Below are 57,671 nucleotides of genomic sequence, written 5' to 3'. Positions count from 1 at the left end.
CATCACTCTAACAAAAGTTCGCAGATTACGCGCTTTGGTGAAACGATAGAAACAGAGGCAGGAGCTGTTGTTGTATCACCTGTGGATGCTTTTGTTGCTTTTGCAGGGCCATTTCGTTCTTATGGACAGTTAATCATTCTCAATGTTGGAAATGGTTATCATATCATTCTTACTGGAATGTCGAGAATTAATGTAAAACAGGGGCAATTTGTTCTTTCAGGTGAGCCTCTGGGTATAATGGAGATGCAATTTATTTCAAACAGTGTTGCATTGGATATAGGAAAAACTTCTCCAATGCTTTACATTGAGTTTAGAAAGCAGGGAAAACCTGTAAATCCAACTCCTTGGTGGCAGACTGAAAAAATAAGAAGGAGCCAAAATGATTCGTAAAGTTATTCTTTTGGTCGCTGGGGTATTGCTCGGCGCCTGTTCAATGATTATGGTGCAGTCTGTTGCTGCGAATAATGAAGATAATGCATATAAAAAGCTAGCTATATTTGGCGATGTTTTTGAGCGTGTGCGTATGCAATACGTTACAGTTCCAGATGATAAAAAGCTTATTGAAAATGCTATCAATGGCATGCTCACATCACTGGACCCTCATTCATCTTATTTGAATGCTGAAGAAGCCAAGGATATGCGGGATTCTACGAAAGGAGAGTTCGGAGGTCTTGGTATTGAGGTCACTATGGAAAAAAACTTAATTAAAGTTGTTTCACCAATGGATGATACTCCCGCTTCAAAAGCAGGTATTCTAGCAGGAGACCTTATTTCAAAAATTGATGATGTACAAACGAATGGTCAAACATTGAATGAAGCTGTTAATAAGATGCGAGGTGCTCCTGGAACGCCAATTACCTTAACAATTATTCGTTCTGGCGTTGATAAGCCATTTGAAGTGAAGATTATTCGTGATATTATCAAAGTAAAAGCGGTGAAATATCGGGTTGAGGGTGATATTGGATATTTAAGAGTTATCCAGTTTTCTGAGCAGACATTGAATAATCTTCTGGCGGCAATTAAAGATATCCAATCTAAAATTCCTGAAGATAAGCTAAAAGGTTACGTCCTTGATTTGCGGCTTAATCCGGGTGGGCTTTTAGATCAAGCTGTTAATGTTTCGAGTGCTTTTCTCAATAAAGGTGAAATTGTGTCGACTCGTGGGCGCAAAAAGAGTGATGTGACAAGATTTGATGCGAAGCCAGGTGATGTCATCAATGGAAAACCGCTCATTGTCCTTATTAATGGTGGTTCGGCAAGTGCTTCTGAAATTGTTGCGGGTGCATTACAAGATCATCGTCGTGCAACAATTTTAGGGACGCAGTCTTTTGGTAAAGGATCTGTTCAAACAATTATTCCTTTGGGTGAAAATGGGGCTTTACGCTTAACAACAGCACTTTATTACACGCCATCTGGCACTTCTATTCAAGGAACAGGGATCACGCCTGATATTATTGTAGAGCAACCACTCCCTGAAAAATATAAGGGTTATGATGTAAAAGTTGGTGAGTCTGCATTAAAAGGACATATCAAAGGAAAACGAGAGAGTAATAAAGGATCTGGTTCAGCTGCTTTTGTTCCCAAAGACCCTAAAGATGATATCCAGTTGAATGAGGCTTATAAATTGTTACGAGGTGAAATGGCAAATGCAGCATTTCCACCAGATCCCAATAAGGATGTGTTAAAGTGAGAATTGATATCTATAGCTTGCGATTTTGAGGAATATTAAATGGATGCAGGTATTAATTTGAAGGTTCTTCCATATCGCAAATGTGTTGGGATTGTTATCTTTAATCATGACGGTAAAGTGTGGGTTGGGCGTCGTTTAATGATGCCCATTCATGCAGATATTGAAATATCTCATCGTTGGCAGCTTCCTCAAGGAGGGATTGATGAAGATGAAAAACCATTAGATGCAGCATATCGTGAACTTTATGAAGAAACGGGTATTCGATCTGTGAAGTTGATTAAAGAAGCACAAAATTGGTTCCATTATGATTTTCCACAAGAACTTATTGGGTGCACATTAACAAATAAATATCGTGGGCAAATACAAAAATGGTTTGCTTTCCAGTTTACAGGAAAGCTTTCTGAAATTGCGATTAATCCGCCACCAGATGGCAATAAAGCGGAATTCGATCAATGGAAATGGATTGATCTAGAAACCCTTCCGTTGATTGCTGTTTCTTTTAAAAAGCACGTTTATACGAAAGTTGTCAACGAATTTCGAGGTAGCCTTAGACCATTATAAAAGCTATATGATTACGAGAAAGCTTTTTTTATTAAGATGCTTTATATTATAATAAATAATAAACATGTTTCTCTTTTATGTAAAGAACAGGAATATAAAATGAAAAAGTTATTTAATTTACTTATAGTTTTTACTCTCTTGAGTATTTCATCTGTTGCATTTGCAACAAGTTCAAAACCTCCTGCATCAAAAGATGCGGCAGCGACATTGCCAAATGGAGCTTCTTCTTTGACTGAAACCTACGGTTTGTGGACTATTAACTGTGGTATACAAGAAGGGAAAAGAATTTGTTTTATGCACCGTCAAGAAGTGAATGAGCAGGGGCGTGTTGTTGTGGCTATGGGCCTTACTCTCGATGCTGAGGGTGTTGTATCTGGTAATTTAACAGTTCCTTTTGGCATTTTGGTTTCTAAGCCTGTTCGTTTACAAGTTGATGAGGGAAAAGCTGTTATCGAAACCGGTATCCGGACTTGTGTACCAGCAGGTTGTGTGGTTCCTGTCGTTTTTGACAAAAATCACGTAGCAGCTTTACGTTCTGGAAAACAGTTAAAGTTGGCGATGACAATTGCTGCTGCAGGTGAACCAGCTTTGAATGATTTATTTGTTCAGCTAGATGGTTTTAGCAGTGCTCTTAATCGTTTGACTGCTTTGCAGAAATAATTCTAAAACTAAAAACGGCCTTTTAAAGGCCGTTTTTAGTTTGTTTGTTTTTTATATATTAATAATTAAGACGATGAGATTTAAGATTAATCCTATAAGGGATATTCAGATTTTTTGCCGTTTCTTCTATTGTATGTTCTATTTTTAATTTTGATATTTGTTTTCTAACTGCATCGTCATTAAATAGAGAGATGAAGAATTTAGATATCTGGTTTTTATTCAAGAAAAAAGAGTATTGAAATATAAAACCATTTTTTGATACACAGACCTGCTTAATGAAGGTTTTCTATACGCTCTTCTGTTTCCTTGATTGAAAGGGATGACGCATGATTTATGCATTGCTTCGAACGATTGATTTGATTTTTGAGATTTATATTGATATTTTAATCGCTAGTGTCATTTTTTCTTGGCTTTATGTCTTTAATATCATAAATTCACGCAATCGCTTTGTTGTTTTGGTAGGAAGCTTTCTAGATCATCTTACAAATCCCGTTCTAAGCCGTATCCGGAAAATTTTACCAAATTTGGGAACGATTGATATTTCACCTATTGTAGTGTTCATTATTATATATTTTATTCGTACTTTTATGTGGCGCGTTTACGCAAACATGTATGTATAGAAATATTACTTGAGGCGAATACATGTTTTATCAAGTTGATAAAAATAACTTGATTTTGTTTGTATATCTCATTCCCAAATCGTCCGTTGACAAAATAATAGGGATTGAATGTAGGGATGGTGAGAAACAATATCTGGTTATACGCCTTCGTGCTGTTCCTGAAGATGGAAAAGCGAATAAAGCTCTCATTAAATTTCTTGCCAAGCAATGGAGAATACCATCTTCTTCTATTTCTCTGAAAAACGGTGCAATATCTCGCTACAAACAACTTTACTTTTCAACACATTTAGAAGAGCTAAAGCAGATATGGCAATCCTTTAGAGATTGCATCTCGTAGAAAAAATAAAGAATAAAGCCTATTTTTAAATAGGCTTTATTTTATTAAAATCGTTATATTTTTTTATTGCGCTCAACAGCTTGCTTAATTAATTCATGCGCAAAGTTTTTATCACGCCATCCTTCAATTTTAGCCCATTTTCCAGGTTCCAGATCTTTGTAATGCTTGAAGAAATGTTCAATTTGTTTGAGTGTAATCTCGGGTAGATCTGTATAGTCATGAATATTGATATAGCGTTTTGTTAATTTTGTAGTGGGAATGGCAATAATTTTTTCATCTTTACCACCATCATCTTCCATCATTAAAGCTCCGATGGGGCGAACATTGATAACACAACCAGGCATAAGTGGACGGGTATTACAGATAAGGACATCAATAGGATCACCATCATCTGAAAGCGTATGAGGGACAAAACCGTAATTTCCAGGATAAACCATTGATGTATGAAGAAAACGGTCAACAAATAATGCACCAGACTTTTTATCCATCTCATATTTTATTGGTTGCCCACCAAGGGAGACTTCCACAATAACGTTAATATCTTCTGGTGGATTTTTGCCTACGGGTATTTCCTTAATATTCATAGAGACATCCTTTCTGGAATATAGTGAGGCTCAATACAATTAAATATTTTACCAAAGAGATTATGAAATTAACTTGAAATTGATGCACGTGTTTTTTCAAAACGTTTACGTTCATTAGGATCAAGATAGAGTTTGCGGAGACGAATATTTTTAGGGGTTACCTCCACAAGTTCATCATCTTGTATCCACGATAAGGCACGTTCTAATGTCATTTTAATGGGAGGCGTTAACTTTACGGCCTCATCTTTTCCAGAAGCGCGCATATTGGTGAGTTTTTTCCCTTTTAAGACATTGACTTCTAAGTCATTATCTCGTGAGTGGATGCCAATAATCATACCTTGATAGACTTTCACACCCGCATCGATGATCATAGGACCACGATCTTCAAGATTAAAAAGAGCATAAGCGACAGATTCACCGTTGTCATTTGAAATCATAACACCATTAACACGACCAGCAATGTCTCCTTTATAAGGTTCATAAGCATGGAAAAGGCGATTCATAATTGCTGTACCACGTGTGTCCGTTAAAAGTTCAGATTGATAACCAATGAGTCCTCGGGTTGGTGCATAAAAGACAAGGCGGACACGATTACCTCCAGAAGGACGTAATTCCACCATTTCGCCTTTACGTTCAGACATTTTTTGTACAACAGTACCGGAATATTCTTCATCAACATCGATAACAACTTCTTCGATTGGCTCAAGAGTTATTCCATTTTCATCTTTTTGCATAACAACACGTGGGCGTGAAACACTAAGTTCAAATCCTTCACGGCGCATATTTTCAATGAGAACTGCAAGCTGTAATTCTCCTCGTCCTGAAACGTAGAAAGAATCTTTATCGGCTGATTCTTCAATTTTAAGAGCGACATTGCCTTCTGCTTCTTTTAACAATCGGTCACGAATGACACGGCTTGTTACTTTATCGCCTTCAGTTCCAGCAAGGGGACTATCGTTGACGAGAAAACTCATAGTAACAGTAGGAGGATCAATTGGTTGGGCAGTAAGGGGTTCATTGACAGTAGGATCACAGAAAGTATCAGCTACGGTACCTTTTTGTAGACCTGCAATCGCAACAATATCACCAGCACTTCCTTCTTCAATAGGTTGCCGTTCTAAGCCACGAAACGCTAAAATTTTTGAAATACGCCCAGTTTCTAAAAGTTTTCCATCTTGTCCAAGAACTTTGACATTTTGATTGGGTTTTAGACAGCCAGAATGAATCCGCCCTGTAATAATTCGTCCCAAAAACGGATCCGCTTCAAGAATAGTTCCAATCATGCGAAACGGTCCTTCTGCTACACTAGGAGAAGGGACATGCTGCGTCACAAGATCAAATAAAGGACCTAATCCATGATCTTTTGGTCCTTCAGGGGCTTCAGCCATCCATCCATCGCGTCCAGATCCATAAAGAATAGGAAAATCAAGCTGTTCATCGGTTGCATCAAGAGCAGCGAAAAGGTCAAAAACCTCATTAATGACTTCATCAACGCGTGCATCCGGTCGGTCAATTTTATTAATAGCAACAATAGGGCGCAATCCTACTTTCAATGCTTTGCCAACAACAAATTTTGTTTGTGGCATTGGTCCTTCAGCAGCATCAACAAGTACAATGGCTCCATCAACCATATTTAGAATGCGTTCAACTTCTCCACCAAAGTCGGCGTGTCCTGGTGTATCAACAATATTAATTCGTGTATCTTTCCAAACAACAGATGTCACTTTCGCTAGGATTGTAATTCCGCGTTCTTTCTCAATATCGTTTGAATCCATCATACGTTCGCTTGTACGCTGATTATCACGGAAGTTTCCTGATTGCTTGAGAAGTCCGTCTACAAGCGTTGTTTTCCCATGGTCAACGTGGGCAATGATGGCAATGTTACGCAATTGCATAAATTTTCTTCTTTTCGTTTAATGAAATTTCATTTGAGGCAAAGTCTTTACATTCTTTGCCTGACTATTAAAAAACCTTTTACATGTTTTTTTATAGTTTTGGAAGATGGAGGCAATATTTTTATGACAAAACTATTTATCCAAGTCTTTAAGGCTCTATTAAGCTTCAATTGCTGGAGCTTCGTAAAAGGATTTTTATAGTGCGTATGTTCTATTCTCGAGCTAAGAATTATCCAAAAAATCACCGTCAACTTGATTTCTATCAATATGACACAAGGAGTTTATATGAGCTCTTGTAAGAGTAAGTAAGTATAAAGCTAGCCATATTATTGTTGTTGTTTTGCAAAGAGATTAATAAAAATCCGGAATATCTCTCAATCCATAGCCAATTTATTGACAATTGTACAACATTCTTATTCTAAATAAAGCTTTTTCTTATTCTATAACTTGTCAATCAAAATCCAGATCTAATGCAACCGTGTATTTGAGGTAAATATTGAGATGATTAAGAATTTTATAAGAAGTTCTAGCTTTTATATGCCAGATTGGGCAAGAGTTATATCTGTTTGATTTATTTATGAACCCGGAATACAGTTTTATTTAGAAAGAATATGAAGGCATCCAAAGAAAATTTCCATCTTTGCCGTTAATCCAATTTATGCTTTCAAAGGCATCTAAAGTAATATCTTTTAAACCATGGAGATAGTGCTTTGCCCCTCACACTTTTGTTAATCGTATTCTCTAATAGGAGCATGCTTTTCATGCCAAACAGAACACTTTAAACAGAATATACTTGTTGTTGCATATTCATGTACTTAAGAGAGATTGCTTAACGTATACTACATCCATTCCATGATAGGCTCATAAATGATATAATATACGCGAATAGTATACTATTAACGCCTTTGTGAAAAAATATAAAACTGTTGAGCATTATCATTATCATTCTTTCTCAGCTGTCAATATTGCGCCAGTTTTTGCTACGAGAAAGAAGATATAAGAAGTATTTTATTTTTTCTTGAATAGTTTTTAGCCATACACCGATCTCGTTTGTGACTGGCAAGAAGATGACTTTAATCGATTTAATATGAGAAGCTTTATGATGAGGTAAATTTACGTTATTCGGAGCTGTTATTCAAAAAAAATAATAAATTATCTATGGAGCGGTGCGCTAGAAAATAAATAATAAAGCTTATTCTCTTATGGAAAGAATCTTAGGTTACATGACAAGATCTTTCCATAAGTAAGAGTTTTTACTTTACATGTTTAAAGAAGAGTTCCTGACAAAATGAGGGAAGCTACAGAAAAATAGATTATAATGCCCATGACATCTACTAAAGTTGCCACAAAAGGAGCAGAAGCACTTGCTGGATCAAATTTTAAACCTTTAAGAATAAAAGGCAACATAGATCCAGAAAGAGAACCAAAGGTAACGATTCCAACTAAAGCTGTACCCACTGTTGTCGAAATAGCAATCCAATGTTGTCCATAGTCGTAGATACCCAGTTTTTGCCAAAGAGCAATGCGCGTAACACCAATAATTCCTAGTAAGAGACCAAGGGATAGTCCTGTTGGAATTTCACGAATGATCACTTTCCACCAGTCTTTCAACGTGAGTTCACGTAAAGCCAATGCACGGATAATAAGGGATGTAGCTTGTGAGCCGGAATTTCCTCCTGAGCTCATAATGAGAGGTATGAACAGTGTAAGAATAATCGCTTTTTCGAGTTCTGTTTCGAAATGTTGCATAGCGCTTGCTGTCAGCATTTCACCGATAAAGAGTAAAGCGAGCCATCCGCCACGTTTTTTCATCATTTCAGGAAACTTAATTTGCATATAGGGCTTATTAAGCGCTTCCATACCCCCAAATTTATAGGCATCTTCATTCATCTCATCGACCATAGTATCAAGCACGTCATCAACGGTTACAATGCCAATGACATGGTTACTTTCATCAACTACAGGCACAGAGAGAAGATCATGGCGCTGGAAAAGGCGTGCGATATCTTCATGATGTGTGAAGGGCGATATTGTAATGGGCGAGTCATGGGTAGGGACATTAAGAATTAGTTCATCAGGTGAGGCAAGAATAAGGTTACGCAGGGAAACAGCTTTGAGAAGAGTACCTGTTTTAGGGTCAATTACATAGCTGGTATAAACTGTTTCACGTGTTCGCTCGACCTCACGGATGTGATCCAAAGTTTTTTGTATGGTCCAGTTTGAAGGAACGGCTATAAATTCTGTTGTCATCAGTGCCCCTGCTGTATGGTCAGGATAACTGGTGAGTTTTTTAAGTTCAGCGCGCGTTAAGGGGTTAAGCAAGGCATAAAGTCGTGTGCGGGTTTCTTTATCCATTTCTTGAAAGACGTCTGCAGCAGCATCGGCAGACATGCCATCAAGAATTTCAACAGCACGATTTATAGGGAGAAGTTCTAGGATGGCAGCAGGTTGCTCAAGCTCTGGTTTATCAAAAAGTTCGATAACATAATCAAGAGGCAGAAGACTAAGAATAGTTACACGTTCCATGATATCGAGGTCATTTATGATATCAATAGAGTCTGCAAAATGCTGGTTCTTTAACTTTTCAGCAAGAGCTTCAGGAGAAAAATTTTTGAAGTCGAAGGCCGTTTTGATTTCAGTCATGATAAAGTACCTCCTGAAGAGTTGGAGAGTTATAAATCTAGATAATAGATGAGATAAAAACAAAAGTTTATGGAAGATTTTAAAAAAAACTCCCCAGCTATATTCCCAATTGTTAATATTTGAAGTAAAGTCAAGGGTGAATTATAAGTTATAAACAAGTTTCTGAATCACTAAAACGAGAATACAGCTTAATTTGAGGATAATATAAAAGCGTAAATGTAAAAATCAGTTCTGATTTTTACCATCATTTCTTTAATGCAGTTTTGTGATTTTCAAAAGAATCTACAGCAATATTTTGTAAAGAGTGGAGATTATGCCTTTCTCCAAGTGTTTTTGTTAATATGCAATTCTATTGTGATGTGTGAGCGAATAATCTTTATTGCTTCAATATAATATGGTTTAAAATGAAAGAACTTTGCGATTTTCAGGTTTTTTATTCAATAGCGTTTTGAAAGGTAGTTTTGAAACTCACGAGATAGTTTTAGTATGTTATCAATTTGTGTCGTAAAGATAATTGTTACAGTTTAAATTTATAATGGAGACATAAAGTATTATGGCAAAAGAAGCAGTGCTGGAGTGGAAGGGATTTTCATGTCTTCCTGATTTTTCTTCTATAAGTGATGAAGATTTTAAACCCGCTTTTGAACAGGCTCTTCAAGAAGCCGAAGAAGAACTAGAGGCGATTGCGATGGTGCAAGAACCACCAACGCTTGAGAATTTTTTACAGCCTTTTGAGCTTTGCGGCAAAGCGCTTGATCGTGTCTGTTCAATATTTTTCTTACGCACCAGTGCTCATACGAATGTATTAATTCAACAGCTAGAGCAAGAGTTCGTTGTAAAACTTTCTCGTTATTCTTCAAAAATGATGATGGATGCGCGGATATTTGCGAAAATAGATATGCTTTATAAACAGTCGCAGCTGGGCACATTTGAGAGTGAAACAACACGTGTTCTTGAATTATGGTGGAAAAAGTTTGTTTGTCATGGGGCAAAACTCGATGAAAAAGCTAAGAAACGGCTTTTGGAAATTAATGAAAGACTTGCTTTTTTAAATGCTACTTTTGGACAAAATGTCTTAAATGATGAAGCTGAATGGATTCTATTTTTAAAACAAACAGACTTATCTGGTTTACCGCAAGATCTCATTGCTTCAATGAAGGAAATTGCGTGTGAAAGAGGCAATGAAGAAGCGTATGCATTAACACTAGCACGTTCGATTGTTGAACCTTTTTTAAAATTCTCTGATCGTCGTGATTTGCGTGAGGTTGCATTCCAAGCTTGGGCTAAACGTGGTGAAAATAATAACAAGAATGATAATAAAACAATTATTGTAGAGATTGTTGCGCTTCGAGATGAGCAGGCTAAATTATTGGGATATAAATCTTTCGCAGATTTGAAGCTCGATAATACTATGGCTAAAAGTGTTGATTCCGTTATGGATTTGCTTATGCCTGTATGGGAGCGCGCAAGAGCGAAAGCTTCTACTGAGCAAATTGACTTACAAAATTTTGCCAACAATCAGGGCTGCAATGAATCTTTAGCTGCTTGGGATTGGCGTTATTATGCTGAAAAACTTCGTACTGAAAAACTTTCTTTCGATAGCGCGGAGATTAAATATTATTTTCAGCTTGATCGTATGATTAAAGCGGCTTTTAGGGTAGCAGAAAAACTCTTTGGCATTACATTTGAAGAAAAAAACGCTGTTACACTTTGGCATCCTGATGCACGTTTGTGGGAAGTAAAAAAGTCTGATGGAAGTCTACTTGGGCATTTTATTGGTGATTATTTTGCGCGTTCTTCAAAACGCTCCGGTGCGTGGATGAGTAGTTTGCAATCACAACATAAATTGGATGGCGGACAAAAGCCTATTATCTACAATGTTTGTAATTTTGCTAAACCGCCCAAAGGAGAAGTTGCTCTTTTATCATTTGATGATGCACGTACGCTTTTCCACGAATTTGGACATGCATTGCATGGTTTGCTTTCTGATGTCACATGGCCATCTGTGTCGGGAACATCTGTTGCACGTGATTTTGTTGAGCTACCTTCTCAACTTTACGAACATTGGTTAACCGTGCCAGAGATATTAAAATCTTATGCTATACATACAAAAACAGGCCATCCTATGCCACAAGAGTTGATAGATAAAGTTTTAGTAGCACAGACATTTAATGCAGGATTTTCTGCCGTTGAATTTATCTCATCAGCTTTAGTGGATATGGCTTTTCATCAAGGCGAAACAGTCACTGATCCAACAGTGTTTGAACGCCAAGAATTAGAAAAGCTGCAAATGCCTGACACAATTATTATGCGTCATCGTCCCCCACATTTTATGCATGTGTTTGCAGGGGATGGTTATGCATCTGGTTACTATTCTTATATGTGGTCGGAAGTTCTTGATGCAGATGCTTTTCAGGCTTTTGAAGAAACGGGAGATGTTTTTAATTCAGAGCTCGCTGATCTTTTAAAGCGTTGTATTTACTCCGCTGGAGGAAGTCGTGATCCAGAGGAGCTTTATAAAGCTTTTCGGGGACGGATGCCTTTACCAGAGGCAATGATTAACAAACGTGGACTATAAGATATAACGGTATGGTTAACACCATGCCGTTTTCATATTATTCGAAAGGTGCAGTTGCGAGTTATGCAAATTTCCTCTTCATTATAGCTCTGTAAACAGAGTTTTTTATCTTATTCGCTTTTTGTTTATAGAGGAAAACAGATTTTGTATTTTAAATAGACATTATGGGAAAGAAAAATCATCAGCTCGATCTTTTTGATGCCCATTTGGTGGAAACCATGATTTTTTTATAAAACTTGACTTTCTTTTGCCTAAAAGGTGAGTGTTTTGTTGTGCCATATCATCGAGGCTCATTGGAAGCTGACGCATAATTTTACTCCGCTCTTGATTCTCTGATTCTTGTATAAGTTTTTGAATAGCTTGATCGGTTGAGTAAGGATTTCCATGAGAAAAGGCATAAAAATTTAAAATATTTTTCAATGGCTTTTCTAAATAAGAGGCAAGTTTTTTCTTTCCTTCAGGGGTGAAATGCATGCCATTATTGGTGCGTAATTTGGTTATTTTCCCATTAATATCATAGTCTGAAAAAGAAAAAATTCCTTCTTCATCACTAAAGCCGCTCCAGATATCGAGAAAATACCCTCCTGCTGTTTCTGTTTCTTGTTGATAGAGCGCATTAAAAATTTTTATTTTTTGTGTCAAAAGATCATTTCCAAAAGAAGGCTGACCTATCCATATCCATGGTTTTCCAGAGGCATGAAGACTTTCAGCAATTTCGATAATTCTTTGTTTGTAGATGCGCATCCATTCTGACTGATCTGTGTTAATCATGTTATGAGAGTCTGTGATGGGTTGATTATCATTTGCACCGATCATCATGATAATAACATCGGGATTATTTTGATCAATGAGTTTAGAAATATTGCCTTGCCAAGAATAATAATCCGTTCGAACTAAGCCGGAAGCTGGTATTGTGTTGTTCATGATAACGATATCGCTATTATTTATAAAAGACTTCTTAAGTGCATCGGCAACAGCAGAAGCTGCAAAATCCCCTATGACAAGAACGCGCTTTGCATTCTCATTTTTTAGCTTTTGTATGTTTTTTTGTGTTATGATCTTTTTTTGCGGCTTGTCTATTTTTTGTTCTATAATTTGCGGTGGCTGCTGTGTCTGTTTGTTTTGTTGTGACAACCATTTGAAGAAGTTCGTTGCTTTACTTGGGGATGGCTGTAAGATCCCCACAATAGAAAGTGAAAACAACAATAATGTCAAGTATATCAGGCGAAAAGAAGACAAAAATTTAGTCTCCCTTATTGTTTGCGAAGGAGAAAAAGCACTTGAGATGATGGATATCCATTTGCTTTTAGACCGTGACGCAGTTGAAAAGCTTTAATTGCTTTGCGAGAAGCTGTTCCGATTTTTCCATCAACATTCCCTTTATAATAGCCCAGTGCACTTAAGCGAGATTGTAGTTCTTTACATTCCTGGAAAGTAAGAGGTTGAAAAGGTCTTTGCCAATCATTTACCAATCCAGGATGTCCAGCAATGCGATCAGCAAGAAGGCCAACAGCAAACGCATAACGATCTGCATTATTATAATGTTTCAGAACAAAGAAATTTTTTGTGACTAAAAATATAGGTCCTTTTGCTCCATCTGGATATTTTAATATTGCTTGTTCAGCTGATGTAGGAAGAGGGTGCCCATTTGCGTGTTTTACACCTAATTTTTTCCATTGTTCAAAGGAATACCAGCCTTCAGGAAGGTTTTTCCCCTGCGGCACTTTTACCTCTACTCCCCAAATAAGATTAGGTTGCCAGCCATTTTTGTGGAGAAGGTTAGCAGCAGTAGCCAGAGCATCTGGAACAGAGTTCCAGATATCACGCCGTCCATCTTGGTCCATATCAACTGCATAGGCGAGATAACTGCTTGGAATAAATTGTGTATGCCCCAATGCACCGGCCCAAGATCCAGTGAGTTGAGAGCGTTTAATTTCGCCACTTTGTAGAATTTTCATAGCAGCAATCAGCTGTGTATATGCATATTTTGCACGTTTTTTATCAGCATAGGCTAAAGTTGCAAGAGAGCGAATGGTATCACGCATTACACTTTTATTGGCTAAAACCTTCCCATAGTTGCTTTCCATTGACCAAATAGCAAGCAGAATATTGCGATCAACACCAAAACGTTTTTCAATTTGAAGAAGCCATTTGTTCCATTTTTGAGTTTGGCGCCGTCCTTCCTCAATTGCAATATCATGGACACGATTATCGAAATAGTTCCATGAAGGAGCAACAAATTCCGGTTGGTATGCGGCACTTTTTAGAACTTCTGGATCAATGGCATTAACACCTTTAAACGCCATATGAAACGTAGAAGGGGTAATATTGTGAGCAATAGCTATTTTTTTAAATTCTTTAATCCAGTGTTTAAATCCGCTATCAGCATATGAAAGGGATATAAAAAACATAAAAAAAGCAGAAAAAATAACGGCAGAGACAGTGAAAAGAGTTCTCCAAGTTATTGACTTCTCTAAAAAGAGAGTCTTCAATTCTGTTTTTTGCATTTTGAAATCCCCATTAATATTCAATTCATTAGATGTGCAATAACTTTATTTTGTATTTAGTTTAATCGATAATATGATCAAGAAGAGGAAAAAACTGAAATAAATAATTCGTTTTAATCCTTTCAATAAATTCTCAGACTCTTTTTACATTTTTAATTGCCCATTATAATGATAATCAAAACAATAAGATATCTTTTTTACCATTTCGTAAAAACATATGATAAATAAAACAAAAAAGTTATATGAATTCATTGAGGAGGGTGAGTGTGCGTAAAATCCGGAAAGCAGTATTCCCAGTAGCAGGTCTTGGTACGCGTTTCCTTCCTGCGACAAAAACGATTCCTAAAGAAATGCTAACAGTTGTTGATAAACCTGTTATTCAATATGTTGTGGATGAGGCGAGGGAAGCTGGTATTGAGCATTTTATTTTTGTGACTGGACGTAACAAAGCAGTCATTGAGGATTATTTTGATGCGCAAGTTGAATTATACACGACACTTGCTGAATGTGGAAAGAAAGAAGATCTTGCACACTTATACCGTTTACAGCCATTACCAGGGTCAACTTCTTTCACTCGGCAACAGCAACCTTTGGGATTAGGGCATGCTCTTTGGTGTGCGCGTGAATTAGTTGCAGGGGAACCTTTTGCTTTATTATTACCCGATATGTTGATACAGGCGAAAAAGGGCTGTCTTTCTGAAATGATGAGCCTTTATGAAAAGGTGGGTGGGGGAAATATTATAGCAGTTCAGGAATGCGATCCTAGAGAAACACATAAATATGGTATTGTTGGGAAAGGCAAACAGATTGCAAATGGTTTTGAAATCACAAAAATGGTAGAGAAACCAGCACAAGGAACGGCACCATCAAATTTGTACATCAATGGACGTTATATTTTGCAGCCAGAAATTTTTAATATTCTTTCTACTCAAGAACGGGGAACAGGAAATGAAATTCAATTAACAGATGCTATGATACGGCTTTCAAATGAGCAAGATTTTTGGGGTTTGCAAGTAAAAGGGCGCACTTTTGATTGCGGTTCTAAAGCTGGTTTTATTGAAGCCAACGTTGCATTTTCTTTGGCACGCGCTGATATGCACAGCCACGTTTCTGCCTCATTGAAAAATTTACTGGAAACCATTAATGTTGAAAAATAATATAGATCTCTCACTTAATTTTATTGATCGAATTTGATTATGATAATACCGTCTCCTCATATGGCTTTGCAGGGTGCTGTTGTATCAGCGCTTAAAACACTTGCCAGTGAAAAGCAGGGGCTTGAAGCCCTTGAAAAAGCTCTTCTGGAAAGTCTTTCTTCTTCTTTTGAAGCGGCTGTTCAAACTATTAGAAATGCTCGTGGACATGTGGTTATTACTGGTCTTGGAAAAAGTGGTCATATAGGGACAAAAATTGCAGCAACCTTAGCCTCAACTGGAACACCTGCCTTTTTTGTTCACGCTGCAGAAGCCAATCATGGTGATCTTGGTATGATTGGATCTGATGATGTTATTCTTGCTTTATCATGGTCTGGTGAAACTCAAGAGTTAAGTGGTATTATGAGTTATGCGGCGCGTTTTCGTATTCCCCTTATTGCGATGACATCAAGTAAGCACTCTGTGTTAGGACGACAAGCTGATATTGTGCTATTATTACCAAAGATAGAAGAGGCTTGCCCCCATGGTTTAGCCCCTACAACTTCAACAATTATGCAATTGGCAATGGGAGATGCATTAGCGGTTTCTCTTTTAGAAATGCGTGGTTTTACCGCAACGGATTTCAAAATATATCATCCTGGTGGTTCTCTTGGTGCAAGCCTTAAATACGTGTGTGATATTATGCATGAGGGTGATAATATTCCTTTGGTAATGCAGGGAACATCTATGACTGAAGCGATGAATGTTTTGGTGGAAAAACATTTTGGTTGTGTTGGTGTTGTGAATCAAGAAGGTGAACTAATCGGAATTGTAACTGATGGCGACCTTGCACGTAACATTCATTTTAATTTATCAAAATTTAATGTTGACGAGGTGATGACCAAAGCTCCTAAAGTTGTAAAGCCAAATACACTTGTTGGTGCAGCAACAGCTTTTATTAATGATCATCAGATTGGTGCATTTTTCGTGGTTGAAGATAAAAAACCGATAGGAATTGTCCATTTTCATGATCTTTTGCGCATTGGCGCTGCTTAGATTAAGCTTCCTTATCAAATAAAATGTTATTTTAGGTTGAAATAGATTGCAGGATACAAAGTTACAATTTTATTGTGAGGTGGCTTTACTGATATTTTGTGGAAGAAAATGATTATTTTACGCATTTCATAATGTTTAGAAAATTCTCAGGGTAAAGATTATACCAGCCTCTTTGCGTATTTTAGAGAGGATTTTCTATCAGGAGGAGAACGGATCGCCTCCTGCTTAATGTGTGTGCTCCCTCTGTTCTTAAGAGAGGTTTCCCTTGTACTTTGTTAAGATTTCCGCTTAAGGAAAAACTGTGCTCCTGTATGTGAGGTGCAGAGAAGTTGTGTGGCGTCATATGACATTGTACAATTGACTCTAGAAATTGTTCCACGGAGAATAGAGCGTATTTCAATTTCTATATTTTGGGCATTGAGATAATTATATGCCCCTTCTGATAGTTTTTCTTCTGTATCTGCTGCACGCGTTTCAAAAACACCATTGTGGAAAGAAGAAATAATACCATTCTCATCAACCCATTTCCCATCAATTCCAGTTGGCATATTTGAATTATAATATTGCGAAAATTTACAGGCACTTAACAGCAAGGCGGTGATTGTAAGACATAAAATATGAAAGGTATGTTTCATTTATTGCACTCTATTTAGATTATTTTCTCTCGAGTTTCTATAACATTATTAAATTACCCCATGAGTCAATATGAAAAATTTAATGAAAATCAATGAAAAAGCAAAAAAATGGAAAAAAATGCCTTAATGTTGTATTTAATTGATAGCTTGATGAAGTTTGTAAGTGAAACACAAGAGGTGAAATATTTCTTATGGTTTACAACAATTTTGATATTAAGCTGCTGAGTAGTCTCAAAGGAGATTATTGACATTATGGTTGGTCCCATTCTTGTTGCGAGTGAAGATTATGGAAGACGTATAGAACTTTCTGCTATGCTGAGAGGTTTTGGTTATCGTGTCATTGAAGCAGAAAATGGTCTCCGTACGATTGATCTTTTACACAGGCGTAAAAACATTGTGCTTGCACTCCTTGATGTCGTTATGAGTGATTTGAGTGTGAGCGATTTGATTAAAATGATTAGAGTTGCTGGTGTTTCTGTTCCTATTGTCGTTATAGCACAACAAGAGAATCAGCATTTACTCCAGAAAGCTTTAACAGCTGGAGCTATTGATTATTGGATCCATCCAGTAACATTATTACGCGTAAGAGTTACTTTGGATATTCTTGCTCTTATTTCTGCCTTGGAGCATGAGGTTCGAGATATTCGGCGAAAAAAAGAGAATCATTTACGGTTTTCTGATCTTTGCGTAAAAAGTAGAGCTATGCAGATAGTGTTAGAACAATCGAGACAAGCAGCAACTTCTTTACAGAATCTTTTGATAGAGGGGGAAGCTGGAACAGGACGTGAGACATTAGCTCGGATTATTCATCATGAGGGATTATTTTCGGAGGGTGTTTTTGTTCGCTTTCAATGTTCAGCCATCGTTGATCCAGAAGAAGAAAATCAGCAGTGGTTTAAAGAATTCCTACCATTGGTTTCTTCTCTTGAAAAAGGGACACTTTGCCTTTGTGATATTGATCGACTTGAGCCCATACAGCAAAAACGGTTTGCTCATTACCTTAAAGAGAGGGAAAGGGATACAAAAGGAGGATTTTTCCCTTTTCGGATCATTGCTATTTCAACATCGCGTTTAAAGGACTTGGTTAATGAGAACTTTTTTTTGCATAGTTTGTTTGAACAATTTTCTCACTTGTCTATTAGCGTCCCTGCTTTACGAGAATTAAGGGATGATTTTCCAGAGATTACACAACGTTTGATTGATCGCATTATCACAGAAACAGGGCGATCACATGTCCATGGTTTAGCAGGCTCTGCTCTTTCCTTGCTTATGCAGTATGATTGGCCTGGCAATAGAAATGAGCTTGAAACCTTTTTATTTCGTGCGATTTTACTCAGTGAAGGACCGTTATTAACTGTTCGAGATTTTCCGCAATTAATGGGAAATTCATTAATGAATGTTCCCAATATCATTGAGGGTAATATACAAGAAGATAATGAACAAGAATCGATAAAATTTTTGAATACTGATGGGCATGTGCGTACTTTTGCAGAGATGGAACATGATATTATAGAGAAAGCGATTAAACATTATAAAGGACATATGAGTGAGATTGCGCGCCGCCTTCATATTGGTCGCTCTACACTTTATAGAAAAATGGAAGAATTGAGAGCAATAAGAAATCAAGAACGAAAGTAAAATTCATAACAAATTTCTCTTCATGACAAGCATGAGTTTCAAAAAAATAGAGTGGATTTTGATAAAGTTCGTGGGGGAAGCTTAAGAAAACAATTATTTATTGTAAAATTTATCTATAGAGGATGATTTTGTAGATTTAAATCAAATATAAATTTTATGTGATTATTTTAATCGTTTGTTTCAATTTATACAATTTTAGTTAAGTTTACATTTATTAAAACAGAGAAGCATTTTTAAAAACTTTTAAATACTACCGCTAAAATTTTTGTATCATCAATATTAAATTTATACTCTCTTAAGCAAGAAGTGGCATTTTATCTGCTATACGATTAAGATAAAGTGATTAGTGTTATCGTTTGCATTACTGATGATGTGATAGTTTAAAATAGAAAGTTTATCCTCTTTGACTCTTTTACAAATTGTTATTGGTTTTGTCCTCTTTTTTTTTATTGCATCTATGTTGGCAATCTACACCTATGGACGTTTTGTGAAAAATGCTAGGGGGCAATGTTCTTATGCGTTACCTATTCAGAAAGATGAAACTAAGCTTGATCGTATCGTCAGTCAATTAGCTGAGGAAGAAAGTGGATTGGGGATTGATAAAGATGCCCTTTCCCTCATTATCAGCAATTTGGATGCGTTTTGTGTTCGTGCAATAGGAGCTGCAGAGGCTGGGCGTAGCCTTGATCTGATGTATTATATTTGGGACGATGATTTAACGGGGCGCCTATTATTAAGTGAAATAGTTGAGGCAGCAGATCGGGGTGTTCGGGTACGGCTTCTTTTGGATGATATTAATGCTCAGGCACGTGATCCAGCTTATATTGCGCTAGATAAACATCCTCATATTGAGGTGAGAATGTTTAATCCAGGGCGATCTCGTAAAGGTGGTTTACGCCGTGGTTTAGAAATTATATTACGGGCAATTACCGTAACACGTAGAATGCATAATAAAGCTTTTATTGTTGATGGCAGGGTCGCTTTTGTAGGAGGACGTAATCTTGCAGATTCTTATTTTGATGCTGGTAAAGAATCTCATTTTCGAGATTTAGATTTGATGTTAATCGGTCCCTCTGTTAAAAAGGTAGAAAGTATCTTTGATGATTTTTGGAATAGTGCTGTTGTTTTACCAATTCATACTTTGGTTGTTCCTAAAAGCGCAAGTGATCTTAGCTATTGGAAAGATAAATTACGAAAGTTTCGTGATTCCAAGGTTGCAAAAGTTTATTTAGATTATGTCAAAGAGCACATTAACTTTAATTGTTTTATCCAAACAGGAAAGCGGTTATTTTTAGCAGACAAAGTTGTTGTTCTTTCTGATCCTCCAGAAAAAGCATTGCGTAAAAAAGCAAGCAATTGGCTTATGAAGGCACTTTCAAAGGTTATTGGAAATGCCCAAAAAACGGTTCAGATTACGTCACCTTATTTTGTTCCTGGTAAGGTTGGCACGCAGAATTTTAGTAATTTGGTTTCAAAGGGTGTTGATGTCAAAATTCTGACAAATTCTTTAGCAGCTACTGATGTAGCATTAGTGCATGGTGGTTATGTACCGTATCGTAAGGCATTGTTGAAAAGTGGTGTTAATCTTTATGAATTAAAAGCGGAAGGCAATACTCATGGGTTACGATTGTTTCGATCGAGTAAGGCAAGTTTACATGCCAAAGCTTTTTTAATTGATCGTAAAACAGCTTTTATTGGATCTTTAAATTTTGATCCAAGATCAGCATCATTAAATACAGAAATGGGCATTCTTTTTGAATGTGCTCCCATTACAGCAAGATTAGATTTGTTGTTTTCTGAAGAAACCACAGGGGAAATGAGCTATCATCTGCGTCTTGGTGATAATAATCGTATTTATTGGGATTTTATTGAAAATGAAAAAAAATATAGCATTGACTATGATCCAGAAAGCAATTTTTGGCGTCGCGCATTTGCAAAAATAATAAGTTGGTTACCTATTGAATCACAATTGTAAATTTTTATAAACCACACTTAAAAAAATATTTTATTTTTCTTTTCATTTTGTTTGTAGCATGGCATAATTTTTTGCCAATCTACCATGTATGAGAACCGCAGTTGTATTTTAAAGCTCCTTGCGGTGTTTTATTATAAAAGGAATTTTGCTATGGCAAAGATTGTTGAAACGGGGACAGGTGCATTGGCACTGACTTTTGATGATGTACTTTTACAACCCGGTCATTCTCTTGTTATGCCTAGTCAAGTGGATCTCAGTACGCGCATTGCAGCGGATATTAAGCTCAATTTGCCATTGCTTTCTGCGGCAATGGATACGGTAACAGAATCGCGTTTGGCTATTGCGATGGCTCAAGCTGGTGGTCTTGGGGTTATTCATCGTAATATGTCTCCTGCAGAGCAGGCAGAAGAGGTCCGCCAAGTAAAAAAGTTTGAATCTGGTATGGTTGTTAATCCAGTCACCATTGGACCAGATGCAACACTTGAAGAAGCAAAATCTTTGATGCGCTCTCATGGTATTTCCGGTATTCCGGTTGTTGAAAATGGTGCTAAAGGTGAAACTGCTGGACGGCTTGTTGGCATTTTGACAAATAGGGATGTGCGTTTTGCATCGGATCCCAAACAAAAAATTTATGAATTAATGACGCATGAAAATTTAATCACAGTGCGTGAAAATGTTCAACTCAATGAAGCAAAGTATCTTTTACACCATCATCGTATTGAAAAATTATTAGTTGTGGATGAACAGAATCGTTGTGTCGGACTGATAACAGTTAAGGATATTGAAAAAGCAAAATTAAATCCAAACGCTGCCAAAGATTCGCAAGGTCGCTTGCGTGTTGCAGCTGCAAGTAGTGTAGGGGACGATGGGTTTGAGCGGGCTGAACGATTAATTGATGCAGGTGTTGATATTCTAGTGATTGATACTGCACATGGACATTCTCAGCGTGTATTAGACACAGTTGAGCGTATTAAAAAAATGACGTTTTCTCCAGCCATTATTGCTGGTAATGTCGCAACTCCGCAAGCAACACAGGCTTTGATTGACAGTGGTGCGGATGCTATAAAAGTTGGTATTGGTCCTGGTTCTATTTGCACAACGCGAATTGTTGCAGGTGTTGGTGTTCCTCAGCTTGCAGCCATTATGAGTGCGGCAGAAATTGCTGATAAGGTCGGTATTCCCGTTATTGCTGATGGGGGGATAAAAGCTTCGGGTGATTTTGCTAAAGCCTTAGCAGGTGGGGCTTGTGCTGCTATGATTGGCTCTCTTTTAGCGGGTACAGAAGAAAGCCCTGGTGAAGTTTATCTATATCAAGGACGATCCTTTAAAGCTTATCGCGGCATGGGATCTGTTGGTGCTATGGCACGAGGATCGGCAGATCGCTATTTTCAAGATGATGTTCGTGATGAACTTAAGTTGGTTCCTGAGGGTGTAGAGGGGCAGGTGGCTTATAAAGGTCCTATAGCATCAGTTCTACATCAGCTTGCTGGTGGACTTCGTGCTTCGATGGGGTATGTTGGAGCAAAAGATCTTGTAGAGTTTCGTGAAAAAGCAACGTTTGTACGTATTACGAATGCGGGACTCCATGAAAGTCATACGCATGATGTTTCTATCACACGAGAGAGTCCAAATTATCGTGGGCCAGTTTAAAGATACAAGATCCTAATGTCATATTGCATAAATATAAAATCTTCCGAGAATAAGAAAGAGAGACTGCGCTTTTTTCTGTTTGTAATTTGGTGTAATAATCCCAAAAAGGAAAGAATTAGAGGTCAAAACTCTAATTCTTTCTGTTAAGACTATATGAAATAAGTTATATAAAATTAGAATTAACTTTTTGTTGTCTTCCGTCCAGTCTTTGACGCACGTTGGCGAGTGTTTGTCTGATCACTTTGGATGGATTTCTTTCCGTTGTTTGAGGGCATTGTATTATGACGGCTTTTAGACGAAGTTGTTTTTCCATTATTATAAGTCATTATTTTCTCCTTTTAAATTGTCTGGCAGTTGCCATTAGAGTAAAAACGGTCATGCCAAATAGTGGTTCCAAGCATTTTCTAAAAAGTTAATTTTTTGTTGAACGTAAGATGAAATTGTTTAATTTTATGAGAAGACTTTTTCTATTTTTTCAGCAGGATAGCCGTACAAAGATGGGAGATATTTGATTTTTTCGTAATGCATGGCGGAAATAAGTTCTTTATGGATGGCTACGTATCTTTTAGCATAAGAGGTAGAAGGATAAAAAGCGAATGGGCAGAAGATGAAAGGAAAAATCTAGATACTCTAAATTTGATTTTATAAAAAAGTATGATCAGATCATTTTAATATTGAATGTAAATTTTTTATGGCTTTGAGAAGGTTCCATTGGCAAGAAGGCGATAATATTATTTTTTTAGATGATTTAAAATTTTATTATTTTAATGGGAGAAATGAATGCGATTAGGTGGGCGTTTGCAAGCAGCAATAGATGTTCTCAAAGAGATAGAAATGAAGCATCGCCCAGTAGGAGCAGCTTTAAAGGATTGGGGGCTTTCTCATCGCTTTGCTGGAGCAGGTGATCGCGCAGCTATTGGTACAATCGTTTATGATGTTTTAAGACGACGTTATTCTTTACAATGGCGTATGGAGAGTGATGATATCCGAGATATCGTTTTTGGTGCCTTATTAGATTATGGAAAAATGACGCTGGAGCAAATTGACGGTGAGTTGGCAGAAGATCGGTTTGCACCACAGTTATTAGGGGCTAAGCAGCGTAAATCGTGGCAAGGTCAGCAATTAGTGGATGCTCCAGACTATATTCGTGGTGATATTCCACAATGGTGTCAAGCGCATCTGCGTCCTTTATTTGGTGATAATTGGATCACTGAAGCGGCTGCGTTAGCAACGCGTCCTTCTTTAGACCTACGGGTAAATAACCTAAAGGCAACACCAGAAAAGGTGCTGAAAGAATTAGCAAAAACCAAACTTAAATCTTTTCCATGGTTTGGGCAAGCTTTAAGAATTGCACCGATTGAAAAGTTTAATCGTCATCCCAATGTTCAAGTGGAACAAGCTTTTCAAAAAGGACACTTTGAAATACAGGATTTAGGATCTCAAATTGTTGCTCACCTTGTGGACGCGCAAGAGAGCATGCAGGTATTAGATTATTGTGCAGGTGCTGGGGGCAAAACATTAGCTTTAGCTTCCGATATGAACAATCGTGGACAAATTTATGCTTATGATTCCGATAAAGCGCGCTTAGCTCCTATTTTTGATCGTCTTCGACGCGCTGGTGTTCGTAATGTACAAACACGAGCACAAAAAGAAGAATTGAAGCCATTAATAGGCCAGATGGATAGAGTTCTACTAGATGCACCATGTAGTGGGACAGGAATATGGCGTCGTCGTCCAGATGCGAAATGGCGTTTAACATTAGAACAGGTGAAACAACGCCAAACAGAACAGAGGGCTATTTTGAATGAAGCGATAGCTTATCTTAAGCCAAATGGGCGCCTAATCTATATTACCTGTTCTCTTTTTACAGATGAAAATGAGGAACAAATTTCCCATTTCCTTCAACAACATTCTCATTTTTCTCCAATAGATATGCCAGCGCTTTGGCAGAAACATTTTAGTTTTTCTCCTGTGCAACCAGTTTTTTCAAATTATGGACTTACTTTGTCGCCAGCCACAACACAAACAGATGGGTTCTTTTTATCTGTGTTGCAAAAAAAACATTGATCCATATTTTTGCACTTTTTATCATAAACTTTACGAGAATAATCTTTTTCTTAAGAAAACAGGCTTGTGAAAAGAGAAAGATTAAATCATAACTCTCATGAGTTTTCTTTTACAATTGTTGATTGGTTTTCTATGAGCATATCACATCCAGACACTGTTCTTATTATTGACTTTGGTTCACAAGTTACACAACTTATTGCACGACGGGTACGAGCAATGGGGGTATATTGTGAAATTGCTCCTTTTCAATTGGCTTTAGAAGTTGTGCGCCGCATAAATCCTAAAGCTATTATTTTATCAGGGAGTCCTTATTCCGTTATTGATGAGGGCTCTCCGCGTGCTCCAATGGAAATTTTTGAGGCGGGTATTCCGATTCTGGGTATTTGCTATGGTGAACAAGTCATGTGTGTTCAGCTTGGAGGAAAGGTTGAAGTTGGGCATGAGCGTGAATTTGGGCGTGCTTTTTTGGAAGTGCAAGAAGAGAGTGCCCTTTTTGATGGAGTGTGGAAAAAAGGTTCTCGTTATCAAGTATGGATGAGCCATGGTGACCGTGTGGCAGCTTTACCAGAAGGTTTTCGTGTCATAGGAACCTCAAAAGGAGCTCCCTATGCGGCTATTGCGGATGAAAAAAGACATTTTTATGCGGTACAGTTTCATCCTGAAGTTATCCATACACCGGATGGTACAAAACTTTTGCAAAATTTTGTTCATAAGATCTCTGCTATTACAGGCAATTGGTCAATGGCTTCTTATCGTGAGCAGGCAATTGCTACGATACGACAAAAAGTTGGAAAAAATCGTGTGATTTGTGGTCTTTCAGGGGGAGTGGATTCATCTGTTGTAGCGGTACTCCTTCATGAAGCTATAGGAGATCAACTGACATGTATTTTGGTAGACCATGGGCTGATGCGCAAGAATGAAGCTGAAGAAGTTCTCACGCTCTTTCGTGATCACTATAATATAGAGCTTATTCACGTTAATGCTGATGATGTGTTTCTTAATGCTTTAAAAGGTGAGACAGATCCAGAAAAAAAACGCAAAACAATTGGTCGCCTTTTTATTGAAGTTTTTGAAGAAGAAACGAAAAAAATAGGAGGTGCAGAGTTTTTAGCACAAGGAACACTTTATCCAGATGTTATTGAGAGTGTGTCTGCTATTGGTGAAACGGTAACCATTAAAAGCCATCATAATGTGGGTGGGCTACCAGAACAGATGAAGATGAAACTTGTAGAACCGTTACGTGAGCTCTTTAAGGATGAGGTTCGCTCGCTAGGACGAGAGTTAGGGCTACCGGAGCAGTTTATTGGTCGCCATCCTTTTCCAGGTCCCGGCCTTGCAATTCGGTGTCCAGGTGCTGTAACACGTGAAAAATTAGAAATTTTACGCGAAGCAGATGCTATTTATCTTGAGGAAATCCGTAAGGCCGGTCTTTATGATGAAATTTGGCAAGCTTTTGCTGTTCTTCTTCCAGTTCAAACTGTTGGTGTTATGGGGGATGATCGCACTTATGAATTTGTTTGTGCTCTTCGCGCTGTCACATCTGTAGATGGAATGACCGCTGATTTTTATCCCTATGATATGGCATTTTTAAGTAAGACAGCAGCACGTATTATTAACGAAGTTAGAGGGATTAATCGTGTTGTATATGATGTAACCTCAAAGCCTCCTGGTACTATTGAATGGGAATAATTGAAATGAAGAATAAGCTTTTATCTGACAATCTGTACGTCAATATCGTTTAAAATTGAGAAGTGTGGGATTTTGCATGTCTGAGAAAAAAATTGTTGCACACCGTGGAGGAGCTCATCTTTATCCTGAAAATACCCTTTCAGCATTTAATAATGCTATAGCGTTAGGTGTTGATGAAGTTGAATGCGACGTTCATTTGCTGAAAAGCGGTGAAGTGGTTGTCTTTCACGACTTCCGTTTAGACCAATTGGTTGGGAAAAAGGGGTATATTCACGACATTGATAATGAAACACGCAAACAACTCTGCGTGAAAGGAAGCCAAGAAGCACCTCCCTTATTAGAAGAAGTGCTTGATCTTTTAGCACCAACGAATGTTGCGTTGCATCTTGAAATCAAAACATGTGGTGAAGTGGAGCGTGAAACAATATTATCCCAAAAAGCGCTTGCACTAATAAAAAGCCGAAATTTATTAGAACGGGTTTCTGCAATTAGTTTTGATCCTTTTATCCTTCGTCCTTTTATTGAAGCAGGAATACCATCTGGTCCATGTGTTGATAATTTTGAAGGTGATATGTACCGTCATTTTTCTGAATGGAAGCAATTAGGTTATTCTGATCTAAGTTTAGATGGCTCTATTGTTTCACAGGACTTTATTGAAACAGCTCTTGAGGCTGGTTTTACTGTAGGGGTATGGACAATTAATGGAAAAGCTCGGTTATCACATTGGCTTGATATGCCTGTACATTATATTACGACAGATCAACCTGATCTCGCATTGCAATTGCGTGCACAAAGGTAAAAAACACATCAACACAAAAGGAACTATATATTTTCATAAAGCTAGCGTAATAAAAGAATAAAAATTATCTAATATATAACAATAATACATTGATTTATAATGATAATTAATGGTTTATTCATGTGAATAATAGACCTTAATACATAAGATTTTCTTATTTCAAATCTTTTTACAATGAATCAATTCAAATCATTCGTTTGCACATTACAAGCAGGGTTGGTGTGTGGATAAAAAATGATTGAGAAAAGAATGAAAATGTTCATTTAACGTATTTTAAATGCAAGATTTGTTGAAGCATTAGGGTCTCACATGATGATGTCGTTTTGCACTTTTATGAAGTGTAAAAGTGATGGTATACAAAAAGTCTTATATACTTTAGTGGAGAGGCTTTATGGCTTATATTATAGGAGCTATCACGAAATGTAGATGTATTGAAAGATTTTTTAACAGCATGGAAATTGGTCATACATTGTCATTTTGTTTTGCGTGAGGGGCGTGATCTTGTTACAGGGAAAGAGACTATTAAGCGCTCAAAATGATTTTTAATTTTAAGAAAAGTTTTATTTGTCTCTTCGTTAATACATAAGAATGCTTATAAAAGAAAATGAATAAATTTAAACAAATTCATTTGACCTTTTGGTGGTTCCTGTTTAAATGAGAGAATATGTTTCTGAAATAAAACTGTCATAGCATGTTCATGTGTAATACTATAAATTTAGGGGTAGTTTGTATTCCATCACTTCAGAAAGGGTGAACCATGAGTCGTTTTTATCTTTCCATAGCGGCCACGGTTGCTATCATAATGTCCACAGCGGGAATAACAGCAAGTTTTGCGCAGACAAAAATCAGCTTTTGGCATTCTATGAGTGGTGAATTAGGAAAGCAAACTGAAAGTCTCATTAACGATTTTAATGCAAGTCAATCTGAGTATAAAGTTGTTTCTTCATATCGCGGTGAATATGAAGAGGGGTTGATTTCACTTATTGCAGCATTTCGTGGAAAGAAACAGCCAGTACTTGCCCAAATTTATGACGTTGGTACTGGAACTATGATGGCTGCAAAAGGCGCAATCTACCCATTTTATCAACTTATGGCTGATACAAAACAAGAATTTGATCCTACAGATTATTTCCCTGCTATTAGTGGTTATTACTCCGATGAACAGGGGCGTATGGTTTCTATGCCATTCAATATTTCAACACCCATCCTTTATTATAACAAAGATATCTTTAAAAAAGCAGGGCTTGATCCAGAACAGCCTCCTAAAACGTGGCAAGATATAGAAAACTTTTCCAAAAAAATTCTTGAGACTAAAGCAGCAACTTGTGGTTTTACAATGGCTTATGCCGCTCAATGGATTGGTATAGAAAATTTTTCAGCGTTGCATAATGTTCCGTTTGGAACGAAGGAAAATGGCTTTAAAGGACTTGATTCAGAACTTACATTTAATGGACCTTTACAAGTGCGTATGTGGACTGACCTGAAAAAGTGGTCTGATCAAGGTATTTTCCGCTATGGTGGTCCAGCAGGTGCATTAGATTCAACACCAATGTTTATGGCACAAAATTGTGCAATTTTTATGCAATCTTCAGGATCACATGCTGGAATTGTTTCTGAAGCTCAGTTTAATGTGGGGGTTGGTATGCTACCGTACTATAAGGATACAGAAGGAGCACCACAAAATTCAGTTATTGGGGGAGCTTCTATTTGGGCGTTTAAGGGCCATACCCCAAAGGAATATGCAGGGGCAGCCGCTTTTCTTAAATTTCTTTCGAAAACAGAAAATCAAGCAAAATGGCATCAGGAGACAGGTTATCTCCCAACCACAAAAGCAACTTATGAATTGAGTAAAAAACAACATTTCTATGAAAAAACGCCAGGTGCGGATATAGCTATCAAACAGATTAATCTTAATCCACCAACAGTTAACTCAAAAGGGATAAGATTTGGTAATTTACCACAAATCCGTGCCATTCTTGATCAAGAGTTGGAAGCTGTTCTTAGTGGTTCAAAAACGCCGAAAGATGGTTTAGATGAGACCGTTGAACGTGGAAATAAACTCTTGCGTGAATTTGAAAGATCTAATCATTAATTTCGTTTTATTGTTAAACATTAAAGACTCAACAAAAACAGTTGAGTCCTTTTTGTTTACCTTTTTAAAGTCTCTACATTTAAAGAGCCCTACGAATGCAAGAAAAACATGCATATTTTAAAAATAATCTACTTTCTTACGGACTGCTTTTTCCTCAGCTTTTTGTGACTTTTTTGTTTTTCTTTTGGCCTGCTGCTCAAGCAATAAAATCATCTTTTGAGCGTGAAGACCCTTTTGGCTTTACAACAACCTTTATTGGTTTTGAGAATTATCTAACCGTTCTTTCTGATCCTACTTATCGGCAATCGCTTCTTACAACCGCAGTATTTTCCATCTCAGTTACTGTCGCTTCAATGACAATATCACTTCTCTTAGCTGTCTGTGTTGATCGTGTCATCCGTGCAAAAAAGGCTTATACAATGCTTTTGCTTTGGCCCTATGCTGTTGCTCCAGTATTGGCAGGTATATTATGGCTGTTTATCTTTCATCCCACTATCGGAATTATGCCTTTTCTTCTCGAGAAAATAGGAGTGCTATGGAATTATCGTATTAATGGCACTCAAGCAATGATTCTTATTGTCATTGCGGCTAGTTGGAAACAAATTTCTTACAATTTTCTCTTTTTTCTTACAGGTCTTCAGTCTGTTCCGCGTTCTCAAATAGAAGCAGCCGCCATTGATGGTGCTGGTCCTTTTAAACGATTTTGGACAGTGGTCTTCCCGCAAATTTCACCAACGACGTTTTTCCTTCTTATTGTCAATGTCAATTATGTTATGTTTGATACTTTTGGTATTATTGATAATACAACTTCTGGAGGTCCTGCGCGTGCAACGAGCATCCTCGTCTATAAAGTATATGACGATGGCTTTAGAAATCAAATAATCGGTGCATCAGCAGCACAATCAACAATATTGATGTTGATGGTTATTGTCTTAACGTTTATCCAGTTTCGCTGGATTGAGCGCCGTGTACAATATTAGGAAACAAATTATGGTTGAAAATCGCCCTGTTTTGAAATTTCTAACCCATATTACTCTCATTGTTGGTATTATCATTATTTGCTTTCCAGTTTATGTTGCTATCATTGCATCAACTCATAGTTCAGCAGCATTTAACTCAGGAACACTTCCTCTTTTGCCTGGGAAATACGCTCTGGAAAATTATAAAACAATCTTTGGTGATGGCCTTGCACGGCTAGGTTTGCCCAACCTCTGGCCACTCTTAATGAATTCATTCATTATGGCTCTTGGGATTAGTATTGGAAAAATTATTATTTCACTTTTGTCTGCTTATGCAATTATTTACATGCGCTTTCCCTTCCGAAAAACTGCTTTTGTTCTTATTTTTGTTACATTGATGCTCCCTGTCGAAGTTCGTATTCTTCCAACCTATGAGATTGTTGCAAAATTGGGGATGGTTAACACCTATAGTGGAATGATTATTCCACTTATTGCATCTGCAACCGCTACATTTTTATTTCGCCAGTTTTTTTTGACTGTTCCAGATGAACTCTTAGAGGCGGCACGTGTTGATGGTGCAGGTCCAGTTAAATTTTTTAAGGATATCCTTCTTCCTCTTAGTAAAAGCAATATCGCTGCTTTATTTATCATTATGTTCATTTATGGATGGATACAATATCTCTGGCCTCTTATCATCACAACGGATCAAAATCATCAAACGATCCTTATTATTTTAAAACAGCTTATTGTCGAATCACTTCAACATGATCCTCAATGGAATATACTCATGGCAGTATCGGTTGTTGCCATGGTTCCCCCTGTTCTTGTTGTTATCTTCATGCAGCGGCTTTTTATCAAAGGCCTTATTGAAACGGAGAAGTAATTGTGGCCATAATCCAGTTATCAAATATAAAAAAACAGTATGACAACGGCATTCTGGTCATTGATGATTTAAACTTAACTGTTGCCGATAAAGAACTTCTTGTTCTTGTCGGTCCTTCAGGGTGCGGAAAATCGACTTTATTACGTATTATAGCAGGACTTGAACAAGTTACCTCAGGTGAATTATGCATTGATAACGAATGTATCAATGATCGTGAACCAGCTGATCGTGATATCGCTATGGTTTTTCAAAATTATGCCCTTTATCCCCATATGACAGTTCGTGGAAATTTAGAATATGGTCTTAAAAATCGTAAAACCCCTAAAGAAGAAATTAAAAAACGTATCGCACATGCTGCAAAGCTTTTGGAGATAGAACCATTTCTTGATCGTAAACCACGACAATTATCAGGAGGACAACGTCAGCGTGTTGCAATGGGGCGTGTGATTGTACGTCAACCCCGTGTTTTTCTCTTTGATGAACCTCTTTCAAATCTTGATGCAAAATTACGGGCGCAAATGTGTATTGAAATAAAAACACTACAGCGTTCATTAGGAACAACGAGCCTCTATGTTACCCATGATCAACTAGAAGCTATGACATTAGCTGATAGAATAGTCGTTTTGAATAAAGGAGCTATCGAGCAAATTGGAACACCAATGGAAATTTACGATACTCCAGTAACAACATTTGTTGCTGATTTTATTGGTTCTCCTCCTATGAATTTTCTTGATCGCCATGTCTTAGAACAACATTTAGGGCATTCATTTACTTATGGCGAAGAAACTGATCTTTTAGCATTCAGACCTGAAATAATCTTATTGGGCGAACATCCAGATAAAGGACCAGTCTTTCACACAAAAATTGAGCTTATCAAGCCTATTGGAACGGGTTGCCATGTTTTAACGCGTTGGAATGATATCATCTTTACGATTGAAATAAAAGAACGCTTGACATACGAATATGGTCAAAAACTAAGTTTCACTGTCGCTCATCAGAATTTTCATACTTTTAATAAAAACACAGGAAAGCGCACAAATAATAAGTAAGCATTAATTGATGTGACACGACTCTCTTTTATGCTGCGTCATGATAATGTTGCTTTTTGACTTTCTCGATTACATTTACAAAATCAGGTTGTAACCGGCGGGATTAAAAACAAAATTTTAATAGTTTTGGTAATGATCCATTGTCCCATGGCGCTGAGAATGTCAAAACATTTATATGAAAAAATTTTGCGGTTTCACGGTCTGTAAGAAGAATATTATTTTCAAACATCATTTTCATTATAAAAAACAACATATTATCATATGTTTCTTGATGTAATAATTTATGTATCTTATAAAAAGTAAATGAGAGAAATAGAGAGAAAAAATGCGTCACAGATAAGGGAGGATGCACCCCATATCTTAGCTTTGATCCCTAACATAAGAAGTCTATTTGATCCACAAAATACGACGCTGTTCTAAATAGTCTGTACGAGAATAGGCGCATTCTATTTTACCGCTGACCATATGATCTAAAATGGTTTCAGAGCTCCTATAAGAAGCATTTGTTTTTTCTACCAATCACATAAATTAGAGAGAAACCTATGCGCGCATGCTACAAGTTTATTTTTTCTCATGTAAATCACTATGCAATTCTCAGCGAGGGTATCTGATAAGTTGCAAAAAAATTACTGAGAGATAGAAGGCGTGCTTGTTTTAGAATTTTCATTACTGTTAACGATAAAAGCAGATGAAACACATCTGTAACATCTCATCGATCTTTCTATATTCTTGAGTTAAAAATTGCCTATAGATCATCCTAAAACAGATCTTTATGAATATAACATAAGGGATTGGTGCGAACACCTATAAGAATCAGCAGAGACAAAGACAGTTATATTATTGTTTTGCAAAGCATTTTATAAAATCTGGTATATTTTTTCAATATATTGCCAGTCTATTAATGGTTTTATGATATTACTTTCTTATAAAGCGCGTGCTTTTTTGTTGCTTATAAATCAACCTAAACTTTATACAGCAGTATGTTTGAGACAAATATGAAGACGGTTCGGTGCTGTATTCAGTTTTTGTATGTCAGAGTGGAATAAGCTTGTCTTCTTATGTAATTTCTAAAATGAGGAGACAGCTTAATTTAGGGAGAATATGAAAGCATCAAGATAAAAAATAGTTTCTATCCTTAGCCTCATCTTTTAATTTAGTATTGCGATTTTCAAAAAAAAATCTGAGCCAATGTCTCTTACATAATGGAGATTACGCATTGCTGAGCACATTTTTTTATTACGTTCTTTGAATAGAGTTGCACCTCTCATACAAAACAGAATACCTAAACAGAAGGCTATTGGGTTGCCAATTCACGCACTTGTTTTAAAAAATATCTTGCAAGGTTGTTCCAACTATTTTTTCACGCAGTCTTTTATGAGTGGTATAACATAAAATCCACAGTGTATCGCCATCTTTATGCTTATAAAAGTGCAAGCTGGGGACATCATCATACTCTCTTTCAGTCTCCAACATTGCAACAATTATTGTGTTGAGACTCTTTAGAAGAGGCATTTTTTCTTCAAGTGGTTTTTATTCATACGCTAATCCCACTTGCATGTTATAAATGGAGTTGGATAGATAAAAATATTTTAAGAAAGAAACACCAAATGCTTCTTATGAATCGTTTCAAGTGTCGAGAGTTATTGTAAAAGAATCATTGAAAAGTAGAATGCTACTGCTAATGGTTTGGGTACCATGAGGTAATAAATCCACTTACTTTATCTATCTTAGAATCTATAGAATATAAATTTCTCTGTAAAAGTCACTTTATTTCATATCAATGTTATCAATTATAGATGTTGGGCATCATTAGTAATATAATCATAGACTTATGATTTTATGAACTCTTTTTTATCTCTTTTGTAGAAGATCTTAATGTTTTGTGATGGCATCAATGATGGTATTCACATTATGTTCCATCATATCGAGATAAGTTGCTGCTGGACCATTTTTGTTTGACAATGCATCAGAATAAAGTGTTCCACCAATTGTTAAACCTGTTTCTTTTGCAATCTGTTTTATGAGACGGGGATTAGAGATATTTTCAACGAATAGTGCAGCTGCTTTATTCGCTTTAATTTGTTTGATAAGTTTAGCAACATCGGCTGCGGATGCTTCAGCTTCTGTTGAAGCACTTTGAGGGGCAAGGATAGTAAAACCATATTCCTTGGCAAAATAGCCAAAGGCGTCATGAGATGTGATAATGATACGTTTATCTTTAGGAATGGTAGCAATTTTTGTTTTCAGGGTATCTTGTGCTATTTTAAGTTTTTGAATGTAGGTTTCGGCATTTTTTTTGTAGCTGGTGCAGGATTGTGGATCGATTTTACAAAAAGCAGCAGCGATATTCTTCACATAGATTTTGACATTGGGAATGGTTTGCCAAGCGTGTGGATCAATAACGCTGTGGTGGTGATGGGCATTATGTTCTTGATTTTTCATTTTGAGGGAAGGAATGTTAGCGCTAACTTCGACAAGAAGTGCTTTTGTACCACTTGCTGTAATGAGGCGATCAATAAATCCTTCTAAATGAAGCCCGTTGATGAAAATAATTTGAGCATTTCTAAGAGCTTGAGCATCATGGGGGGTAGGTTCATAAGTGTGGGTATTCGCATTGGGACCTACAAAAGTGGTCATAGAGATATGGTTGTCTCCTACATTTTTGACGAGATCTGCGAGAATAGAAAAGCTCGCAACAACTTTGATTTTATTGTGTGCAGAAGCAGAAAATGGAGAAAGGGCAAGCAATAAAGCTCCAAGAAGAGCAAATTTTTGAGCAAACTTAGGCACATTTTTTTCCTTAAAGTGAGGAGGTATAAAAGAGGTGGGGAAACCATGTTACAATAAAGCCACGTGGACTTATCAAACAGGAAACAAGATAAATAAATCCTGCGGCAATGATGATAGCAGGGCCGGAGGGAAGTGAAAGATGAAAAGAAAGCAGAAGACCACATACGCTAGAAATGATTCCAAAAAGAGTGGAAAGCGCGCAAATAGGGCCTAGCCGTGAAAACCAAAAACGGGCTGTAATGGCTGGAATCATCATAATGCCAACGGAGAGTAATGTTCCTAGTGATTGAAAGCCTCCAACCAGATTCAACACCACAAGTCCAAGCAATGAAATATGAATATATTTACTCAATGGAGAGAGTGATTTAAAAAAGAGGGGGTCAAAGCTTTCTAAAACGAGTGCACGCCAAAAAATACAAAGGCTGCATAGTGTAATCAGCATTATAGTAGCGATTAACCAAAGGGCTTGTGCATCAAGTGCAAGAACCGATCCGAATAAGAGATGAAGCAGCTCAATTGTTGAGTCTTTCAGTGAGATAATAATGACACCTGCCGCGAGTGCAATAAGATAAAAGACGGTCATGGATGCATCTTCTTTCTGAAAGCTGTTTCGTGAAATCAAAATGGTTGCTAAAGCAACAATAAGACCAGCGAAGATGCCACCAAGTGTCATAGATATGAGGGAAAAACCACAAATCAGAAAAGCAGTTGCAACACCAGGAAGAATGGCATGAGAGATAGCATCTCCTGTCAAGCTCATTCCACGGAGCATCAAAAACACACCAACAGGACAAGCGCTAATAGACAGGAAAATAGAACCGATAAGGGCGTTTTGCATAAATTGGAAATCAACAAAGGGGGCAAGAAAAAATGCATACACGTCTTATAACCTAAGAAAGAGAGGATCATTGATGGGAAGATTTTGTTTTTGTGCGCTAACAGGGAAAGAATTGGATGAGAGAGGTGGCATAACGTGATGAATGGTGTTGTTTAAAAACTGTGTTGTTTCTCCATAAAAGGCGTTTTGTTGATCAATTTGAATCATTTGGGGGAAAAATTCTTGCACGATGAGAGGGTTATGGAGTGCGGTGAGAATTGTGCGTCCTTGCTGTTGCCAGTATGTGATCAGTGCAAGAAGGTCTTTTTGGGTACTATGATCTACACCATTGAAAGGTTCATCAAGCAAAATAATATTGGCATCTTGCACAATGATACGCGCAAAAAGAGCGCGTTGTAATTGCCCGCCTGATAATGTTTCAAGTGAACGGGGTGCGAGTTCTGTAAGCCCAACCATTTTAAGCGCATTTTGAATCTTAGAATCATAAGGGCGCTGATTTTTCCATAATCCACAAAAAGACCACAGTCCTGTTTTTACAAGCGTTTTCACATCAATTGGAAATGTTTGATCTATATCACATTGCTGAGCAAGATAAGCAATGCGACTTTTTTTTTGTTTTATAATTTTTCCCTTAAGAGGTTTAATCAATCCGGCGATGGCTTTTAGCAGTGTCGATTTTCCAGCGCCATTATCACCTGTTATTGCGACCAATGAACCAGCTTTTAACTTTGCTGAAAAGTTCTTTATTGCTATTCTATTCCTATAGCCTAATGTTGTCTTATTGAAGAGCAGATCCATATTTTTTACCATCGTTGCTTATTATTTTGGAAACTATGTAATAATATAACGTTTGTCAACAAAATGTTATATTATTACATAGTTTTGAGTACTGAAAATTTTAGTGGGAAGATCGTGGAAAATTAAAAATAATAATTGAATTCACCTTGACGAAAGAGAGAGAGTATATACTATATATAGTATCAAAATGATTGGTGATTCTAAATAAGCACAAGAGAGGGTGTTAGTGTGTTTCGTTTGGTATCTAAGTTATTTCCATTATTGTAAAGAGTTTATTGACCAAGGGTATAGCAGTATTTTTGCTGAAGGATCTCTTTTGGAAGGATTCCCTTTCATTTTTGTAATTGATTTTTGCCGTAAAAGAGTAAAACAGAGCTCTTGGAAAACGGTAGTTTAGAACGTTAGTTTTTTAGACAGCAGGAGGGAATTGTAATGCAAGCAAAAGATTGTTTTATAACTAGGGGACTTTGCCATTTAAGTTGTAGAATAATCTCTTATTCTCATCATAGTCTTTGAAGTTATTTGATGAGGAATTCTGTTATATTCAGGAAGCTGTGTACTATTTGAAAAATAACCACATGCTTTGCGTACAATTTCTATTTTTTGTTATTCTTGAGTACCTATAAAATTATTAGATTGACCTTTGAGGGTTGATTGTTTGGAATTGTGAAAGTTGAAGAAAATGTCGATCACTATTTATAGTAAACCATCTTGTGTCCAATGTGATGCTACACGCCGCGCTTTTGATGCAAAAGGCATTCATTATCGTGTTGTTGATATTTCCTGTGATGAACAAGCATACAGTTTTGTTCAATCTCTGGGGTATCGTCAGGTTCCTGTCGTTGTTTGTGGTGAAAATCATTGGTCTGGTTTTAGACCAGATATGATTAGTGGTCTTTGTGCTTAATGGGGCTTATTGTTTATTATTCGAGTGCAACGGGTAATACACAGCATTTTGTCTCGCAGCTTGGTCAACGACTCTTCAAAATTGATAAAAGAAAGCCTTCTGCATTGGTTGGTGAACCTTATGTACTGGTTGTTCCTACATATGCAGATGGTGAAGGAAGAGGGGCAGTGCCGAAAGCCGTTGTCCAGTTTCTTAATGAAGCTGAGAACCGAAAATTAATTTGTGGTGTTATTGGCGGTGGGAATCGTAATTTTGGTCGCTATTATAATTTAGCAAGTAAAATTATTGCTGAAAAATGTTGTGTACCTTGCCTTTATCGTTTTGAGCTGCGTGGAACTGATGAAGACGTTATTTATGTAAAAAAGGGATTGGAAATATTTTGGAAACAATTGGTATAGGACAATCGCAGAAATCGGATCAGATTACTGATTATCATGCGCTGAATGCAATGCTTAATCTTTATGATGAAAATGGTCATATTCAATTTGATATGGATCGGCTTGCCGCACGGCAATATTTTCTTCAGCATGTTAATCAAAATACAGTTTTTTTTCATAACCTGAAGGAAAAAATAGATTACTTAATAGAAGAAGGTTATTATGAAAAAGCTTTATTTGAGCTTTATGATTTTTCTTTTATTAAAAAACTTTTTAAACGTGCTTATGCATTTAAGTTTCGTTTTCCTACCTTTTTAGGCGCATTTAAGTATTATACCAGCTATACACTGAAGACTTTTGATGGGAAACGTTATCTTGAACGTTATGAAGATCGCGTCTGTCTTGTAGCTTTATATTTGGCACAAGGGAATAAAGCTCTTGCTGAAAATTTTGTGGATGAAATTATTACAGGACGTTTTCAACCGGCAACACCGACATTTTTAAATGCTGGGAAAAAACAACGAGGTGAATTGGTTTCGTGTTTTTTGCTACGTGTTGAAGATAATATGGAATCGATAGGTCGTGCGGTTAATTCGGCTTTGCAGCTTTCAAAACGTGGTGGAGGTGTGGCGCTTTGTTTAACGAATTTGCGGGAAGCAGGGGCACCAATTAAGCAAATAGAAAATCAGTCCTCAGGTGTTTTACCGGTGATGAAACTCTTGGAAGATTCTTTTTCTTATGCCAATCAGCTTGGGGCACGACAGGGGGCTGGAGCTGTTTATTTGCATGCTCATCATTTAGATATTATGAAATTTTTGGATACAAAGCGTGAAAATGCTGATGAAAAAGTTAGAATTAAAACGCTTTCGCTTGGTGTCGTTATTCCTGATATTACTTTTGAGCTTGCACGGAATAATGAGGATATGTATCTCTTCTCATCGTATGATATCGAGCGTGTGACAGGTAAGCCTTTTAGCGATATTTCTTTAACGGAGCATTATCGTTCTTTTGTTGATAATGCAAAGATTCGTAAAAAGAAAATAAGTGCACGCGTTTTTTTCCAGACATTAGCGGAAATTCAATTTGAGTCCGGTTATCCCTATATTTTATTTGAGGATACTGCTAATCGATCGAATCCGATAGCTGGGCGCATAAGTATGAGCAATTTATGTTCAGAAATTTTGCAGGTGAGTGAGGCGAGTGAACTGGAGACAGATTTAACTTATCGCACGATTGGAAGTGATATATCCTGTAATCTTGGATCCATGAATATTGCCAAAGCAATGGAAAGTCCTGATTTTGGACAGACCGTGGAATCTGCTGTTCGTGCTCTTACTGCTGTTTCGGATATGAGCAATATTGCCTGTGTGCCTTCCATTGCGAAAGGCAATGCTGAAAGTCATGCGATTGGTTTGGGACAAATGAATTTGCATGGGTTTCTAGCGCGTGAGCAGATCTATTATGGGTCTCCAGAAGCGATTGATTTTACCAATATCTATTTTTATATTGTGACATATCATGCCATACGGGCTTCCAATTTAATTGCGCACGAACGTCAAGAAATGTTTGCAGGGTTTGAAAAATCAGCTTATGCAGATGGAAGTTTTTTCGAAAAATATATTGAAAAAGAATGGAAACCGCAATTTGCGCTTGTGCAAGAGCTTTTTGCACGGAATAATATTGTTATCCCAGATCAAAAGGATTGGCAGGAACTCAAAAAATTAGTTATTGAGTATGGGCTTTATAACCGCAATTTGCAGGCAGTTCCACCTACGGGATCTATTTCCTATATTAATCATGCCACTTCTTCTATTCATCCAATTGCTTCAAAAATTGAAATTCGCAAAGAGGGAAAAATTGGACGCGTTTATTATCCCGCTCCTTATATGGATAATACGAATTTGAATTTTTACCAAGATGCTTATGAGATTGGCCCTGAAAAAATTATAGATACCTATGCTGCTGCAACACAGCATGTTGATCAAGGTCTTTCATTAACATTATTTTTTCCTGATACAGCGACCACACGTGATATTAACCGCGCACAAATTTATGCTTGGAAAAAGGGTATCAAGAGTATTTACTATGTACGGTTACGGCAAGTAGCATTAAGTGGAACGGAAGTTGATGGCTGTGTTTCTTGCAGTTTATAGGAGATCATCATATGACAAAGATTACAACCAAAAATCCTGTTGTGTGCGCTGTTAATTGGAATAGATTACATGATGAGAAGGATCTTGAAGTATGGAATCGCTTAACTGGGAATTTTTGGTTACCTGAGAAGGTTCCACTTTCCAATGACATTCCCTCATGGTCAAGCTTAACGGATGAAGAACGTAAATTGACAATTCGTGTTTTTACAGGACTAACGCTTTTAGATACAATTCAAAACACTGTAGGAGCCATTTCGCTTCTGGCTGATGCGATAACAGAGCATGAGGAGGCAGTTTTGACGAATATTGCCTTCATGGAAGCGGTTCATGCACGTTCTTATTCCTCTATTTTTTCAACCCTTTGTTCGACGGTAGAAGTTGATGACGCGTTTAGATGGTCAGAAGAAAATATTCATTTGCAGAAAAAGGCTAGATTAGTACTTGAGCGTTATGAAGCAAATGATCCACTTAAGAAAAAAATTGCTTCGACTTTGCTGGAAAGCTTTTTATTTTATTCTGGTTTTTATTTGCCCATGTATTGGGCCAGTCGCGCTAAGTTGACCAATACAGCAGACCTCATTCGACTAATCATTCGTGATGAAGCAGTCCATGGTTATTATATAGGTTATAAATTCCAATTGGGCTTTGCAAAGCTTGATGAAGCCAAAAGACAAGAAATTAAAGATTTTGCTTTTAACCTGCTCTTTGATCTTTATAACATTGAGTGCAAATATACTGAAGATCTTTATGATGCGCTTGGATTGACAGAAGATGTTAAAATTTTTCTTCATTATAATGCAAACAAGGCTTTAATGAATTTAGGTTTTGAAGCTCTTTTCCCCCCTGAGGTTTGTCGTGTTAATCCCGCTATTTTGGCAGCTTTATCACCAAACTCTGACGAAAATCACGACTTTTTTTCAGGGGCAGGTTCTTCTTATGTCATCGGCAAGGCGGTTGCTACCACGGATGATGATTGGGAATTTTAATGTTTGCATGCAAATAGAAGTGCGCGGGGTATTCCACTTAGATCTTTGCGCACTTCTAAACATTGAAAACCATTTTTTTCGAACAAATTGCAGACTTCATTTTCTTGAGAGAAACCAATTTCAACAGCGATATAGCCGTTTTCTTTTAAGTAGTTGGCTGCTTCATGGGCGAGTTTTCGATAAAAATCAAGTCCATCTTCTCCTCCTATCAGAGCGCGCAATGGGTCATGTAAGCGCACTTCTTTTGCAAGTTTTTTGATATCTTTTGCGGGAATATAAGGTGGATTGGAAACAATAAAATCAAAGCGATCTGCGACAGAATCAAACCAGTCGCTAAGAAGAGGTGTGAAGCGGTGTGCTACTTCAGCATTTTTTGCATTTTTTTTTGCTGTTCTAAGGGCATCTTCAGAAATATCGACTGCCACCGCATAGGATTGGGGAATTTGTTTAAGGAGTGCAATAGCAATGGCGCCACTTCCTGTTCCCATATCAAGGAATGTTGTTTTTCTCGAATTTTCGACCTGTTTTTGGAGAAAAGGGAGAACAAGATCTATCAGCGTTTCTGTATCAGGGCGAGGTTCTAACGTCTCTTGAGACAATGTAAAAGATATACCATAAAATTCTCGTGCTCCTATAATACGGTAAACGGGTTCGCCTGCAATACGTCGTTGTAAAGCTTGTTCTATTTGTATAATATGCTCAGAAGATAGATGCATATCTGGTTTAGAAATTCTTTCAGCAGCATTTATTCCTGTTATCCATTCAACGAGTATTTTCGCATCGAGATCGGCTTCAGCAATTCCTTTCGTGCGCAATTTTTCTTGCATTTGTTGGATGACATTCTTGAAAGAATATTTGCTCAATTATTATCCATTTCCATCAGCAGTGTTGTTTGATGATCTGAGATGAGTGCATGAAGAAGCTCATCAAGATCTCCCTCTAGAATGCGATCAAGCTTATACAAGGTTAGATTAATACGGTGATCCGTGACACGTCCTTGTGGAAAATTATAGGTACGAATACGTTCTGAGCGATCACCAGAACCAACTTGGCTTTTACGAGAAGCTGAACGTTCACTTTCCGCTTTTTGTCGTTCGATATCGAATAAGCGTGCCCGTAAAATTTGAAGGGCTCTTGCTCGGTTTTGATGTTGTGATTTTTCTGCTTGTACGACCATAATTCCTGTTGGAATATGCGTGATACGAACAGCTGAATCCGTTGTATTAACATGCTGTCCTCCTGCTCCGGATGCACGCATTGTGTCGATACGAATATCTTCAGGACGAATATCAATATCAATATCTTCAGCTTCTGGAAGCACAGCAACGGTAGCAGCAGATGTATGGATACGTCCACCTGTTTCTGTTTCAGGGATGCGTTGCACACGATGAACCCCTGATTCATATTTCAATTTAGAAAAGACACCTTTTCCTGAAATGGTAGCAATAATCTCTTTATATCCGCCAACTTCCCCCTCACTAAGTGAAATAACTTCTACTTTCCAATGGTGAGCATGGGCATAACGTTCATACATGCGGAAAAGATCACCGGAAAAAAGTGCTGCTTCTGATCCACCCGTTCCTGCACGAATTTCAACAATAGCGTTTTTTTCATCAGCAACATCTTTAGGCAAAAGCAGAATCTGGAGTTCTTTTTCAAATTGCTCTACTTTTTTATATAACGATGGTAGCTCTTCTTGGGCAAGATTACGCATCTCTATATCTGTTTGTTTATCGTTGATAATCGTTTCTAATTCTGTAATCTCTTCGTAAAGAGCATTTAATGCGCGTATAGAGGCAATAACGGGTTGTAGTTCTGCATATTCAGAAGCTAATTTAACATATGTTTCAGCATTTGGATTCGTCGTCATTTGGCTTTCAATTATTTCAAAGCGCTTTTCAAGCTGTCTCATACGATCTTGTGGCAAGGAAACCATGATAATATTGGCCTAATTTTTTATAATACAATTTTTTATAATATTTTGTTGCAATGATTTTTTGTTATAATATTGGCAATGAATTACCGTATAGCATCATACAAAGAGGGGTAATAAAGCAATTCTTTTTTTTTGCCAATGAAAACTATTATATTTTAAAGGTAAATTTTTATAAAATTTGATTTGCCTGAGGTCTTTTATCTAATGATATATGATCACTTTTTTAAGAGTTTTTTTTTCCGTAAAGTTCAAGGCGGTGATGAATAATATCATAGCCAAGAGATTTTGCAATTTCCTCTTGTAGCTTTTCAATAACATCAGAATGAAACTCGATGACTTGTCCTGTTTCTATATCAATGAGATGATCATGATGTTGCCCATCTGCTTGCTCAAAACGAGATGGACCACCACTAAAGCTATGGCGATGAATTGTTCCATTTCCTTCTAATATTTTCATGGTTCGATAAACAGTTGAGAGTGAAATATTCGAATCTATTTTGTTTGCACGCTGAAAAATTTCAAATGCATTGGGATGATCATTTGTATCAGTCAAAATATCAAGAATAACTCGTCGTTGACGTGTTACTCTTAAACCAGCGGTGCGCAATTCTTGCTCATAATTTCGCTTTTTATTCATTTGCATAATTTGCTTTTCAAATAAAGGCTCCATGACAGTGTTTGTATTTTTTCTCTGAACCGCAAGGACAACGCTCATTACGTCCAACTTTTCCCCATGTGGTTATATCGTTAGGGTCACGATCTTGTGGATTAACAAATCTATTTTCTTGTGATCGTGCCGATAAGGTGGGAGCATTTTCTTGACTTTGATCATTAAAGACAGAAGAAGCAGCATCAGTTTGCTCAGGTATGGTCGGTTCTGTGGGGTGTTGAATGATTTCAAAGCGCATAAGCTTAGAAGTGACAATTCGGCGCAAATTTCTCAACATACTTTGAAAGAGTTCAAATGATTCTGTCTTATATTCATTGAGCGGATCCCGCTGCGCATAACCACGAAAACCAACAACAGAACGCAAATGATCTAAACTCACCAGATGTTCACGCCATAACGTGTCAATAGTTTCGAGCAATACTGCTTTGTGAAAATAAGCCATAACTTCTGGAGAATATCGTTCAGTACGCTCATTTTCAAGTTTTGTAACAGCATCTGATACACGCTCTAGAATTTGCTCCTCGGCAATTCCATCTTCTTTTGCCCATTCTTCCACTGGAAGCTCAAGATTAAAGAGTTGTTGAAGCTCTTCTTCAAGAGTTTTTGCATTCCATTTTTCAGAATATGTCCCTGATGGAATATAAGCCTCTACGAGATCCTCTACGACTTCATTGCGCATTTCAAGGATCATTTCTGATAAATCATCTGCGTTCATGACCTCCATACGCTGTTCAAAAATAACCTTGCGTTGATCATTCATGACATCATCATATTTTAGCAGATTTTTACGAATTTCAAAGTTTCGTGCTTCGACCTTTTTTTGTGCTTTTTCAAGGGCTTTATTAATCCATGGATGGATAATAGCTTCATTTTCTTTCAATCCAAGTTTTTGCAGCATACCATCCATACGGTTAGAGCCAAAGATACGCATAAGATCATCTTGAAGAGAGAGAAAGAATTTTGAGCGACCAGGATCGCCTTGGCGACCAGAACGTCCACGAAGCTGGTTATCAATACGACGGCTTTCATGACGTTCAGTAGCGATAACGTAAAGCCCTCCAGCCGCTAAAGCTTTTTCTTTAAGCTTCTGAACATCTTTTTTTATTTCTTCAATTTTAGCTGTCCGCTCTGGACCTTCGGGGATATCCTGTAACTCTTGTCGGATGCGCATTTCAACATTACCACCAAGCTGTATATCCGTACCGCGTCCTGCCATGTTGGTTGCAATGGTGAGAGCTCTAGGAACGCCTGCTTGCGCAATGATATATGCTTCTTGTTCGTGATAGCGAGCATTTAAGACTCTAAAATCGGTAATGCCTTCTTTTCGCAAACGCTCTGCCAATTGTTCTGACTTTTCAATAGAGGTTGTTCCAACAAGAATAGGCTGTTCTTTTTCGTGCGCTTGACGGATATCACGCACAATTGCCCGATATTTCTCTTCTGCTGTTCGATAAATCTCATCATCTTCATCAATACGTTGTATTGGCAAATTTGTAGGGATTTCGACAACGTCAAGACCATAAATATTTCTGAATTCTTCGGCTTCTGTTGTTGCAGTTCCAGTCATGCCAGATAATTTCCTATACATACGGAAGTAATTTTGGAAAGTGATGGAAGCAAGTGTCTGGTTTTCTGGTTGAATAGCAACATGCTCTTTAGCTTCTAACGCTTGATGAAGTCCTTCAGAATAACGCCGCCCAGGCATCATTCGCCCTGTAAATTCGTCAATAATAACGATTTCATCATTGCGAACAATGTAATCTTTATCGCGAGCAAACAGTTTATGAGCTTTTAGAGCATTATTGACATGATGAACGATAGCGACATTTTCTATGTCATAAAGACTCTCACCTTTAAGATGCCCAGCTTGTTCGAGCATTTTTTCAATTTTTTCAGTACCAACTTCGGTAAATGTCGTTGTTTTTTGTTTTTCGTCTATTTCATAGTCTTCTGGAGTTAAGGCAGGAATAAATGTATCAATAAGGTTATAGAAGTCAGTACGATCTTCTAGAGGACCAGAAATAATAAGGGGGGTACGGGCTTCATCAATAAGAATCGAATCAACTTCATCGACAATTGCGTAATGATGTCCACGTTGGACCATTTGACTACGATCGAAGGCCATATTATCACGCAAATAATCAAAACCTAGTTCATTATTTGTGGCATAGGTGATGTCGCATGCATAGGCCTCTCGGCGGGCATCACTATCAAGATCATGAAGAATCACGCCTGTTGTAAGCCCTAGAAAACTAAAAATTTTTCCCATTGTTTCAGCATCACGACTGGCGAGATAATCGTTTACTGTCACAACATGAACGCCTTTACCTTCCAATGCATTGAGATAAATTGGTAGAGTTGCCATTAAGGTTTTACCTTCACCAGTACGCATTTCAGCTATGCCGCAATCGTGAAGGACCATTCCACCAATAAGTTGTACGTCAAAAGGACGCATGTCATAAACACGTTTTGCGGCTTCACGAACAGTCGCGAAAGCTTCTGGTAAGAGCAAATCAACACTTTCACCTTCACTAAGACGTTTACGAAAGGCATCTGTTTTTTGGCAAAGCTGCTCATCACTTAATTTTACGAATTGTTCTTCCAAAGCATTAATTTGTGCAACTTTTTGGCGGAGTGCTTTGAGATGTCGCTCATGAGCTGAACCAAAAAACTTACGGGCAAAAACACCTAAACTGACCATCTCTGGCCCTTTCTTTTAATTGTTGTCACTCTTGTTGGGAAATTCATATGCTCTCCCCATACTCTACATTTCCTTCAGGTTGTCTGATATCATTGGAGACATCATGAAATGCAGATGGTACCATTATACTTGCTGGTGTGCAATTTTTCACTCTAATTGTAAAGTAGAGATAAGAGGCTAAGCGCTTTATGTCAACTTTAAGTATGCTATTTAACTGATACAATACAAAGTAATTTAAGATACAATATGTCATTTTTCTCTATTATCATGTTTTTCATCTGCATTAGATAGGATTGGAGAAACTGAGATAAAAGGATGATTTTATACTTTTTTAAAATAAAATTACTAATTTATTTCTCTATGTTTAAAGATTAAAGTGTTATGGTAAAGAAAATTGGAATCTTGAACCTGCCTTCATTTTTAAGGAGTATATTTATGAAATTTAACTTTATCACGCTTTTTTTAGCATCAACTTTATTGGCAAGTACAAGTTTAGGGGTGAGTGCTCAAGAAGGTTTGAATTCATCGTCGAGTGATTTAAAGACTTTAGAGAAAGCTTCTGAAAAAGCCGTTTCTCCTTCTCATGTTATGGCGGTTATTGATGGGAAAAATATTACAGCAGGCCAATTGGATGATTTAGCGCTTGAAATAAATCCTAATTTAGCACGTTTTCCTGATGAACAACGCCGTATGATGGTTTTAAAAGCTTATTTAGATATGCAGGCACTCGCAAAAGCAGCAAGAAGCAAGGGTCTTGATAAGACAGAAGCTTACGATAAACGTATGGCAGTCATGCGTGACAATGTTCTTCAACAGCTTTATTTTAAACAGGAGATTGTTGATAAAATATCGGATACTGATTTGGAAGCTCTTTATAAGCAAGAAGTTGCTGCTTTACCTAAAGAGGATGAGGTTAAAGCGCGTCATATTTTGGTCAAAACGAGAAAAGAAGCAGAAGCTATCATTAAGCATTTAAATAAAGGCGAAAATTTTGAAGAGATTGCAAAGAAAAGTTCAACAGATGGTTCTGCTGCCGTTGGGGGTGATCTTGGTTATTTTAGCCATGGTCAAATGGTCAAGCCTTTTGAAGATGCCGCATTTGGTTTGAAAGTTGGCGAATACACAAAACAACCCGTTGAAAGTCCTTTTGGTTGGCATATTATTAAATTAGAAGATCGTCGTGTAAAACAACCGCCTGCATTTGATGATGTTAAAGAGATGTTGCGGACACAGCTAATAAAAAAGCGCTATCAAGAACTGATTGTTGATTTGCGTAGCAAGATAGATGTGAAATACCCTGATCCTAATGTTACCAAAATCATGGAATCGCTTCATCAAAATGGGACGCTACTTCCCGATGAGACATCAGATGAAGAAGATACGGAATAGCTAGGAAAAATAGATAGCCTCTTTAATAGATAATTTGCTAGGTTAGTTTTGTTCAAAAAGCCTAGCAGTTTTCTATGAGAGGTTATTGATCTGCAATCATTTCATTTTTTTATAGAAAGCATATTGTGGTTTTGAAAATCTCTCCTTTGTCGCCTCAAAAGATCCAAGAGCTTTCTCCATTATCTGGTGTACGGATAGCAACAGCTGAAGCTGGGATTAAATATAAAGATCGTACAGATCTTCTTTTCATCATATTCGATAAGCCAGTGAGTGTGGCCGGTGTTTTTACTCGTTCAAAATGTCCATCTGCCCCTGTAGAGCATTGTCGTGCATCGCTTCCTCATGGGGTTGCGAGGGGTGTTGTTGTGAATTCTGGAAATGCAAATGCTTTTACAGGAAGCAAAGGAAAGCACACAACCGATGCAATTATTTGTGCAGCAGCGAACGCTTTAAAGGTTAGAGAAGATGAAATTTTTATAGCTTCTACGGGTGTTATTGGTGAGCCAATGGATGCATCGGGTATTGTCAATCTTTTACCAAGTATGGCAGAGACAGCAGAAGAGGGCAATTGGTTGGAAGCTGCAAAAGCCATAATGACAACGGACACATTTCCAAAACTTGCGACGCGCACTTTTGACTGTGGGGGAGAGCGTGTTACCATTAATGGAATTGCAAAAGGTTCTGGTATGATTGCACCAGATATGGCGACAATGCTGTCATTTGTGGTTAGTGATGCGACTATTTCTTCGGATGCACTCCAATCCATGTTATCAGAGGCAGTTGAGGGTTCTTTCAATTCAATTACTGTTGATAGCGATACCTCAACTTCAGATACGCTTATGTTGTTTGCGACAGGAAAAGAACATTTTCCATGTCTTACAAGTAAATCTGATCCGCGTTATAGGGTTTTTGTGAAACAATTGAGTGCACTTCTGCATGAACTTGCACTACAAGTTGTTTGTGATGGTGAAGGTGCTCGTCATTTAATTGAGGTTAATGTGATGGGCGCTACAACAAACAATGCAGCTAAAACTATTGCTTTATCAATTGCAAATTCACCGCTCGTAAAAACGGCTATTGCCGGTGAAGATGCGAATTGGGGGCGGGTCGTTATGGCAGTTGGGAAGGCCGGTGTTGAAGTCGATCGTGATCTATTGACGATTTGGTTTGGTGAGCATCGTGTGGCCGTGAATGGCGTACGAGATCCTGAGTATTGTGAAGAGACAATAGGTGCTTATATGCAAGGTAAACACATCACAATTCGTGTTGATATCGGTTTGGGTAAGAGCACGGCGACGGTTTGGTCTTGCGATTTAACAAAAGAGTACGTTATGATCAATAGCGATTACAGAAGTTAATGGATGCACTTTATATTTAACAGCTTATTATTTTTCAGAGCAAATGGGGTATGTGAGCTCTTTTAGGAGAAGAGGGGATATGATAGGAAAGTCAGTTATTTTTATGTTCCCTATTGGGGAGTGATATGTGTATGAAAAGTTCTATTCTTCTTGTTGTTGCATGCGCATTGTTCGATCAGAATAATCGTGTTTTGCTTACACAGCGTCCTGAAGGAAAATCACTGGCTGGTTTATGGGAGTTTCCTGGTGGCAAGGTTGAGCAAGGTGAAACTCCGGAAGCATCGTTGATTCGTGAATTAGAGGAAGAGCTTGGTATTTATGTTCAACTAAATAATTTACACCCTTTAACATTTGCAAGTCATAACTATAAAACATTTCATCTCTTAATGCCATTGTATCTTTGTGACCATTATGAGGGTGTTGCGCAAGGACGAGAGGGGCAAAATTTAGAATGGGTTTTTATTAATGATCTTGATAAATACTCTATGCCTGATGCTGATAAACCATTGGTTCAGGTATTGAAAAATCATCTTCTTTAATGTGTTATAAGAAGAAAATATAATTCAATATATTGATTTAAAATGATAATTTATAATTTTTTATGTTGAATGGGGAAGTCCAGAGTCGTAAAAAACTTTCTCATTTCAAATCTGTTTTATGTTAAATTAATCAAAACCATTCTTTTGCACGTTCCAAGCGGGGAGGGGTATGTGGATAAAATTATTTAAGAAAGAAATAAAATACGTGCTGAAAGAACACTCTCCAATAGCCAAGGGTTATCGCAACATTGAGAATTGGCAAAGTGTATAACGATGTCTTTACACGATTCATAAGTATAAAGATAGTGGTAGACAATGTATGTTACACTTTTCACGTGTATCATTGTGAGATGGGTTGGGGTGCACTGAGAGGTATAAGGGGTATTTATTTCATGAGATATCGATAATAGGAAAAATTTCAAAAAATGTTGCTTTTGATTAAGAGGGGTACGTTCTTTACGTAATGTAGAATGGCATTGTGTTGCATATTCACGAGCTTTTTTAAAAGAGGCACCTCGCAATGCTCCAAAGCCCATTTCGCGACGGTGCCCGGAATGATATAACGTTAAAGCCCCTATGGAAATAATGTAAAATCTATTGAGCGCCACTATCTTTACGCTTATGAAGAAGTAAGCTGGTCCCAATATTACGATAGCTCTTGGCATTTGAGGGCATTCAGAAGGAATATTTTTCTTTTCATAATCATTTTTACTTATACATCAATTACGCTTGTGATGAACAGACAAGCGGCTTTGATTGATCCAACATAAAAACAGATTTGAAATAAAAAATTTTACGATATTTAGAATGCTTGACGCAGAGTGAATGATGGATAATTATCCTTATAAATCAATATATTGTATAATAAAACATTCAATTAATTTTTTATAGGAGGCATGCATGAAGTTTCTTGAATTGGACGGCGTTTTGCGATGGGATATTGATTTTTTTTAGCGATACGCGTAATTGCTTTTTCCAATGGCTCAATCATAACGTCCATAGAAAAACCATTTGCGTGAATAATATTTGCGTGATCGACCATAATAGCAACATGATCTTTCCAAAAAATTAAATCGCCTCGTTGAAGTTTATCAGTATCTGTAAGAGGACTGCCTATAGTTTCTTGCTGCATATCGGTATCACGTAAAACTATTTGATCGGTCATCATCATAGAGAGCTGAATGAGTCCTGAACAATCAATTCCAAAACCGCTGACACCACCCCAAAGATAAGGTGTACGGATAAAGGTTTCTGCAACTGTGACATAATCTTCATATACGCGTCCAATGGGGCTGAGATGGCTCGTAATGATTGCTGTTCCATTTTCAAGAATAGAATACATTGTGTCACGGACTTCAATTTCATCAACAACACTGACTTTGCTTCCCATAGATAAAGGGGACACTATTGGTCCACGTAAGTCAGCGTGTAAATATTTAAATGTACGTGGTACTGAAACCACATGCGTTTGTTTTATGGTTGATGTACAAAGAACTTTTGTATCAATATAACCAACATAACCATCTTTGAGTGATTGTCCCCACGACATTGTTTCCCCTTGTTCAAAAATGAGAAGTTCTTCTCCGAATAAGCATTCTGTTTGTCTTTCACTTTTTTTACTATTTTCTTTAAAAAGTCCAGCGACCGCTGTATTAACACGTCTTTTTTCACCTTGAACAAAGCGCTGAGCTGTAATTTCTGTTTCAAGACGTTGATCTGCTAGATCATCTCTGAATGCATGAAGTCTTGGGTCTTTAGAGATCATCTTTTTGCTTTCCATTTTGTTACTTCTTACCTTTAAACAAACTCATGAAAGCTGTATTGGTAAGATTTTTATCCTCAAACAAAACTAAGAATACTGTGTAAGACCAATTATTCTTTAAGCTGCAAAATTGTCCATTTTTGTGGATATTGTGTGTCAAACTTCATTTTTAAAAATATTATAAAGGGCACGAATAGTTTGTGCTGATCCACCAATAGGGTATCCTGGTTTTTCTTTTGGAATCCATCCATAAAGGTCAAAATGCGCAAAATGTTCAGCTTTTTCAACAAAAGAATTAAGAAATAAAGCAGCTGTTATAGAACCAGCAAAGCTGTTTCCAGTTACATTGTTAAGATCAGCAATTGGTGATGATAACATCTCTTGGTAAGGTTTCCAAAGGGGCATTTGCCAAAGAGGATCAAAGACAGCGTGAGCAGATTCAGAAATTTGTTGTGCCCATATTGAATCATTACAATAAAATGCGGGAAGATCTGGTCCTAATGCTATACGCGCTGCCCCTGTTAAAGTAGCCATACAAAGCATGAATTGTGGACTTTCTTCATCACCATAGGCGAGTGCATCGGCAAGGACAAGGCGCCCTTCAGCATCTGTATTACCTACTTCAACACTTAAACCTTTACGACTTCTGAGGATATCACTTGGTCGGTAAGCATTCGCAGAAATTGCATTTTCTACAGCTGGAATCAAAACACGTAGACGGAAAGGCAATTTTGCATCCATGATAAGTTTAGCCAATCCCAAAACGTTTGCTCCACCCCCCATGTCTTTTTTCATAAGCAACATGTTATTGGCTGATTTAATATCGAGTCCTCCAGTATCAAAAGTTACGCCTTTGCCCACCAACGTTATTTTAGGATGATGTTCTTTCCCCCAGAGTAACTCAATCAGTCGTGGTGCAGTGCTGCCTGCTCGTCCTACAGCATGAATCATCGGAAAGTTATGGGTTAAGAGATCATCTCCACAAATACTTTTGATGTGAGCACCGTAGGTTTTTCCTAGTTTTCGAGCTTCTTTTTCGAGAGCATCAGGGGTCATATCATTGGCTGGAATATTAATGAGATCACGGACGAAAAAGACAGCTTCATAAATTCGTTGGAGTTCATTAAGATCAACGGCCTCATTGACATGGATGGATAATGATTTGAAAGAAGAATTTTGACGATAGCGATTAAATTGATAGCTACCGAATGCTAATCCAAGATAGGTATTTATTTCATCAGAGGTTGTACCTTCTAAATGCCATTGACCAGCAGGAAGTTTTTGAGCAAGAACTCCTGTGATAAAAGGATCGCTATTATTGCCAATTCCAAATAAAACTTTTTTTAAATGCCCCGTTTCGTGAGGAACAAAGAGTATTTGTCCCGCTTTTCCAGTAAAGTCATTAACTTTTATCCATGCTGTTGTTGACGCATCAAGTGATAAGTTAGCAAGATTTCTTTGGTTTACCAAGATGATAGGGCAACTGTTATCGATACGCGTTGAGGTAAAATGAATGTGGTGGCGCTGCATAGTTATGAGATCCTTATAGTCGTCTAAGTGCGACATATTCGACCAAATGATTTTTTCCCTTTCGTAGAATGAGATTGGACCGTGGTCGTGTTGGCAATATATTTTCCTGTAAATTTTTTAAATTAATCGTTTGCCAAAGATCCTCAGCGATTTTTGAGGCTTCTTTTTCATTGAGGTGGGCATAACGATGAAAATAGGATTCAGGATTTTGAAAAGTTGTTTTACGCAAACGTTTAAAGCGCTCCAAATACCAGTGACGAATGACTTCTGTTTCGGCATCGACATAGATTGAAAAATCAAAAAAATCTGATACGAAAGGAATAGCTTTTCCATCTTTAGGAAGATCACTGACCTGTAATACATTAATACCTTCAACAATTAAAATATCAGGACGATCGATGGTAATTGTCTGATTTTCTAGAACATCATAGGTCATATGTGAGTAAAGTGGGGCACGGACATTTCCGATACCTGCTTTTATAGCCGAAAGAAAGCACAGCAGCTTTTTAATGTCATAGGAATCAGGAAATCCTTTACGATTCATACGATTTTTTTGCTGTAAGATTGCGTTAGGATAGAGAAAACCATCCGTTGTGATTAGATCAACTTTAAGACTAGATGTCCAACGTTTCAACAGTTCTTGAAGAATGCGAGCCGTGGTTGATTTTCCTACAGCTACAGAACCAGCAATTCCAATAATAAAGGGCGTTTTTTTACTCTCTTCTTGATGGAGAAACTGCTGACGTTTGTGGAAAAGTTCCTGTACTGCTTCAACATGGCATGATAACAGACGCGATAAAGAAAGATAAATGCGTTGGACTTCTTTAAGATCGATAGGATCATCAATAGAGCGTAAACGCTTAATTTCATCAAAAGTCAAAGTAAGAGGTGTGTCTTCACGAAACTCTGACCATTCTTGTGCAGTAAAAACACGATAGGGTGAATATCGGTCAGAAACGGATTTGACCAGATTATCTTTCTGATTAATTTTTTGTATAGTCGTATCAATCATTTGTATTTGTCGAGATTTTTTTGCAGCAGCAATTGATTAAGAGCAGACAGAAGAGCGGCTTTATTTTCAAATAAATTTTGTTTTGCATGCTCTCTTCTTTTAAGATAATAGATCATTTTTCATTAACTTATAGTCCAGTTATTCCAGTTTGCACGGATTTGTGCTAATGCGTGCCCTTGCGCCAAAAAAGCCCATAAAAGTAGACGCGCTTTTACGGCTGATAAATAACCAGACATGAGAGCACCAGAAGCAATCATATCGATTTCGGAGCCTTTATAGCCATAAGTTATACGAGTTGTTGAGCCATTACAACAACGACTAGCAATAATGATTGGTATTTTTTGTGCATATTGTTGTATAAGGTCTGCTTCTTGAAAACTACAGTGCCCCGCACCAAAACCAGCAATAACAACTCCAGCATAATACCCACTTTCAAGGCATAGTTTCATTAATTGTGCACCAGATGATAAAGAGGAATAGAGGAGTGCAATTTGATGATCATGATTTTGGGGAAGATCAAACGTTGTCGGAAAAAATTTTCGATCATTGAAATAAATAAGTTTTCCCTCTAAAATAGTTCCTAAAACACCTGCAAGACCTGATTGAAATGTTTCGACTTTGACGGTATGGCTTTTATAGAGCCAATAAGGTGAATGAATTGCATCATTTATGACAACGAGAACGCCCCTGTTACGACTTTGTGTGGCTGCTGCGACACGAGTGGCTGCTAAAATGTTTGCGGGGCCATCCGCGCCTGCTTCATGAGGCATGCGCATAGCGCCGGTTATGATGAGTGGTTCAGCCTCTTTCCAATAAAGAGAAAGAAAAAAAGCTGTTTCTTCCAGAGTATCAGTCCCTTGTGTTAAAACAATACCTTCTGCACCAGCGTTTATTTGTTGTTTTGCCCACTTAATTATTTCAAAAAGCATTTGAAACGATAAAGATCCACTTGGTATTTGCATTAATGTTTGTGCATGAATATCAGCAACGTTATTTAAATCAGGAACACTTTTTATAAGGTTATCTGAAGTTAAAGTCGGTTGCATGTGACCAAAACTATCAGCAGTCATTGCAATTGTTCCACCTAAGGTCCCTATGGCTATTTTTTTCATAATTTTCCTCTAAAAAGCACAAACTGTTTATATAAAGCTATTTAGCAGTAATTTACATTGACAACAATGATATCATTTTTCCATTTTCAACAAATTGAGTTATGCTGAATCATTGTGTTTTGCTGTATATGTTCTTAAATAGGACAATAGTAATTGAGTTTTACATTGTATGAAAAGAAATCAATATTAAAAAGTAAAGTTAATATTAAGGAGTTTCCTTATGACAGAACATAAGCCAGACATAATGTATGGTACAACAATTATTACGGTACGAAAAGGTGGAAAAGTCGTGATGGCCGGTGATGGTCAGGTCTCTCTTGGACAGACAATTATGAAAGGCAATGCACGTAAAGTGCGTCGTCTTGGAAAGAACGGAGTGGTTATTGCTGGTTTTGCAGGTGCTACGGCAGATGCTTTTACATTACTGGAGAGATTGGAAACAAAGCTTGAACAATATCCTGATCAGCTTATGCGTGCCTGTGTAGAACTTGCAAAAGATTGGCGAACAGATCGCTATTTGCGTCGTCTCGAAGCAATGATGCTCGTGGCTGATAAGAAAGTAACTTTGGCTTTAACAGGGCTTGGTGATGTCTTAGAACCAGAAGATGGGGTTATGGCAATTGGCTCTGGAGGAAATTTTGCTCTTTCAGCAGCGCGTGCACTCATGGATTTGGATTTGGATGCAGAAACTATTGCTCGTAAAGCTATGGCTATTGCCGCTAAAATTTGTGTTTACACCAATGATCATTTTACGATTGAAACATTGGATGCAGAATTATCTTCTTTAGAGAAAGCTATTTAAATGTGTGTTGTATTTTCCCCTCGTGAGACTGTTTCTGAACTTGATCGTTTTATTATTGGCCAAAATGATGCCAAACGCTCTGTAGCTATTGCATTGCGCAATCGGTGGCGTAGGCAACAGCTTGATGAGCCGATGCGTGAAGAAGTTATGCCAAAAAATATTTTAATGATAGGGCCAACAGGTGTTGGTAAAACAGGAATCGCACGTCGATTAGCAAAACTTTCTGGAGCACCCTTCGTTAAAGTAGAAGCGACGAAATTTACTGAAGTTGGTTATGTGGGACGTGATGTTGAGCAAATTATTCGAGATCTTGTTGAAATTGCCATTTCTCTTGTACGTGAAAAGAAACGAGATGAAATAAAAGAAAAGGCTCACGTGAATGCTGAAGAGCGCGTTTTAGACGCCCTTGTTGGTAAAACAGCAAGTCCTGCTACCCGTGATAGTTTTCGTAAAAAATTGCGTGAAGGTGAGCTGGATGAGAAAGAGATTGAAATTGAAGTCGCCGATAATAATAGCAATAGTGCTTCAACCTTTGATATTCCTGGTATGCCTGGGGCACAAATGGGTATTATGAATTTATCAGATATTTTGGGCAAAATGGGCAGTCGTACAAAAGTCCGTAAGACGACGGTAAAGGATTCTTTTAAACCGCTCATTGATGATGAATCTGAAAAACTCCTTGATCAGGAGCAAATTATTCAAGAGGCGCTTCGTGTTGCTGAAAATGATGGTATTGTTTTTATTGATGAGATTGATAAAATTGCAACTCGAGACGGTGGAGCCAGTGCTGCGATTTCGCGTGAGGGCGTTCAACGTGATCTTTTGCCTTTGGTGGAAGGAACAACAATTGCTACAAAATATGGGCAAATCAAAACAGATCATATTCTTTTTATTGCCTCAGGTGCATTTCATGTTTCCAAGCCATCTGATTTATTACCGGAACTTCAAGGACGTTTGCCCATCCGTGTGGAGCTCAATCCTTTAACAAGGGAAGATTTACGACGCATTCTAACAGAACCAGAAGCCAGTTTGATTAAACAATATATTGCTCTTATGGCAACGGAAGAGGTTCATTTGGAAATTACCGATGATGCAATTGATGCTTTAGCAGATATTGCTGTAGATTTAAATGCAAGGATTGAAAATATAGGGGCACGTCGTTTGCAAACAGTGATGGAGCGCGTTTTGGATGAGATTTCTTTTACGGCGCCAGATAAAGCTGGAACATCGTTTAAAATTGATGCTGCTTACGTAAGAAAATCTATTGGCGAGCTTGCTGCTGATATCGATCTTTCCCGTTTTATTCTTTGAAAGTTATTGCTTGTTTTGTTTATCTGCGCGCTTCGATAATTTTGAAACCATGGGCTTGTTCATGTATCAACACTGTGCGGAAAATATTTTTTAATAATGTTTCATAAGGCAGGTGGCGGTTTGCAACAAAAAGCAGACTGCCGCTTGGTTTTAAGCACTTTGCAGCATTTATAATAAAATTTTTTCCTAATGAAACATCTGTCGTTTGTTGTGTGTGAAACGGTGGATTTGAAATGATTGTGTCATATAGATTTGTGATAGGTTCATGTACAAGGTCATGCCAATAAAAATGAATTGGAAAAGGAGCTGTTATGGATTTAAGGTGCCGTTTTGCTGCTCTCAAAGCGTTGTAGTCGGCTTCATAAAGGTCTAGAGCGGTGAGTTTTTCACTTCTTTCAAGTGCAACGTGAGAAAGATAGCCCCATCCAGCACCAAAATCAGCCGTTTTTCCAGAAATAACTTTGAACATATAAGACGCAAGCGCAGCAGATCCTGGATCAATACGTCCGTGTGAGAACATACCAGAAGCGGTTTGAAATTTACCAAAAGTGAGCGGTGGTGAGCGCAATTGCGCAATGTTATGTCTCTCAATTTGTTGAGGAACTTGCAACCAAAATACAAGACCATGATTTTTAGATAATTTATTGGTGATGGGAACAATTGTTTTGACCCATTTCATCATTGAAGCAGCACCAGCAGTTTTATTCCCACTGATTACAATCCATCCATTGGGTTTAACGCATTCTAATAAATCAAGAAAACAATTTTGGTTCAAACCACGATATTTGCTCAAATGTAAAAATGCACCATCATAGCTGAAGGTTTTATCTATTTGAGGAGAGCAGTGAAATTGAGTATCGACAAATTTTAAAAAATCTGGTCGCCAAGGCGTAATAACTCTTAAATTTTGTGCCCATTCTTGAGCTGGGATTTCTGTTAAACCAAAACTTAGCCAACACTGGTTTGGATCAGGATACGGGAGTTCATGATTTTCAAAAGG

At 37.5% G+C, this 57,671-nt stretch carries 47 protein-coding genes and 1 pseudogene (2 of these 48 cut by a window edge); 28 read left to right on the top strand and 20 right to left on the bottom strand.

The genetic code is table 11. The annotated features are described in order from the left end of the window. The 6 genes from ACFIK3_RS04850 to ACFIK3_RS04825 form a co-directional block, all read left to right on the top strand. On the top strand, positions 1–390 hold the end of the coding sequence (locus ACFIK3_RS04850) for a murein hydrolase activator EnvC family protein (RefSeq protein ID WP_375676336.1). Its footprint begins 855 nt before the window's first position; only the last 390 of its 1,245 coding nucleotides appear in the window; its start codon lies beyond the left edge, outside the window; its stop codon occupies positions 388–390. Continuing rightward, a complete protein-coding gene (locus tag ACFIK3_RS04845) occupies positions 380–1,690 on the top strand; it encodes a S41 family peptidase (protein ID WP_375643375.1) in 1,311 nt (436 codons plus the stop codon). The genes ACFIK3_RS04850 and ACFIK3_RS04845 overlap by 11 nt, the downstream gene beginning before the upstream one ends. Positions 1,691–1,729: 39 nt before the next feature. Next, positions 1,730–2,251, top strand: coding sequence for an RNA pyrophosphohydrolase (locus tag ACFIK3_RS04840; RefSeq protein WP_375676331.1), 522 nt, complete (start codon positions 1,730–1,732; stop codon positions 2,249–2,251). Positions 2,252–2,350: 99 nt separating this feature from the next. Then, a complete protein-coding gene (locus ACFIK3_RS04835) occupies positions 2,351–2,911 on the top strand; it encodes an invasion associated locus B family protein (protein WP_273790632.1) in 561 nt (186 codons plus the stop codon). Positions 2,912–3,237: 326 nt separating this feature from the next. Beyond that, positions 3,238–3,531: a YggT family protein gene (locus ACFIK3_RS04830; protein ID WP_375676330.1), complete on the top strand. Its 294-nt coding sequence runs from the start codon at positions 3,238–3,240 to the stop codon at positions 3,529–3,531. A 22-nt stretch (positions 3,532–3,553) separates the two neighbouring features. Then, complete coding sequence (locus ACFIK3_RS04825) at positions 3,554–3,868, top strand: DUF167 domain-containing protein (protein WP_273790630.1); 315 nt, start codon at positions 3,554–3,556, stop codon at positions 3,866–3,868. A 53-nt stretch (positions 3,869–3,921) separates the two neighbouring features. Here the strand turns inward: ACFIK3_RS04825 and ppa are convergent, their stop codons facing one another. From ppa to mgtE, 3 genes are all read right to left on the bottom strand, one after another. Next, positions 3,922–4,452, bottom strand: a complete 531-nt coding sequence (gene ppa / locus ACFIK3_RS04820) for an inorganic diphosphatase (RefSeq protein WP_273790629.1) — start codon at positions 4,450–4,452, stop codon at positions 3,922–3,924. Positions 4,453–4,520: 68 nt separating this feature from the next. After that, on the bottom strand, positions 4,521–6,347 hold the full coding sequence (gene typA, locus ACFIK3_RS04815) for a translational GTPase TypA (RefSeq protein WP_273790628.1): 1,827 nt from the start codon (positions 6,345–6,347) through the stop codon (positions 4,521–4,523). 1,266 nt (positions 6,348–7,613) lie between these two features. After that, the gene (gene mgtE, locus ACFIK3_RS04810; protein WP_375622953.1) at positions 7,614–8,990 is read right to left on the bottom strand and encodes a magnesium transporter; all 1,377 of its coding nucleotides are present in this window, start codon (positions 8,988–8,990) and stop codon (positions 7,614–7,616) included. Positions 8,991–9,543: 553 nt separating this feature from the next. On the opposite strand from mgtE, the gene ACFIK3_RS04805 reads away from it, so the two are divergent. Further along, a complete protein-coding gene (locus ACFIK3_RS04805; protein WP_375676329.1) occupies positions 9,544–11,568 on the top strand; it encodes a M3 family metallopeptidase in 2,025 nt (674 codons plus the stop codon). Positions 11,569–11,730: 162 nt separating this feature from the next. Here the strand turns inward: ACFIK3_RS04805 and ACFIK3_RS04800 are convergent, their stop codons facing one another. Together ACFIK3_RS04800 and ACFIK3_RS04795 are read right to left on the bottom strand one after the other, a co-directional pair. Further along, positions 11,731–12,807: an SGNH family hydrolase gene (locus ACFIK3_RS04800; protein ID WP_375676328.1), complete on the bottom strand. Its 1,077-nt coding sequence runs from the start codon at positions 12,805–12,807 to the stop codon at positions 11,731–11,733. A gap of 14 nt (positions 12,808–12,821) precedes the next feature. Further along, positions 12,822–14,075, bottom strand: a complete 1,254-nt coding sequence (locus ACFIK3_RS04795) for a lytic murein transglycosylase (RefSeq protein WP_375671260.1) — start codon at positions 14,073–14,075, stop codon at positions 12,822–12,824. Positions 14,076–14,341: 266 nt separating this feature from the next. On the opposite strand from ACFIK3_RS04795, the gene ACFIK3_RS04790 reads away from it, so the two are divergent. Together ACFIK3_RS04790 and ACFIK3_RS04785 are read left to right on the top strand one after the other, a co-directional pair. Continuing rightward, the gene (locus ACFIK3_RS04790; RefSeq protein WP_375621170.1) at positions 14,342–15,232 is read left to right on the top strand and encodes a UTP--glucose-1-phosphate uridylyltransferase; all 891 of its coding nucleotides are present in this window, start codon (positions 14,342–14,344) and stop codon (positions 15,230–15,232) included. A 39-nt stretch (positions 15,233–15,271) separates the two neighbouring features. Beyond that, entirely contained in the window at positions 15,272–16,264 is a 993-nt protein-coding gene (locus ACFIK3_RS04785) for an SIS domain-containing protein (protein WP_273790622.1), read from the top strand. Positions 16,265–16,539: 275 nt separating this feature from the next. Here ACFIK3_RS04785 and ACFIK3_RS04780 read toward each other — a convergent pair whose 3' ends face one another. Then, a complete protein-coding gene (locus ACFIK3_RS04780; protein ID WP_375631095.1) occupies positions 16,540–16,899 on the bottom strand; it encodes a hypothetical protein in 360 nt (119 codons plus the stop codon). A gap of 252 nt (positions 16,900–17,151) precedes the next feature. Between ACFIK3_RS04780 and ACFIK3_RS04775 the strand changes: the two genes are divergently transcribed. The 3 genes from ACFIK3_RS04775 (at position 17,152) to guaB (ending at position 22,162) form a co-directional block, all read left to right on the top strand. Continuing rightward, positions 17,152–18,537: a sigma-54-dependent transcriptional regulator gene (locus ACFIK3_RS04775; protein ID WP_375631094.1), complete on the top strand. Its 1,386-nt coding sequence runs from the start codon at positions 17,152–17,154 to the stop codon at positions 18,535–18,537. Positions 18,538–18,940: 403 nt separating this feature from the next. Further along, positions 18,941–20,512: a phospholipase D family protein gene (locus ACFIK3_RS04770; protein WP_375676327.1), complete on the top strand. Its 1,572-nt coding sequence runs from the start codon at positions 18,941–18,943 to the stop codon at positions 20,510–20,512. A 150-nt stretch (positions 20,513–20,662) separates the two neighbouring features. Next, on the top strand, positions 20,663–22,162 hold the full coding sequence (gene guaB / locus ACFIK3_RS04765) for an IMP dehydrogenase (RefSeq protein ID WP_273790618.1): 1,500 nt from the start codon (positions 20,663–20,665) through the stop codon (positions 22,160–22,162). 179 nt (positions 22,163–22,341) lie between these two features. Here the strand turns inward: guaB and ACFIK3_RS04760 are convergent, their stop codons facing one another. Further along, a complete protein-coding gene (locus tag ACFIK3_RS04760; protein ID WP_375631092.1) occupies positions 22,342–22,488 on the bottom strand; it encodes a hypothetical protein in 147 nt (48 codons plus the stop codon). A 454-nt stretch (positions 22,489–22,942) separates the two neighbouring features. On the opposite strand from ACFIK3_RS04760, the gene ACFIK3_RS04755 reads away from it, so the two are divergent. From ACFIK3_RS04755 to ACFIK3_RS04725, 7 genes are all read left to right on the top strand, one after another. Next, a complete protein-coding gene (locus tag ACFIK3_RS04755) occupies positions 22,943–24,229 on the top strand; it encodes an RsmB/NOP family class I SAM-dependent RNA methyltransferase (protein WP_273790617.1) in 1,287 nt (428 codons plus the stop codon). A 132-nt stretch (positions 24,230–24,361) separates the two neighbouring features. Beyond that, positions 24,362–25,918, top strand: a complete 1,557-nt coding sequence (guaA, locus tag ACFIK3_RS04750; RefSeq protein ID WP_375676335.1) for a glutamine-hydrolyzing GMP synthase — start codon at positions 24,362–24,364, stop codon at positions 25,916–25,918. A 76-nt stretch (positions 25,919–25,994) separates the two neighbouring features. Continuing rightward, complete coding sequence (locus ACFIK3_RS04745) at positions 25,995–26,717, top strand: glycerophosphodiester phosphodiesterase (RefSeq protein WP_375676326.1); 723 nt, start codon at positions 25,995–25,997, stop codon at positions 26,715–26,717. Positions 26,718–27,474: 757 nt separating this feature from the next. Beyond that, a complete protein-coding gene (gene ugpB / locus ACFIK3_RS04740; protein WP_375663560.1) occupies positions 27,475–28,809 on the top strand; it encodes a sn-glycerol-3-phosphate ABC transporter substrate-binding protein UgpB in 1,335 nt (444 codons plus the stop codon). A gap of 95 nt (positions 28,810–28,904) precedes the next feature. Further along, on the top strand, positions 28,905–29,789 hold the full coding sequence (gene ugpA, locus ACFIK3_RS04735) for a sn-glycerol-3-phosphate ABC transporter permease UgpA (RefSeq protein ID WP_375643385.1): 885 nt from the start codon (positions 28,905–28,907) through the stop codon (positions 29,787–29,789). Between the two features lie 10 nt (positions 29,790–29,799). Next, positions 29,800–30,651 (top strand): sn-glycerol-3-phosphate ABC transporter permease UgpE, encoded by an 852-nt coding sequence (gene ugpE / locus ACFIK3_RS04730; RefSeq protein WP_375637593.1) that lies wholly within the window; start codon positions 29,800–29,802, stop codon positions 30,649–30,651. Between the two features lie 2 nt (positions 30,652–30,653). Beyond that, positions 30,654–31,700: a sn-glycerol-3-phosphate import ATP-binding protein UgpC gene (locus ACFIK3_RS04725; RefSeq protein ID WP_375676325.1), complete on the top strand. Its 1,047-nt coding sequence runs from the start codon at positions 30,654–30,656 to the stop codon at positions 31,698–31,700. A gap of 28 nt (positions 31,701–31,728) precedes the next feature. Here ACFIK3_RS04725 and ACFIK3_RS04720 read toward each other — a convergent pair. From ACFIK3_RS04720 to ACFIK3_RS04705, 4 genes and pseudogenes are all read right to left on the bottom strand, one after another. Beyond that, positions 31,729–31,929 (bottom strand): annotated as a pseudogene (locus tag ACFIK3_RS04720) (DNA-binding protein). 1,643 nt (positions 31,930–33,572) lie between these two features. Further along, positions 33,573–34,490, bottom strand: coding sequence for a metal ABC transporter solute-binding protein, Zn/Mn family (locus ACFIK3_RS04715; RefSeq protein WP_375631087.1), 918 nt, complete (start codon positions 34,488–34,490; stop codon positions 33,573–33,575). A gap of 10 nt (positions 34,491–34,500) precedes the next feature. Further along, entirely contained in the window at positions 34,501–35,370 is an 870-nt protein-coding gene (locus tag ACFIK3_RS04710; protein WP_375631086.1) for a metal ABC transporter permease, read from the bottom strand. Positions 35,371–35,373: 3 nt separating this feature from the next. Further along, positions 35,374–36,126, bottom strand: a complete 753-nt coding sequence (locus ACFIK3_RS04705) for an ABC transporter ATP-binding protein (RefSeq protein WP_273790609.1) — start codon at positions 36,124–36,126, stop codon at positions 35,374–35,376. Positions 36,127–36,808: 682 nt separating this feature from the next. Here ACFIK3_RS04705 and nrdH point away from each other — a divergent pair. Genes nrdH through nrdF form a run of 4 tightly spaced genes read left to right on the top strand, consistent with a single transcriptional unit; the run spans position 36,809 to position 40,549 of the window. Continuing rightward, positions 36,809–37,033, top strand: a complete 225-nt coding sequence (gene nrdH / locus ACFIK3_RS04700) for a glutaredoxin-like protein NrdH (protein ID WP_005774163.1) — start codon at positions 36,809–36,811, stop codon at positions 37,031–37,033. After that, positions 37,033–37,431: a class Ib ribonucleoside-diphosphate reductase assembly flavoprotein NrdI gene (gene nrdI, locus ACFIK3_RS04695; protein ID WP_273790607.1), complete on the top strand. Its 399-nt coding sequence runs from the start codon at positions 37,033–37,035 to the stop codon at positions 37,429–37,431. Before nrdH ends, nrdI begins: the two co-directional genes overlap by 1 nt. Next, positions 37,413–39,563 (top strand): class 1b ribonucleoside-diphosphate reductase subunit alpha, encoded by a 2,151-nt coding sequence (gene nrdE / locus ACFIK3_RS04690; RefSeq protein WP_273790606.1) that lies wholly within the window; start codon positions 37,413–37,415, stop codon positions 39,561–39,563. Before nrdI ends, nrdE begins: the two co-directional genes overlap by 19 nt. 11 nt (positions 39,564–39,574) lie before the next feature. Beyond that, positions 39,575–40,549, top strand: a complete 975-nt coding sequence (gene nrdF, locus ACFIK3_RS04685; RefSeq protein WP_273722534.1) for a class 1b ribonucleoside-diphosphate reductase subunit beta — start codon at positions 39,575–39,577, stop codon at positions 40,547–40,549. On the opposite strand, the gene prmC is transcribed toward nrdF, so the two are convergent. The 4 genes from prmC to secA all read right to left on the bottom strand — a co-directional run bounded on the left by prmC (position 40,546) and on the right by secA (position 45,856). Next, complete coding sequence (gene prmC, locus ACFIK3_RS04680; protein WP_273790605.1) at positions 40,546–41,412, bottom strand: peptide chain release factor N(5)-glutamine methyltransferase; 867 nt, start codon at positions 41,410–41,412, stop codon at positions 40,546–40,548. The two genes, nrdF and prmC, sit on opposite strands and share 4 nt — an antisense overlap. After that, on the bottom strand, positions 41,409–42,485 hold the full coding sequence (prfA, locus tag ACFIK3_RS04675) for a peptide chain release factor 1 (RefSeq protein WP_375631085.1): 1,077 nt from the start codon (positions 42,483–42,485) through the stop codon (positions 41,409–41,411). The genes prmC and prfA overlap by 4 nt, the downstream gene beginning before the upstream one ends. A 223-nt stretch (positions 42,486–42,708) precedes the next feature. Further along, positions 42,709–43,200, bottom strand: a complete 492-nt coding sequence (locus ACFIK3_RS04670) for a Fur family transcriptional regulator (protein WP_273790603.1) — start codon at positions 43,198–43,200, stop codon at positions 42,709–42,711. After that, positions 43,139–45,856, bottom strand: a complete 2,718-nt coding sequence (gene secA, locus ACFIK3_RS04665) for a preprotein translocase subunit SecA (protein WP_375676324.1) — start codon at positions 45,854–45,856, stop codon at positions 43,139–43,141. Before secA ends, ACFIK3_RS04670 begins: the two co-directional genes overlap by 62 nt. Positions 45,857–46,291: 435 nt before the next feature. Here secA and ACFIK3_RS04660 point away from each other — a divergent pair, with 435 nt between their 5' ends. The 3 genes from ACFIK3_RS04660 to mutT all read left to right on the top strand — a co-directional run bounded on the left by ACFIK3_RS04660 (position 46,292) and on the right by mutT (position 49,142). Further along, positions 46,292–47,245, top strand: coding sequence for a peptidylprolyl isomerase (locus ACFIK3_RS04660; protein ID WP_273790601.1), 954 nt, complete (start codon positions 46,292–46,294; stop codon positions 47,243–47,245). 125 nt (positions 47,246–47,370) lie between these two features. Continuing rightward, entirely contained in the window at positions 47,371–48,603 is a 1,233-nt protein-coding gene (argJ, locus tag ACFIK3_RS04655) for a bifunctional glutamate N-acetyltransferase/amino-acid acetyltransferase ArgJ (RefSeq protein WP_273790600.1), read from the top strand. A gap of 125 nt (positions 48,604–48,728) precedes the next feature. Further along, on the top strand, positions 48,729–49,142 hold the full coding sequence (gene mutT, locus ACFIK3_RS04650) for an 8-oxo-dGTP diphosphatase MutT (RefSeq protein WP_273790599.1): 414 nt from the start codon (positions 48,729–48,731) through the stop codon (positions 49,140–49,142). Positions 49,143–50,019: 877 nt separating this feature from the next. Here the strand turns inward: mutT and ACFIK3_RS04645 are convergent. From ACFIK3_RS04645 to ACFIK3_RS04630, 4 genes are all read right to left on the bottom strand, one after another. Beyond that, positions 50,020–50,907 (bottom strand): NlpC/P60 family protein, encoded by an 888-nt coding sequence (locus tag ACFIK3_RS04645; protein WP_375676334.1) that lies wholly within the window; start codon positions 50,905–50,907, stop codon positions 50,020–50,022. Between the two features lie 153 nt (positions 50,908–51,060). Continuing rightward, positions 51,061–52,434: a M17 family metallopeptidase gene (locus ACFIK3_RS04640; RefSeq protein WP_375657914.1), complete on the bottom strand. Its 1,374-nt coding sequence runs from the start codon at positions 52,432–52,434 to the stop codon at positions 51,061–51,063. 13 nt (positions 52,435–52,447) lie between these two features. Beyond that, complete coding sequence (gene coaA / locus ACFIK3_RS04635) at positions 52,448–53,446, bottom strand: type I pantothenate kinase (protein ID WP_375676323.1); 999 nt, start codon at positions 53,444–53,446, stop codon at positions 52,448–52,450. A 122-nt stretch (positions 53,447–53,568) separates the two neighbouring features. After that, positions 53,569–54,558, bottom strand: a complete 990-nt coding sequence (locus ACFIK3_RS04630; protein ID WP_375676322.1) for an asparaginase — start codon at positions 54,556–54,558, stop codon at positions 53,569–53,571. Positions 54,559–54,778: 220 nt separating this feature from the next. Here ACFIK3_RS04630 and hslV point away from each other — a divergent pair, with 220 nt between their 5' ends. Continuing rightward, positions 54,779–55,360: an ATP-dependent protease subunit HslV gene (hslV, locus tag ACFIK3_RS04625; RefSeq protein ID WP_012754621.1), complete on the top strand. Its 582-nt coding sequence runs from the start codon at positions 54,779–54,781 to the stop codon at positions 55,358–55,360. Then, positions 55,361–56,671, top strand: coding sequence for an ATP-dependent protease ATPase subunit HslU (gene hslU / locus ACFIK3_RS04620; protein ID WP_375631079.1), 1,311 nt, complete (start codon positions 55,361–55,363; stop codon positions 56,669–56,671). 19 nt (positions 56,672–56,690) lie between these two features. Here the strand turns inward: hslU and ACFIK3_RS04615 are convergent, their stop codons facing one another. Further along, positions 56,691–57,671: the 3' portion of a class I SAM-dependent methyltransferase gene (locus ACFIK3_RS04615; RefSeq protein WP_375654448.1), read on the bottom strand. The gene runs 15 nt beyond the window's last position; the window shows 981 of its 996 coding nt (coding positions 16–996); the start codon falls outside the window, past its right edge; its stop codon occupies positions 56,691–56,693.

This window comes from Bartonella sp. CB10SXKL (genome assembly GCF_042195515.1).
GTDB lineage: Bacteria > Pseudomonadota > Alphaproteobacteria > Rhizobiales > Rhizobiaceae > Bartonella.
Note: the sequence above shows the minus strand (reverse complement) of the source record. Positions and strands in the feature narration are given on the sequence as shown.

Bases quoted from the DNA above. Each gene is read 5' to 3' on its own strand.
- ACFIK3_RS04845 (WP_375643375.1), top strand. From the start codon at position 380: ATGATTCGTAAAGTTATTCTTTTGGTCGCTGGGGTATTGCTCGGCGCC.
- ACFIK3_RS04840 (WP_375676331.1), top strand. From the start codon at position 1,730: ATGGATGCAGGTATTAATTTGAAGGTTCTTCCATATCGCAAATGTGTT.
- ACFIK3_RS04835 (WP_273790632.1), top strand. From the start codon at position 2,351: ATGAAAAAGTTATTTAATTTACTTATAGTTTTTACTCTCTTGAGTATT.
- ACFIK3_RS04830 (WP_375676330.1), top strand. From the start codon at position 3,238: ATGATTTATGCATTGCTTCGAACGATTGATTTGATTTTTGAGATTTAT.
- ACFIK3_RS04825 (WP_273790630.1), top strand. From the start codon at position 3,554: ATGTTTTATCAAGTTGATAAAAATAACTTGATTTTGTTTGTATATCTC.
- ppa (WP_273790629.1), bottom strand. From the start codon at position 4,452: ATGAATATTAAGGAAATACCCGTAGGCAAAAATCCACCAGAAGATATT.
- typA (WP_273790628.1), bottom strand. From the start codon at position 6,347: ATGCAATTGCGTAACATTGCCATCATTGCCCACGTTGACCATGGGAAA.
- mgtE (WP_375622953.1), bottom strand. From the start codon at position 8,990: ATGACTGAAATCAAAACGGCCTTCGACTTCAAAAATTTTTCTCCTGAA.
- ACFIK3_RS04805 (WP_375676329.1), top strand. From the start codon at position 9,544: ATGGCAAAAGAAGCAGTGCTGGAGTGGAAGGGATTTTCATGTCTTCCT.
- ACFIK3_RS04795 (WP_375671260.1), bottom strand. From the start codon at position 14,075: ATGCAAAAAACAGAATTGAAGACTCTCTTTTTAGAGAAGTCAATAACT.
- ACFIK3_RS04785 (WP_273790622.1), top strand. From the start codon at position 15,272: ATGATAATACCGTCTCCTCATATGGCTTTGCAGGGTGCTGTTGTATCA.
- ACFIK3_RS04780 (WP_375631095.1), bottom strand. From the start codon at position 16,899: ATGAAACATACCTTTCATATTTTATGTCTTACAATCACCGCCTTGCTG.
- ACFIK3_RS04775 (WP_375631094.1), top strand. From the start codon at position 17,152: ATGGTTGGTCCCATTCTTGTTGCGAGTGAAGATTATGGAAGACGTATA.
- guaB (WP_273790618.1), top strand. From the start codon at position 20,663: ATGGCAAAGATTGTTGAAACGGGGACAGGTGCATTGGCACTGACTTTT.
- ACFIK3_RS04760 (WP_375631092.1), bottom strand. From the start codon at position 22,488: ATGACTTATAATAATGGAAAAACAACTTCGTCTAAAAGCCGTCATAAT.
- ACFIK3_RS04755 (WP_273790617.1), top strand. From the start codon at position 22,943: ATGCGATTAGGTGGGCGTTTGCAAGCAGCAATAGATGTTCTCAAAGAG.
- guaA (WP_375676335.1), top strand. From the start codon at position 24,362: ATGAGCATATCACATCCAGACACTGTTCTTATTATTGACTTTGGTTCA.
- ACFIK3_RS04745 (WP_375676326.1), top strand. From the start codon at position 25,995: ATGTCTGAGAAAAAAATTGTTGCACACCGTGGAGGAGCTCATCTTTAT.
- ugpB (WP_375663560.1), top strand. From the start codon at position 27,475: ATGAGTCGTTTTTATCTTTCCATAGCGGCCACGGTTGCTATCATAATG.
- ugpA (WP_375643385.1), top strand. From the start codon at position 28,905: ATGCAAGAAAAACATGCATATTTTAAAAATAATCTACTTTCTTACGGA.
- ugpE (WP_375637593.1), top strand. From the start codon at position 29,800: ATGGTTGAAAATCGCCCTGTTTTGAAATTTCTAACCCATATTACTCTC.
- ACFIK3_RS04705 (WP_273790609.1), bottom strand. From the start codon at position 36,126: ATGGATCTGCTCTTCAATAAGACAACATTAGGCTATAGGAATAGAATA.
- nrdH (WP_005774163.1), top strand. From the start codon at position 36,809: ATGTCGATCACTATTTATAGTAAACCATCTTGTGTCCAATGTGATGCT.
- nrdI (WP_273790607.1), top strand. From the start codon at position 37,033: ATGGGGCTTATTGTTTATTATTCGAGTGCAACGGGTAATACACAGCAT.
- nrdF (WP_273722534.1), top strand. From the start codon at position 39,575: ATGACAAAGATTACAACCAAAAATCCTGTTGTGTGCGCTGTTAATTGG.
- prfA (WP_375631085.1), bottom strand. From the start codon at position 42,485: ATGGTTTCCTTGCCACAAGATCGTATGAGACAGCTTGAAAAGCGCTTT.
- ACFIK3_RS04670 (WP_273790603.1), bottom strand. From the start codon at position 43,200: ATGAGCGTTGTCCTTGCGGTTCAGAGAAAAAATACAAACACTGTCATG.
- secA (WP_375676324.1), bottom strand. From the start codon at position 45,856: ATGGTCAGTTTAGGTGTTTTTGCCCGTAAGTTTTTTGGTTCAGCTCAT.
- ACFIK3_RS04660 (WP_273790601.1), top strand. From the start codon at position 46,292: ATGAAATTTAACTTTATCACGCTTTTTTTAGCATCAACTTTATTGGCA.
- mutT (WP_273790599.1), top strand. From the start codon at position 48,729: ATGTGTATGAAAAGTTCTATTCTTCTTGTTGTTGCATGCGCATTGTTC.
- ACFIK3_RS04645 (WP_375676334.1), bottom strand. From the start codon at position 50,907: ATGATCTCTAAAGACCCAAGACTTCATGCATTCAGAGATGATCTAGCA.
- ACFIK3_RS04640 (WP_375657914.1), bottom strand. From the start codon at position 52,434: ATGCAGCGCCACCACATTCATTTTACCTCAACGCGTATCGATAACAGT.
- coaA (WP_375676323.1), bottom strand. From the start codon at position 53,446: ATGATTGATACGACTATACAAAAAATTAATCAGAAAGATAATCTGGTC.
- ACFIK3_RS04630 (WP_375676322.1), bottom strand. From the start codon at position 54,558: ATGAAAAAAATAGCCATAGGGACCTTAGGTGGAACAATTGCAATGACT.
- hslV (WP_012754621.1), top strand. From the start codon at position 54,779: ATGACAGAACATAAGCCAGACATAATGTATGGTACAACAATTATTACG.
- hslU (WP_375631079.1), top strand. From the start codon at position 55,361: ATGTGTGTTGTATTTTCCCCTCGTGAGACTGTTTCTGAACTTGATCGT.